The 48,957-nt window shown below is 74.5% G+C and carries 50 protein-coding genes, 1 tRNA gene, 1 pseudogene and 1 riboswitch (1 of these 53 cut by a window edge); of the genes and pseudogenes, 19 read left to right on the forward strand and 33 right to left on the reverse strand.

The genetic code is table 11. The annotated features are described in order from the left end of the window. The 3 genes from AB0G14_RS14570 to AB0G14_RS14580 all read left to right on the forward strand — a co-directional run. On the forward strand, positions 1-673 hold the 3' portion of the coding sequence (locus AB0G14_RS14570) for an alpha/beta hydrolase (RefSeq protein ID WP_357697376.1). The gene continues 110 nt to the left of window position 1, outside the view; the window shows 673 of its 783 coding nt (coding positions 111-783); its start codon lies beyond the left edge, outside the window; it ends in the stop codon at positions 671-673. A gap of 552 nt (positions 674-1,225) precedes the next feature. Further along, complete coding sequence (locus tag AB0G14_RS14575; protein ID WP_357697378.1) at positions 1,226-2,410, forward strand: macrolide family glycosyltransferase; 1,185 nt, start codon at positions 1,226-1,228, stop codon at positions 2,408-2,410. A 231-nt stretch (positions 2,411-2,641) separates the two neighbouring features. After that, complete coding sequence (locus AB0G14_RS14580) at positions 2,642-3,418, forward strand: TSUP family transporter (protein WP_357461918.1); 777 nt, start codon at positions 2,642-2,644, stop codon at positions 3,416-3,418. A 97-nt stretch (positions 3,419-3,515) separates the two neighbouring features. On the opposite strand, the gene AB0G14_RS14585 is transcribed toward AB0G14_RS14580, so the two are convergent. Continuing rightward, complete coding sequence (locus AB0G14_RS14585; protein WP_357697381.1) at positions 3,516-4,127, reverse strand: malonic semialdehyde reductase; 612 nt, start codon at positions 4,125-4,127, stop codon at positions 3,516-3,518. Positions 4,128-4,227: 100 nt separating this feature from the next. On the opposite strand from AB0G14_RS14585, the gene AB0G14_RS14590 reads away from it, so the two are divergent. The 3 genes from AB0G14_RS14590 to AB0G14_RS14600 all read left to right on the forward strand — a co-directional run bounded on the left by AB0G14_RS14590 (position 4,228) and on the right by AB0G14_RS14600 (position 7,280). Beyond that, the gene (locus tag AB0G14_RS14590) at positions 4,228-4,584 is read left to right on the forward strand and encodes a helix-turn-helix domain-containing protein (protein WP_357697383.1); all 357 of its coding nucleotides are present in this window, start codon (positions 4,228-4,230) and stop codon (positions 4,582-4,584) included. Between the two features lie 67 nt (positions 4,585-4,651). Further along, positions 4,652-5,428, forward strand: coding sequence for a GNAT family N-acetyltransferase (locus tag AB0G14_RS14595; protein ID WP_357697385.1), 777 nt, complete (start codon positions 4,652-4,654; stop codon positions 5,426-5,428). Positions 5,429-5,693: 265 nt separating this feature from the next. Then, entirely contained in the window at positions 5,694-7,280 is a 1,587-nt protein-coding gene (locus tag AB0G14_RS14600; RefSeq protein WP_357697387.1) for a VWA domain-containing protein, read from the forward strand. Positions 7,281-7,430: 150 nt separating this feature from the next. Here the strand turns inward: AB0G14_RS14600 and def are convergent, their stop codons facing one another. Together def and AB0G14_RS14610 are read right to left on the reverse strand one after the other, a co-directional pair. After that, on the reverse strand, positions 7,431-7,940 hold the full coding sequence (gene def / locus AB0G14_RS14605) for a peptide deformylase (protein ID WP_357697389.1): 510 nt from the start codon (positions 7,938-7,940) through the stop codon (positions 7,431-7,433). Between the two features lie 10 nt (positions 7,941-7,950). Further along, positions 7,951-8,739 carry a TetR/AcrR family transcriptional regulator gene (locus AB0G14_RS14610; RefSeq protein WP_357697391.1) on the reverse strand — a complete coding sequence of 263 codons (789 nt, stop codon included), beginning with the start codon at positions 8,737-8,739 and terminating at the stop codon, positions 7,951-7,953. 74 nt (positions 8,740-8,813) lie between these two features. Here AB0G14_RS14610 and AB0G14_RS14615 point away from each other — a divergent pair, with 74 nt between their 5' ends. Genes AB0G14_RS14615 through AB0G14_RS14635 form a run of 5 tightly spaced genes read left to right on the forward strand, consistent with a single transcriptional unit; the run spans position 8,814 to position 14,335 of the window. Further along, positions 8,814-9,797, forward strand: a complete 984-nt coding sequence (locus AB0G14_RS14615; protein ID WP_357697393.1) for an ATP-binding cassette domain-containing protein — start codon at positions 8,814-8,816, stop codon at positions 9,795-9,797. Between the two features lie 2 nt (positions 9,798-9,799). Next, entirely contained in the window at positions 9,800-10,609 is an 810-nt protein-coding gene (locus tag AB0G14_RS14620; protein WP_357697463.1) for an ABC transporter permease, read from the forward strand. Then, a complete protein-coding gene (locus AB0G14_RS14625) occupies positions 10,606-10,782 on the forward strand; it encodes a hypothetical protein (RefSeq protein WP_357697395.1) in 177 nt (58 codons plus the stop codon). Before AB0G14_RS14620 ends, AB0G14_RS14625 begins: the two co-directional genes overlap by 4 nt. Then, complete coding sequence (locus tag AB0G14_RS14630) at positions 10,779-13,517, forward strand: DEAD/DEAH box helicase (protein ID WP_357697397.1); 2,739 nt, start codon at positions 10,779-10,781, stop codon at positions 13,515-13,517. The genes AB0G14_RS14625 and AB0G14_RS14630 overlap by 4 nt, the downstream gene beginning before the upstream one ends. Further along, the gene (locus AB0G14_RS14635) at positions 13,514-14,335 is read left to right on the forward strand and encodes an SWIM zinc finger family protein (protein ID WP_357697399.1); all 822 of its coding nucleotides are present in this window, start codon (positions 13,514-13,516) and stop codon (positions 14,333-14,335) included. Before AB0G14_RS14630 ends, AB0G14_RS14635 begins: the two co-directional genes overlap by 4 nt. Positions 14,336-14,471: 136 nt before the next feature. On the opposite strand, the gene AB0G14_RS14640 is transcribed toward AB0G14_RS14635, so the two are convergent. Beyond that, the gene (locus tag AB0G14_RS14640) at positions 14,472-14,954 is read right to left on the reverse strand and encodes a MarR family transcriptional regulator (RefSeq protein ID WP_357697401.1); all 483 of its coding nucleotides are present in this window, start codon (positions 14,952-14,954) and stop codon (positions 14,472-14,474) included. A 52-nt stretch (positions 14,955-15,006) separates the two neighbouring features. Between AB0G14_RS14640 and pip the strand changes: the two genes are divergently transcribed. Further along, positions 15,007-15,966 carry a prolyl aminopeptidase gene (gene pip / locus AB0G14_RS14645; RefSeq protein ID WP_357697403.1) on the forward strand — a complete coding sequence of 320 codons (960 nt, stop codon included), beginning with the start codon at positions 15,007-15,009 and terminating at the stop codon, positions 15,964-15,966. Positions 15,967-16,029: 63 nt separating this feature from the next. Here the strand turns inward: pip and AB0G14_RS14650 are convergent, their stop codons facing one another. Then, complete coding sequence (locus AB0G14_RS14650) at positions 16,030-17,259, reverse strand: chorismate-binding protein (RefSeq protein ID WP_357697405.1); 1,230 nt, start codon at positions 17,257-17,259, stop codon at positions 16,030-16,032. Between the two features lie 90 nt (positions 17,260-17,349). Between AB0G14_RS14650 and AB0G14_RS14655 the strand changes: the two genes are divergently transcribed. Continuing rightward, positions 17,350-17,550 (forward strand): DUF5999 family protein, encoded by a 201-nt coding sequence (locus AB0G14_RS14655; RefSeq protein WP_275029585.1) that lies wholly within the window; start codon positions 17,350-17,352, stop codon positions 17,548-17,550. Positions 17,551-17,675: 125 nt separating this feature from the next. Here AB0G14_RS14655 and gcvP read toward each other — a convergent pair whose 3' ends face one another. After that, positions 17,676-20,498 (reverse strand): aminomethyl-transferring glycine dehydrogenase, encoded by a 2,823-nt coding sequence (gcvP, locus tag AB0G14_RS14660; RefSeq protein WP_357697408.1) that lies wholly within the window; start codon positions 20,496-20,498, stop codon positions 17,676-17,678. Positions 20,499-20,572: 74 nt separating this feature from the next. Further along, a riboswitch (glycine riboswitch) is annotated at positions 20,573-20,672 on the reverse strand. A gap of 101 nt (positions 20,673-20,773) precedes the next feature. On the opposite strand from gcvP, the pseudogene AB0G14_RS14665 reads away from it, so the two are divergent. Then, positions 20,774-20,899, forward strand: a pseudogene (locus AB0G14_RS14665) (DUF4440 domain-containing protein); the annotation flags it as partial. Positions 20,900-20,932: 33 nt separating this feature from the next. On the opposite strand, the gene AB0G14_RS14670 reads toward AB0G14_RS14665, so the two are convergent. Beyond that, complete coding sequence (locus AB0G14_RS14670) at positions 20,933-21,823, reverse strand: NAD-dependent protein deacetylase (RefSeq protein WP_357697410.1); 891 nt, start codon at positions 21,821-21,823, stop codon at positions 20,933-20,935. Positions 21,824-21,911: 88 nt separating this feature from the next. Here AB0G14_RS14670 and AB0G14_RS14675 point away from each other — a divergent pair, with 88 nt between their 5' ends. Further along, positions 21,912-22,571: an NAD(P)H-binding protein gene (locus AB0G14_RS14675; protein WP_357697412.1), complete on the forward strand. Its 660-nt coding sequence runs from the start codon at positions 21,912-21,914 to the stop codon at positions 22,569-22,571. 88 nt (positions 22,572-22,659) lie between these two features. Here AB0G14_RS14675 and AB0G14_RS14680 read toward each other — a convergent pair whose 3' ends face one another. The 16 genes from AB0G14_RS14680 to AB0G14_RS14755 all read right to left on the reverse strand — a co-directional run bounded on the left by AB0G14_RS14680 (position 22,660) and on the right by AB0G14_RS14755 (position 35,417). Continuing rightward, entirely contained in the window at positions 22,660-23,289 is a 630-nt protein-coding gene (locus AB0G14_RS14680; RefSeq protein WP_357697414.1) for a hypothetical protein, read from the reverse strand. Further along, the gene (locus AB0G14_RS14685) at positions 23,286-24,515 is read right to left on the reverse strand and encodes a globin domain-containing protein (protein ID WP_357697416.1); all 1,230 of its coding nucleotides are present in this window, start codon (positions 24,513-24,515) and stop codon (positions 23,286-23,288) included. Before AB0G14_RS14685 ends, AB0G14_RS14680 begins: the two co-directional genes overlap by 4 nt. Before the next feature lie 3 nt (positions 24,516-24,518). Beyond that, a complete protein-coding gene (locus AB0G14_RS14690; protein ID WP_357697418.1) occupies positions 24,519-25,673 on the reverse strand; it encodes a nitric oxide synthase oxygenase in 1,155 nt (384 codons plus the stop codon). A 690-nt stretch (positions 25,674-26,363) separates the two neighbouring features. Beyond that, positions 26,364-26,951, reverse strand: coding sequence for a MerR family transcriptional regulator (locus AB0G14_RS14695; RefSeq protein ID WP_357697420.1), 588 nt, complete (start codon positions 26,949-26,951; stop codon positions 26,364-26,366). A 186-nt stretch (positions 26,952-27,137) separates the two neighbouring features. Further along, the gene (locus AB0G14_RS14700; protein WP_089014393.1) at positions 27,138-27,602 is read right to left on the reverse strand and encodes a bifunctional nuclease family protein; all 465 of its coding nucleotides are present in this window, start codon (positions 27,600-27,602) and stop codon (positions 27,138-27,140) included. Between the two features lie 176 nt (positions 27,603-27,778). After that, positions 27,779-28,480 (reverse strand): MerR family transcriptional regulator, encoded by a 702-nt coding sequence (locus AB0G14_RS14705; RefSeq protein ID WP_357697465.1) that lies wholly within the window; start codon positions 28,478-28,480, stop codon positions 27,779-27,781. 50 nt (positions 28,481-28,530) lie between these two features. Then, a complete protein-coding gene (locus AB0G14_RS14710; protein ID WP_007071101.1) occupies positions 28,531-28,983 on the reverse strand; it encodes an FHA domain-containing protein in 453 nt (150 codons plus the stop codon). 216 nt (positions 28,984-29,199) lie between these two features. Beyond that, positions 29,200-29,580: a glycine cleavage system protein GcvH gene (gcvH, locus tag AB0G14_RS14715; protein WP_357697423.1), complete on the reverse strand. Its 381-nt coding sequence runs from the start codon at positions 29,578-29,580 to the stop codon at positions 29,200-29,202. Positions 29,581-29,635: 55 nt separating this feature from the next. Further along, complete coding sequence (locus AB0G14_RS14720) at positions 29,636-30,601, reverse strand: DUF881 domain-containing protein (RefSeq protein WP_357697425.1); 966 nt, start codon at positions 30,599-30,601, stop codon at positions 29,636-29,638. 10 nt (positions 30,602-30,611) lie between these two features. Further along, on the reverse strand, positions 30,612-30,944 hold the full coding sequence (locus AB0G14_RS14725) for a small basic family protein (protein ID WP_091106953.1): 333 nt from the start codon (positions 30,942-30,944) through the stop codon (positions 30,612-30,614). Further along, positions 30,941-31,885 carry a DUF881 domain-containing protein gene (locus AB0G14_RS14730; RefSeq protein ID WP_357697427.1) on the reverse strand — a complete coding sequence of 315 codons (945 nt, stop codon included), beginning with the start codon at positions 31,883-31,885 and terminating at the stop codon, positions 30,941-30,943. The genes AB0G14_RS14725 and AB0G14_RS14730 overlap by 4 nt, the downstream gene beginning before the upstream one ends. Next, positions 31,882-32,445, reverse strand: a complete 564-nt coding sequence (locus AB0G14_RS14735) for a CDP-alcohol phosphatidyltransferase family protein (RefSeq protein ID WP_357697467.1) — start codon at positions 32,443-32,445, stop codon at positions 31,882-31,884. The genes AB0G14_RS14730 and AB0G14_RS14735 overlap by 4 nt, the downstream gene beginning before the upstream one ends. Before the next feature lie 406 nt (positions 32,446-32,851). Next, entirely contained in the window at positions 32,852-33,313 is a 462-nt protein-coding gene (locus AB0G14_RS14740) for a MarR family transcriptional regulator (RefSeq protein ID WP_357697429.1), read from the reverse strand. Between the two features lie 53 nt (positions 33,314-33,366). After that, positions 33,367-34,545 carry a PP2C family protein-serine/threonine phosphatase gene (locus AB0G14_RS14745; protein ID WP_357697431.1) on the reverse strand — a complete coding sequence of 393 codons (1,179 nt, stop codon included), beginning with the start codon at positions 34,543-34,545 and terminating at the stop codon, positions 33,367-33,369. Positions 34,546-34,725: 180 nt separating this feature from the next. Continuing rightward, entirely contained in the window at positions 34,726-34,899 is a 174-nt protein-coding gene (locus AB0G14_RS14750; protein ID WP_357697433.1) for a hypothetical protein, read from the reverse strand. Then, positions 34,896-35,417, reverse strand: a complete 522-nt coding sequence (locus AB0G14_RS14755; protein ID WP_357697435.1) for an SAM-dependent methyltransferase — start codon at positions 35,415-35,417, stop codon at positions 34,896-34,898. Before AB0G14_RS14755 ends, AB0G14_RS14750 begins: the two co-directional genes overlap by 4 nt. A gap of 152 nt (positions 35,418-35,569) precedes the next feature. On the opposite strand from AB0G14_RS14755, the gene AB0G14_RS14760 reads away from it, so the two are divergent. The 3 genes from AB0G14_RS14760 to AB0G14_RS14770 all read left to right on the forward strand — a co-directional run bounded on the left by AB0G14_RS14760 (position 35,570) and on the right by AB0G14_RS14770 (position 37,221). Further along, positions 35,570-36,451 carry a universal stress protein gene (locus AB0G14_RS14760; protein ID WP_357697437.1) on the forward strand — a complete coding sequence of 294 codons (882 nt, stop codon included), beginning with the start codon at positions 35,570-35,572 and terminating at the stop codon, positions 36,449-36,451. Positions 36,452-36,532: 81 nt separating this feature from the next. Next, positions 36,533-36,745 carry a phosphatidylethanolamine-binding protein gene (locus tag AB0G14_RS14765; protein ID WP_350683982.1) on the forward strand — a complete coding sequence of 71 codons (213 nt, stop codon included), beginning with the start codon at positions 36,533-36,535 and terminating at the stop codon, positions 36,743-36,745. Then, on the forward strand, positions 36,742-37,221 hold the full coding sequence (locus tag AB0G14_RS14770; protein ID WP_357697439.1) for a hypothetical protein: 480 nt from the start codon (positions 36,742-36,744) through the stop codon (positions 37,219-37,221). Before AB0G14_RS14765 ends, AB0G14_RS14770 begins: the two co-directional genes overlap by 4 nt. Here the strand turns inward: AB0G14_RS14770 and AB0G14_RS14775 are convergent. Next, positions 37,218-37,421 carry a hypothetical protein gene (locus tag AB0G14_RS14775; protein ID WP_357697441.1) on the reverse strand — a complete coding sequence of 68 codons (204 nt, stop codon included), beginning with the start codon at positions 37,419-37,421 and terminating at the stop codon, positions 37,218-37,220. The two genes, AB0G14_RS14770 and AB0G14_RS14775, sit on opposite strands and share 4 nt — an antisense overlap. Before the next feature lie 121 nt (positions 37,422-37,542). Here AB0G14_RS14775 and AB0G14_RS14780 point away from each other — a divergent pair, with 121 nt between their 5' ends. Further along, entirely contained in the window at positions 37,543-38,193 is a 651-nt protein-coding gene (locus tag AB0G14_RS14780) for a hypothetical protein (protein WP_357697443.1), read from the forward strand. 7 nt (positions 38,194-38,200) lie between these two features. Here the strand turns inward: AB0G14_RS14780 and AB0G14_RS14785 are convergent, their stop codons facing one another. The 9 genes from AB0G14_RS14785 to fdh all read right to left on the reverse strand — a co-directional run bounded on the left by AB0G14_RS14785 (position 38,201) and on the right by fdh (position 48,598). Beyond that, entirely contained in the window at positions 38,201-38,386 is a 186-nt protein-coding gene (locus AB0G14_RS14785) for a hypothetical protein (RefSeq protein WP_357697469.1), read from the reverse strand. Positions 38,387-38,461: 75 nt separating this feature from the next. Beyond that, entirely contained in the window at positions 38,462-39,739 is a 1,278-nt protein-coding gene (locus tag AB0G14_RS14790) for a hemolysin family protein (RefSeq protein ID WP_357697445.1), read from the reverse strand. A 1-nt stretch (position 39,740) separates the two neighbouring features. Continuing rightward, positions 39,741-39,938 (reverse strand): hypothetical protein, encoded by a 198-nt coding sequence (locus AB0G14_RS14795; protein ID WP_357697447.1) that lies wholly within the window; start codon positions 39,936-39,938, stop codon positions 39,741-39,743. Positions 39,939-39,978: 40 nt separating this feature from the next. Continuing rightward, on the reverse strand, positions 39,979-41,742 hold the full coding sequence (gene selB / locus AB0G14_RS14800) for a selenocysteine-specific translation elongation factor (protein WP_357697449.1): 1,764 nt from the start codon (positions 41,740-41,742) through the stop codon (positions 39,979-39,981). Between the two features lie 3 nt (positions 41,743-41,745). Next, positions 41,746-43,050 (reverse strand): L-seryl-tRNA(Sec) selenium transferase, encoded by a 1,305-nt coding sequence (gene selA, locus AB0G14_RS14805; RefSeq protein ID WP_357697451.1) that lies wholly within the window; start codon positions 43,048-43,050, stop codon positions 41,746-41,748. A 19-nt stretch (positions 43,051-43,069) separates the two neighbouring features. Further along, a tRNA-Sec gene (locus tag AB0G14_RS14810) sits at positions 43,070-43,165 on the reverse strand. Positions 43,166-43,210: 45 nt separating this feature from the next. Continuing rightward, positions 43,211-44,368 carry an NrfD/PsrC family molybdoenzyme membrane anchor subunit gene (nrfD, locus tag AB0G14_RS14815; RefSeq protein ID WP_357697453.1) on the reverse strand — a complete coding sequence of 386 codons (1,158 nt, stop codon included), beginning with the start codon at positions 44,366-44,368 and terminating at the stop codon, positions 43,211-43,213. Then, positions 44,365-45,312: a 4Fe-4S dicluster domain-containing protein gene (locus AB0G14_RS14820; protein WP_357697455.1), complete on the reverse strand. Its 948-nt coding sequence runs from the start codon at positions 45,310-45,312 to the stop codon at positions 44,365-44,367. The genes nrfD and AB0G14_RS14820 overlap by 4 nt, the downstream gene beginning before the upstream one ends. After that, positions 45,302-48,598 carry a formate dehydrogenase gene (gene fdh / locus AB0G14_RS14825; protein WP_357697457.1) on the reverse strand — a complete coding sequence of 1,099 codons (3,297 nt, stop codon included), beginning with the start codon at positions 48,596-48,598 and terminating at the stop codon, positions 45,302-45,304. Before fdh ends, AB0G14_RS14820 begins: the two co-directional genes overlap by 11 nt. Between the last annotated feature and the right edge of the window lie 359 nt (positions 48,599-48,957).

Below are 48,957 nucleotides of genomic sequence, written 5' to 3' on the forward strand. Positions count from 1 at the left end.
CCCGCTGATCCTGCTCGGCCACCCCCCGCTCGGACTGCAGAAGATGTACCCCCGCCTGGTGGCGCGGGCCCGGCGCGCCGCGGCGGATGGCTTCGCTGCGGCTACCATCGAGCTCCCCGGGAGCGGTGCCCGGCCCCGTTGGGCCGCCGCCGAGCAGGCCCGCGCCGACCTGCGCCGGGCTCTGGAGGCTGGCGAGCCGGTCAGCGACGAGATCATCGACGCCCTCATTCTCCCGCTCGTCGACAAGGCGGTCCCGGAATCGCAGGCCGCCCTGGATGCCCTCCTGTCGCTGCCCGAGATCGGCGGCCCGGTCGGGTACTCGGGGGGAGTGATCTCGGTCGGCATCCGGCTTGCGGTGGCCGAGCCGCGCATCGTGGCCGCCGGGCTCTTCGCCGGGAGTTTCGTGCCTCGCACCATGTTCGAGGAGGCCCGACAGGTCACCATTCCGCTGCATGTCCTGCTGCAGTGGGATGACGAAGGGAACGACCGGCAGGCGGCCCTGGACCTGTTCGACGCCTTCGGCTCCAAGGAGAAAACGCTGCACGCCAACATGGGCGGACACACCGGTGTCCCGCAGTTCGCAGGGGAGGACGCGGCCGGGTTCTTCGCCCGGCATCTGCGCTACGGTAGCCGCGGGCCGGGGCCCCTTCGCCAGGCCAGCAGCAGGCGGTAGGCGGCGCTGGCCAGCACGCCGCTCATCGAGGACGGGCCCCGGCCCTCCTCGATGACGGTGGCCAGCAGATACACAACCGCCCCGATCGCGGCGGTACCGGCCGGTCGGGACGGAGTTCTGCTCTTGGTGACCGGCTTGACCTCTGCAAGATCAGCTGTACGTACTTCTGTACTCCAAGGAGGACCCCGACATCAAGGTGTTTGGGGGGCTATTGGCACCAAAACCACGTGCCGATCTTTCCCATCGACAAACCACGAACACTCGAACCGTCGGCTCCGCTGGCGCCCAAAGAACCTACCGAAGTGGTCCCCGTTCAACCTGCCGGAATCAAGATGGCGGTCGACGGTAAATGTGGTGCCCGGAAGCCTGAGCGTGGCTAGAGTCGCGGGCATGTACTTCCATCAGATCTACGGCTGACACGGTCGGGGCAGCGCCCCGGCTTCGCTCCCGCATGTCCATGTGCGCCCCCTTCCGACCGTGCCTTCTCGGTGGGCGGCGGCGCGCTGGCTTGCGGTGTCCTCTTCGCCGTAGACCTGAAATGAGTGAGCTTCCGTGTCTTCCGTGTCCCGTCGCCGCGCCCACATCGCGATGGTCGGCATCCCCGCCGTCAGCCATGTCCTGCCAAGCCTTGAGGTCGTCCGCGAGCTGGTGGCCCGCGGCCACCGCGTGACCTACGCCAACGACCCGGCGGTGGCCGACCTGATCGCGGCCACCGGCGCCGAACTTGTCCCCTGCACGTCCGAACTGCCGGTCGCCGACAACGACTGGCCCGACGACCCCATCGCCGCGATGGGGCTCTTCCTCGACGACGCCATCCGGGCGCTCCCCCAGTTGCGCGCCGCCTACGATCCCGACCCGGCGGACCTGTACCTGTACGACATCGGCGCCTACGCCGCGCGCGCCCTCGCCGAATCGCAAGACCGGCCCGTCCTGCAGCTGTCTCCTACGTTCGTGGCCTGGGACGGCTACGAACAGGACGTCGTGGCACACCTGCGGCAACTGCCGGGCGCCGACGCGTACCGGGCGAAGTTCGCCCAGTGGCTCGCCGACTGCGGGGCGTCCACCACCGACGTGGACGCCTTCTCCGGTCGCCCCCCGCGGGTCCTTGCGCTGATCACCCGGGCGATGCAGCCACACGGCGACCAGGTCGACACCGACACGGTGACCTTCGTCGGGCCCTGCTTCGACGCACGTGCGGGCGCGGCCGGCTGGACCCGTCCGGTGGACGCGGAGCACGTGCTGCTGATCTCCCTGGGTTCGGCGTACACCCGTCAGCCGGAGTTCTACCGCCAGTGCCTGGCGGCCTACGGCAACCTGCCCGGCTGGCACGTCGTCCTTCAGATCGGCAGGTACATCGACCCGCGGGAACTCGGCGACATCCCGCCGAACGTCGAGGTGCACTCCTGGGTTCCGCAGCGGGCGATCCTGGAGCAGGCGGACGCTTTCGTCACCCACGCTGGCATGGGCGGCTGCGGCGAAGGACTGCTGGCGGGCGTTCCCATGATCGCTGTGCCGCAGGCCGTCGAACAGTTCATGAACGCCGACCGGCTCGTGGAACTGGGCGTGGCCCGCCGTATCGACACCCCCGAAGCCACCGCCGAGACCTTACGGGCGGCCCTGCACGACCTGGTCACCGACGCGCAGGTCGCCCGCCGTTCGGCGCTGCTACGGGTCGGCGCGCAGGCCGAGGGTGGCACCCCGCGCGCCGCTGACCTCATCGAGAACATGCTGGCCTGAGCCTTGCCGTCACAGCCGGGGGTGGTGAAGCGGCTGTTCGCTGTTCACCACCCCCTGTTCTCATCTGGGTGGCGTGTCGCAGGAGCGCGGAGGCTGGTGAGCTCGGCGATCGCTTTCGCGGAGGGTGTGAGGTAGCGGCGGAGGGTCTCGGGCTCTTTGTGCCGTGACTGCTGGTGAGGCTGGCCACAAGGGGTCTCGTGGGGCGGGCGGCGGTGGGAAGAATGGCGGCCCGTGGACCCCCTGTCGCTGACCACCCTGCTCGCTGCGGCCGCCATGGCCGGTTGGGTCGATGCCGTGGTGGGGGGTGGGGGGTTGTTGCTGTTGCCGGCGTTGTTGGTGGCGGCGCCGGGGATGCCGGTGGCGTCGGCGTTGGGAACGAACAAGCTGGCGGCGATCGCGGGTACGACGACGGCGGCGGTGACGTACGCGCGGCGTACGAAGATCGACTGGGCGGTGGCGGGGCCGTCGGCGGGGTTGGCGGTGTGTTGCGCCGGGTTGGGTGCGGCTCTGGCGGGGGCGGTGCCGGCGTCGGCGTACCGGCCGGTGGTGTTGGCGGTGTTGGTGTCGGTGGCGGTGTTCGTGGTGCTGCGGCCCCGGTTGGGGGTGGTGGCGCAGCCGGAGCGGCGGACGCGGTGGCGGGTGGCCACGGTGGTCGCGGTGGCGGGTGTGGGGATCGCCCTGTACGACGGGTTGATCGGGCCGGGCACGGGGACGTTCCTGGTGTTGGCGTTCACCGCGTTGGTGGGTGCGGACTTCGTGCACGGTTCGGCGATGGCGAAGATCGTGAACGCGGGCACGAACCTGGGGGCGTTGGTGGTGTTCGCGGCGACCGGGCACGTGTGGTGGCTGCTGGGTGCGGCGATGGCGGTGTGCAACATCGCCGGAGCCGCGCTCGGGGCGCGGATGGCGCTGCGGCGCGGCTCCGGCTTCGTGCGGATCGTGCTGTTGGTGGTGGTGCTGGCGCTGGTGGGCAAGCTCGGCTACGACCAGTGGGTGGCGTCGACCTGACCGCTCTCCCGGGTGCGAGGCCGGCCCTCGGTGCCGGTTTCTGCGGGCTGACCGCTTCCCGGGGCGCGACGGCCGGCCTCGGCGCCGGTGGGTGGTGTCAGGCGTGCCGGACGACGTCGGTGTAGCCGAGGCGGGGCAGGCGCGGGAACCAGGCGTTCTCGGCGGGCCGGCCGATGTTGACCACCAGCAGGCTCTTCCAGGTGGAGTCGGTGAAGAACTCCCGGTCGACGCCGGCGGCGTCGAATCCGCCCATGGGGCCGGCGGCGAGGCCGGCGGCGCGGACGGCGAGCAGGAAGTAGCCGATCTGCAGGGTGGCGTTGAAGCGGGCCATCTTCTCGCGGGCCTCGGGGTTGCCGGCGAGGTCGTCGCGCAGCTGCGGTCGGATCGGGAACACCTGCGGGATGAACTCGTGGAAGTCGGTGTCGGCGGCGAGTACGGCGACCATGGGCGCGGTGCTGGTCTTGGCCTGGTTGCCCTCGCTCATGTGGGCGACCAGGCGCGTGCGGGCCTCGCCCGGGCCGACGAAGAGGATGCGCAGGGGCTGGGCGTTGACGGCGGTGGGCGGGAACTTGGCGAGTTCGAAGATCGCCTGGAGCTGCTCGTCGGTGACGGGTTCGTCGGTGAAGGCGTTGGCGGTCCGGGCGTCGGTGAACAGCTGCGCCTGGGCCTCGGGGTCCAGGGTGATCAGGGGCGAAAAGACGTCGGTCATCGGGGCATCTCCATGCAACGGACTGGTTGGCTACGACGACAGTAGCAGCTAGCTTTTTAGTAGTTCCTGGTTCCGTCGGTCCTCGCCGTATCCTGGGACCATGACGGTCGAGCGGGAGGTCGACGGCGCGCGTCGGGCGTGCCACGGGGGCATCACCCGGGCCTTCGCGTTCCTCGGCAAGCGGTGGAACGGCATGCTCCTGGGCACCCTCGCCGACGGCCCGGCCGGGTTCGCCGAGCTGGGTCGCGCCCTGCCCGGGATCAGCGAGTCCGTCCTGTCCGACCGGCTGGGCGAGCTGGTCCGGGTCGGGCTGGTCAGCCGGACGGTACGGCAGGGCCCGCCGCTGGGGGTGAGCTACGAGCTGACCGAGCGGGGCGCCGCGCTGGTGCCGGCCCTCGACGCGCTGGCCCGCTGGGCGGACGAGAACCTCCCCGCCGCGCCGCCCACCGGCTGCTGACCCGCGCCACCGCGCCCACGGGGTCACCGGCGTGGGACCGCCCGAGCGGATGTGTGATCATCAGCGGATGCCGGTACGCGCCGAACACGACCGGGCCGTCCTCGCCGGGCTGCTGGGACGCGACCCGGTGCTGCACGCCTACCAGCTCGGCGACCTGGACGACTTCTTCTGGCCGTACACCTCCTGGTTCCGCCGGGGCGAGGAGGTGGCGTTGCTGTACCACGGGGCCGACCCGCCCACCCTGTTGGCGTTCGCGGCGCCGCCGCGGGCCGCGGAGCTGGCGGCGCTGCTGCGCGAGCTGGCGCCGGTGCTGCCGGCCCGGCTGTGGGCGCACCTGTCCCCGGGCCTGGAACCGGCGCTGGCCAGAGCGTACCGGATGGAACCGGCCGGCCCGCACCACAAGATGGCGCTGACCGACCCGGCCCGGCTGGCCGCGACCCCGCCCGCCGGGGTGGTGCTGGACGCCGCGGACCTGCCGGCGCTGCACCGGCTGTACGCGGACGCCTACCCGGGCAACTGGTTCGACCCGCGGATGCTGGACACCGGCCAGTACGTGGGCATCCGCGAGGGCGGCGAGGTGGTGGCCGTCGCCGGGGTGCACGTGTTCTCGCCGGCGTACCGGGTGGCGGCGTTGGGCAACGTGACCACCCATCCCCGGGCCCGGGGGCGCGGGCTGGCCGCGTCGGCGGTGGCCGCGCTGTGCGGGCGGCTGCTGACCGACGTCACGCATGTCACGCTCAACGTGAAGGCGGACAACGGGCCGGCCGTGCGGCTCTACGAGCGCCTGGGATTCACCCGCGTCGCCGACTACGGCGAGTACGCGTTGACCGCGCGCGGGCGGTGACGGCCGGTCGTCCGGCGGCCACCGGCCGCGCGGCCCGGCGCGAGCGCCGGCCGGGGCGGCGGTGTGCCCGTCCGGCGCGGTGGCCCGGACGACCGGCCGAGGGTCGACGTGAGAAGCCTTTCACCTGCATGTTCGGCCGCCCAGAGGGGTCGGGAACCCGACGCTGGGCGCTGCTGGTGTCGGACCGGCGGGGGCCCGTCCCGGCCCTAGCGTCTCCCGGCAGAGGTCGCGCGTGCGACGCGCGGCGGAGCTGAAGGAGCAACGCATGGCAACAGCAGCAGTGCCCTGGCGGCGAACACGGACGGTGAGTCTGCTCGCCGGCGTGACGGCGGTGGTGACCGCGCTGGCGACACCCGCGGCGGCGGCGCCCGGGGTGAACCCGGCCCTCGTGGACCGCGACGCCGACCCCGGCACGTCGATCGGCGTCAGCAAGGTGGTGTCCACCCCGCCCATCCCCCCGAAGCCCGACGTGGTGCTGCTGGTCGACACGACCGGCAGCATGGGCGGGGCGATCGCCAACGTACGGACCAACCTGCAACAGGTCATCACCGACGTGCGCGCGGCGCAGCCGTCGGCGCAGTTCGCGGTGGCCTCCTACCGGGACACCGGGGACGGCGCCGAGCTGTTCCAGGTGCGGCAGGACCTCACCGACGATGCGACGGCCCTGCAGAACGCGGTGAACGGGCTGGCCGCCGGCGGCGGCGGGGACACCCCGGAGGCGTGGGTGAACGCGCTGGTCGAGGTGTCCGAGGGGGCGATCGGCTACCGGTCCGGCAGCAGCCGGATCGTGGTGCTGGTGGGTGACGCGCCGAGCCACGACCCGAGCAACGGGCGCACCCTGGCGCAGGCGACGGCGGCGTTGCAGGCCGACGAGGCGCGGCTGCTCGCGGTGAACGTCAGCGGTGGCGGTGGCGGTGGCGGCCTGGACGCGACCGGGCAGGCCACGGCGGTGGTGTCGGCCACCGGCGGGCAGCTGGTGGGCAGCTCCCCCGACACGGTGACCGCCGCGATCCTGGCGGGCCTGCGGGACCTGGACGTCACGGTCACCCCGACGGTGACGTCGTGCGACGCGGGCCTGTCGGTGGGCTTCGACGCGGCGTCGCGGACGCAACAGTCGGGCACCGACGTGCCGTTCGCCGAGACGATCACGGTGGCCGCGGACGCCGCGCAGGGCGCCGAGCTGATCTGCACGGTGGACTTCCTGCTCAACGGCCTGTCCGGCGGGCCGGCGTTCACGCAGCAGATCCGCGTGCGGGTCAACGACGTCACCCCGCCGACCGTGGTCGTCGACGACCGGACGATGGAGGCGACCAGCCCGGCCGGCGCGGTGATCGACTACCCGGCGACGGCGACCGACAACGTCGACGGTCCGCTGACCCCGACCTGCGTGCCGCCGCCCGGCTCGGCGTTCCCGCTGGGCGCGACGTCGGTGACGTGCACGGCCACCGACGCGGCCGGCAACACCGGCAGCGACACCGCCGTCATGAGGGTGGTGGACACCACCCCGCCGGCGACGGCGTGCGTGCCGACGAACAACCCGAGCGGCGGCAACATCCCCGGCTCCTACAACCCCGACGGGTTCTACGAGCTGACGTCGACGGACGTGGTGGACACGGCCGTGCAGGTGTTCATCGGGGACGCGGCTGACCCGAGCGTGCGGTTCGGGCCGTTCCCGGCCGGCACGAAAATCAAGCTGGTGCAGGCGCCGGGTGCGCAGTCGCGGGTGAAGGACGGCACCGGCGACATCGACTACAAGGTGACGTTGCGCGGCGACGCGCTGATCGTCGGCGTGGACGACGCGGGCAACGCCTCGTCGCCGGCGGTGTGCCTGGTGGCTCCCCCGCCGAAGTGACGACCGCCGCGCGGGGCCGAGCTCCGCGGGTGACGTTCCGGCCGCCGGGCCCCGTCGGGGTCCGGCGGCCGTTCGCGTACGCGCCTGAGCCGCGGCGGGTCGCCCCGGCTCAGGCCGTGCACGCACGGCGGGTCGCCGCGCGTGCGCGGTTCAGCCGCGGCGGCTGGGCGAGTCGAAGCGGCCGGCGCGCATCTCGCGCAGCGCCCGGCGGCGGGTGTCCCCGCGCAGCGTGTCGACGTACAGGCGGCCGGTCAGGTGGTCGGTCTCGTGCTGCAGCGCCCGCGCGAGGAACCCACTACCGGAGATCGTCAGCGGCTCGCCGTGCTGGTCGAAGCCGTGGGCGGTGGCGTGCATCGCCCGGGGGGTCGGGAAGTAGAGCCCGGGGACGGACAGGCAGCCCTCGTCGTCGTCCTGCAACTCCTCCGACAGCTCCAGCGTCGGGTTGACCAGGTGGCCACGGTGGCCGTCGGCGTCGTAGACGAACACCTGCGCGTTGACGCCGATCTGGGGCGCGGCGACGCCGGCGCGACCGGGAGCGCCGAGCAGGGTGTCCATCAGGTCGGTGACCAGGGCGCGTAGTTCGGCGTCGAAGCTGGTCACCGGCTCGCTCGGGGTGCGCAGCACGGGGTCGCCGATGATCCTGATGGGTCGCATCGTCATGCCGGCAAGGTTATCCGTCGTCGCCCGCGGTGGCGGCGTCCGGGCGGGCGGCCACGAGCACCTCGACGCCGTCGAGGATGCGGGCCAGGCCGAACTCGAACGCGCGGGCGGGGTCGCCGGCGGCCTGGTACTCCTGACCGGCGGCGCTGCCGACCCGCGCCGCGACGGGATAGCGGCGCGGGTCGAGGGCCTTCTCCAGGTAGGGGGCGTGGGCCTGCCACCACTGTTCCTCGGTCATGCCGGTGTGCGCGGCGGCCTGGGCGGCCTCCACGGCGCTGCGCACGGCCCCGTGGACGTACCCGGAGACGAGGGTGACGACGGCGTCCATCTCCAGGTCGGTCAGGCCGATGCCGTCGACGGCGCGCAGCTCGTACTCGTAGCGGGCGATGACGTTGGGGCCGAGCGGGGGGCGGGTCGTGGCGACCTGCAGCAGCCAGGGGTGGCGCAGGTAGAGCGCCCAGGTCTCCCGGGCGATGTGTGCGAGGCGGCCGCGCCAGCCGCCGGGCACGTCGTCGGGGCGGGCGGTCTCGCCGTAGACGGTGTCGAGCATGACGTCGAGCAGTTCGCCCTTGCCGGGGACGTACGTGTAGAGGCTCATGGTGCCGACGCCGAGGCGTTCGGCGACCCGGCGCATGGACAGGGCGGCCAGCCCGTCGGCGTCGGCGACCTCGATGGCGGCGCGGACGATCCGGTCCACGGACAGGTCGGGCCGGCCCTTGCGGCTGGCGCGTTCGCGGGTGCGCCAGAGCAGGGCGAGGCTGCGCGCGGGGTCGCCGGTGCCGCTGTACTCGGTCGTCATGCCCCGGAACTCTACCGTGCGCCGTACCGTATGTTGTACGGTACGGCGTACGGAACGAGCGGACGGGGGCGCGGATGCACCGGGACGGACCGGCCATCGAGGCCGAGGGACTACGCAAGCGCTACGGCGACACCGAGGCCCTCGCCGGCCTCGACCTGACGGTGCCCGCCGGCACGGTCTGCGGGCTGCTCGGGCGCAACGGCGCGGGCAAGACCACCGCCGTGCGGGTGCTGGCCACCCTGCTGCGGCCCGACGCCGGCACCGCCAGGGTGGCCGGCGCCGACGTGCGGCGACACCCCGACCGGGTGCGCGCCCGCATCGGGCTGGTCGGTCAGCACGCCGCCGTGGACGAGGTGCTCAGCGGCCGGCAGAACCTGGTGCTCTTCGGCCGGCTGCACCACCTCGGTGGCGCGCGGGCCCGCGCCCGGGCCGCCGAACTGCTCGCCCGCTTCGACCTGACCGACGCCGCCGACCGGCCCGCCGGCACGTACTCCGGCGGGATGCGCCGCCGCCTCGACCTCGCGGCCAGCCTGGTCCTCGACCCGCCGGTGCTGTTCCTCGACGAGCCCACCACCGGCCTCGACCCGCGCGCCCGGGCGCAGGTGTGGGACGCCGTGCGGGGCCTCGTCGCCGACGGCACCACCGTGCTGCTGACCACCCAGTACCTGGAGGAGGCCGACCAGCTCGCCGACAGCGTCCGGGTCGTCGACGCCGGCCGGGTGATCGCCGACGGCACCCCCGACGAACTGAAGGCCGCGCTCGGCGACGACCGGGTCGACGTGGTGCTGTCCCGCGCCGACGAACTGGACCGGGCGGCGCGGGCCGTCGGTGCCGCCGTCGCGGCGAGGCCGCACGTCGACCCGGCGGCCCTGCGGGTCAGCGTGCCCGTCTCCGGGCGCGTCGCCGCGCTGGCCGCCGTGCTGCGGGCACTCGACGACGCCGGCCTGACCGCCGCCGACATCGCGGTACGCCGCCCCACCCTCGACGAGGTGTTCCTGAAGCTCACCGGTGAGGACTCCCCCGCCGCCCGCCCCGCCGAGGAGAAGGTGACCGCGTGAGCGTGACCGTCCACCCGCTGCCGCACCGCCTGCGCTGGGCCGTCGCCGACGGCGTCACCCTCACCGGCCGCGCGCTGGCGCACTGGGTCCGGCAACCCACGCAGGCGATCGTCGGGCTGCTGTTCCCCGTGCTGCTGGTGCTGATGTTCGGCTACCTCTTCGGCGGCGCGATGGGCGTGCCCGGCGGCGGCGACTACCGGGAGTTCCTGCTGCCCGGCATGTTCGCCATGACGATGGCCTTCGGCATCGAGTCGACGTACGCGGCCGTGGCCACCGACACCGCCCGCGGCGTCACCGACCGGTTCCGGTCCCTGCCGATGGCGCCCTCGGCGGTGGTCACCGGCCGGGCCGCCGCCGACCTGCTGCACTCCGCCGCCGGCCTGGCCGTCATGCTGGCCTGCGGCCTCGCCGTCGGCTGGCAGTGGCGCGCCGGCGCCGCCGCGGCCCTGGCCGCCGTCGGGTTGCTCCTGCTGCTGCGCTTCGCCCTGATCTGGGTCGGCATCCACCTGGCGCTGGTGCTGCGCCGACCCGAGTCGGTGGTGGTGCTGCAGATCCTGGTCTGGCCCGTCGGGTTCACCTCCAACGCGTTCGTCGCCCCCGACACCATGCCCGGCCCGCTGGCGGCGGTCGCGCAGTGGAACCCGCTGTCCGCGACCGTCGCGGCCTGCCGGGAGCTGTTCGGCAACCCCGGCTGGGGCGGCGAGTCGTTCGCCGCGCAGCACGCCGTCGCCCTCGCCGTCGCCTGGCCGCTGCTGCTGATCGCCGTGTTCCTGCCCCTCGCGGTGCACCGCTACCGCAGGCTCAGCCGGTGACCGGCGCCGTGACCGAACGGACCATCCCGATCCACGCCGACCGGGCGCGCGAGGCCCTGGACGCCGCCGCCACGGCGGTGCCCCTCACCCCCGCCGAACGTGACCAGGTCCGCGACGACCTGCGCCGCGCCGAGGACCTGACCGCCGACCTGCACCCGGAAGGACGCCCGTGACGATCGGCTCCCACGCCGTCACGTTCACCCCCGCCGACCCGCCCCGCGCCGGGGCACTGCTCGTCTGGTCGCCCGACGGCGGCCCACCGCCCGACGGGATCGGCGAACCCGCCCGGGTGACCCTGGCGACGCCCCCGCACGGCCACCCCACCCCGGTGCCCGCCCGACGGGCGTCGCTGGCGGCCGGCGTACCGCTGCTGCTCGCCGCGCCGGCCACGGACCCGGCGGCCGCGTTCTGGGCCGCCGCCACCCGGGAGGCCCTGCACCTGGCCGCCCACGGCCTGCTGCTGCCCGCGGTGACTCCCGCCGGGCACGACACCTGGCGCGTCGGGCCGCTCACCGCCGACGACGAGGCCCGGCAGGCGCGGCTCGCCGCCGCGATGCCCGCCACCGCCCGCGCGGTGCCGGTGCCCGGACGCACCCCCGCCTGGCTGCCCGACCCGGCACGGCTGCTGCGTGACTTCCTCGACGCCGTCGCCGACACCCTGCCCCGCGCCGACGACGCCACCGGGGCGTGGGCCGCGCCGACACCCACACCCGTCGGGCGGCTGCGCGACTGGGCCGCCCGGGTCGCCGCCCACGCCGACGCGGCGGTACGGCTGTCGCTGCGCCTGGAACACCACGACACCCCCGACGAACCGTGGCGGCTCGTGGCGCAGGTGCACCGCGCCGCCGCGCCGGGGCTGCTCACCGACGCCGCCGCGCTGTGGCACGCCACGGTCCCCGGGTTCCCGCCCGGCGCCCGCGACGCCGCGCTGCTGGCCCTGCGACACGCCGCGCGCGTGTGGCCGCCCCTGGCCGGGCTGCTGGACACGGCCGTGCCCGACGCGTTGGCGCTGACCGACGCCCACGTCGTCGACCTGGCCACCGGCGCGGCCGCCCGCCTCGCCGGCGACGGGATCGACGTGCACTGGCCGGCGGGGCTCGACCGCGACCTCACCGCCTCGGCCGTGCTGCGCGCCCCGGGCCGCCGCGCCGCCGGGACCGGGCTGCTCGCCGGGCCCGGCGACGTGGCGCTGCACTGGCGGCTGAGCCTGCACGGCGCGCCGCTCACCCCGGCCGAGCTGGCCCGGCTCGCCGACGCGCACCGGCCGGTGGTGCGGCTGCGCGAGCGGTGGGTGCTGGTGCCCCCGGAGCTGGCCCGCCGCGCCCGCGACCCGCACGCCGGGACACTGGCCGCGATGCCCGCGCTGCGCGCCGCGCTGACCGGCGCCACACACGTCGACGGCCAACGCGTCGACGTGACCACCGAGGGCTGGCTGGCCGACGCCGCGCGGCGGCTCGCCGACGGCGGGACCGCTCCCCCGGTGCCCGCACCGCCCGGGCTGGCCGCGACCCTGCGCGACTACCAGCGGCACGGGCTGCGCTGGCTGGCCCGGCTGACCGCGCTCGGCCTCGGCGGCTGCCTCGCCGACGACATGGGGCTGGGCAAGACCGTCACCCTCATCGCCCTGCACCTGCACCGGCAGGCCGACCCCGCCACCGCCGGCCCGACCCTGGTGCTGTGTCCCGCGTCGCTGCTCGGCAACTGGGAACGGGAGATCCGGCGCTTCGCCCCCGACACCCCCGTACGCCGCTTCCACGGCCCCGACCGCCACCTCGACGACCTCGACGGCGGGTTCGTCCTCACCACCTGGGCCACCCTGCGCCGCGACGCGGCCCGGCTGGCCGCCCGGCGGTGGCCGCTGCTCGTCGCCGACGAGGCACAGCACGTGAAGAACCCGCACTCGGAAACCGCGACGGCGCTGCGCGCGATCCCCGCCGCCGCCCGGGTCGCCCTGACCGGCACCCCCGTGGAGAACGACCTCACCGACCTGTGGGCGATCCTGGACTGGACCACCCCCGGGCTGCTCGGCACCCTCACCGAGTTCCGCGCCCGCTGGGTCAAGCCGGTGCAGACCGACCGCGACCCCGACGCCGGGCGGGACCTGGCCCGGCTGGTCGGGCCGTTCCTGCTGCGCCGCCGCAAGAGCGACCCCGGCATCGCCCCCGAGCTGCCCGGCAAGACCGAGACCGACCAGCCCGTCGCGCTCACCGCCGAACAGGCCGCCCTCTACGAGGCGTGCGTCGCCGAACTGCTCGACCTGATCGCCGGCACCGACGGCTTCGCCCGGCACGGGCTGGTGGTCAAGCTGCTCACCGCGCTCAAGCAGATCTGCAACCACCCCGCCCAGTACCTGCGCCAGACCGCGCCCCCGCTGGCCGGCCGCTCCGGCAAGCTCGACCTGCTCGACGACCTGCTCGACACGATCCTGCCCGCCGGCGGCGCGGTGCTCGTGTTCACCCAGTACGTGGCGATGGCCCGACTGCTGCACCGGCACCTGACCGACCGGGGCGTCGGCGCGCTGCTGCTGCACGGCGGGCTGCCCGTCGCCACCCGCGACGACCTGGTCCGCCGCTTCGACGCCGGCGAGGCCCCGGTGTTCCTGCTGTCGCTGCGCGCCGCCGGCACCGGCCTGAACCTCACCCGCGCCGACCACGTCGTGCACTACGACCGCTGGTGGAACCCGGCCGTGGAGGACCAGGCCACCGACCGGGCGTACCGGATCGGGCAGACCCGGCCCGTGCAGGTGCACCGGCTCGTCGCCGAGGGCACCGTCGAGGACCGCATCGCCGCGCTGCTCGCCGGAAAACGGGAACTCGCCGAGGCCGTCCTCGACGCCGGACCGGCGGCCCTGGCCGCGCTCAGCGACACCGAACTGGCCGAACTCGTGACCCTCGGCGGCAACCGATGACCCCGCGCGGCTTCACCGCGTTCCCGCCCGGCCGGGCCCGCCGCCCCCGCACATGGTGGGGCTCGGCGTGGAACCGGGCGTGGGAGGCCGACGCCCTCGACGTCAGGCCGCTGCGCGCCGGGCGCCGGCTGGCCGCCGCCGGGCACGTCGGCCCGATCACCGTCAGCCCCGGTCGGCTCGCCGCCGCCGTGCACGACGGCGACACCGAGCAGGCGTACGCCACCCGGGTGCGCGTCGCACCGCTGGCCGAGGACGACTGGGACCTGTTGGCCGGTGAGGTGGCCGCCCGGGCCGGGCACCAGGCGGCGCTGCTGGCGGGGCAGCTGCCCCGCGACCTGGCGAACCTGGCCGGGGTGCGGCTGCTGCCCGCGCTGGGCGAGGTCACCCCGGAGTGCGACTGCCCGGAGTGGGACCACCCGTGCCGGCACGCCGCCGCGCTGTGCCACCAGGTGTCCTGGCTGTTGGACGCCGACCCCGCCCTGCTGCTGCTGATCCGGGGCCGCGACGCCCGGCAGCTGCTCGCCACCGCGCCGGCCCCCGGCCGCACCGTGCCACGGCCGGAGTCGACGCCGCCGTCCGGGTCACCCGGTCAGGCCCGTGTCGCGCCGGAGCCACCCGCCGGGCGTTCCGACGCGGCGGGGACGGCGGCCGTCGAGGCGTACACCCGCCCGACGCCGCCCCTGCCGCCGCCACCGGGGCCGGCGGGAGCGCCCACGCTGCCGTTGCTGCCGCCCGGCCCGGACGTCGACGTCGACGCGGTGCGCCACCTCGTGGCGGTGGCCGCCGAGCGGGCGGCGGCACTGTTGCGGCAGCACTGACCGGCCAGCCGCGGCGGTTGGGCGAGTCGAAGCGGCCCGCCGGCCCCGGCCGGGGTGCCGTCGGCGGCGCGGAGACCGCCGGAGCGTCCTCGTGGAACGGTGCCGGCGTACCGGCGGTGGGGGCCGAGGTGGCTGGTCAGGCCGGCGGCGGCAGGCCCGCGTCGGCGATGCGCTGCCGCATGGGCCGCCGGCGCACCGCGGCGAGGACCTCGTGCAGCAGGTCGGCCAGCGGCACGGGCAGCTCGGCGTCCAGCCCGCGCATCGCGGCGGTCGTCGCCGCCCACTCCGCCTCGATCACCGGCAGCAGCTCGCGGGCCCGGTCGGTCAGGTGCACGATGCGCTGCCGGGCGTCCACGCCCGGGGTCAGCTCCACCAGGCCGGCGCGGGCCATCTGGGCCACGGTCTGGCTGGCCGCCGAGTGGGTGACCCCCACCCGGCGGGCCAGGTCGCGGATGGGCAGCGGCCCGTCGGCCACCAGCACCCGCAGCGGCGGCGAGAACCGGGGCCGGTAGTCGGCCAGGCCCCGCTCGGCGTACACCGCGGCGACGTCGCCGTCGAGCACGTCGAGGACGTGCCGCAGCAGCGTGCCCACGGCCTCCCGGTCCGGTACGTCGGTCACCCCGCTAATGTAACAGCGCTGTTGTATCTGGTGGGACGAGGGAGGACAGGCGATGACGCAGCGGTATGCCCTGACGGAGCCGTACGCGCACGGGATGCTCGACGTCGGCGACGGCCAGCTCGTGTACTGGGAAACCTGCGGCAACCCCGACGGCAAGCCCGCGGTGGTGCTGCACGGCGGACCCGGATCCGGCTGCTCGCCCAGCTGGCGGACCTTCTTCGACCCGGCCCGCTACCGGGTGACCCTGTTCGACCAGCGCGGCTGCGGACGCAGTCTCCCGCACGCCGCCGACCCCACCGTGGAGCTGTCCACCAACACGACCGACCACCTGATCGCCGACGTCGAACGGCTGCGCGAGCACGTCGGGGTGGACCGCTGGCTGGTGCTGGGCGCGTCCTGGGGTTCCTGCCTCGCTCTGGCGTACGCCCAGCGGCACCCGGAGCGGGTCAGCGAGCTGGTGCTGTTCAGCGTCACCGCCGGCACCCGGCGGGAGATCGACTGGATCACCCGGGACATGGGGCGGGTCTTCCCCGCCGAATGGGCCCGGTTCCGCGACGGCGTGCCGCCGGCCGACCGCGACGGCGACCTGGCCGACGCGTACGCCCGGCTGCTGGCCGACCCGGACCCGGCGGTGCGGGACCGGGCCGCCCGGGATTGGTGCGCCTGGGAGGACACCCACGTCGCCACCGCCCCCGGTCACCGGCCCGACCCCCGCTACGCCGACCCGGTGTTCCGGACGGTGTTCGCTCGGCTGGTCACCCACTACTGGCGGCACGACTGCTTCCTGCCCGAGGAGCAGGTGCTGCGCGAGGTGGGGCGGCTGGCCGGCATCCCCGGCGTGCTGCTGCACGGCCGACTCGACATCAGCAGCCCGGCGGACATCCCGTGGCTGCTGGCGCAGTCCTGGCCGGACGCGCGCCTGGAGCTGCTGGAGCGCGCCGGGCACGGCAGCAGGAACGGCATGGCGGAGCGGGCCGTCGCGGCACTGGACGGCTTCGCCGACCGCCGCTGACACCCCGCCCCACCGGTCAGGTCAGGAGACCTCCGGGCCGGCGCTGCGCGCGCCGGGCCGTGGTCAGCGGCCGGCGAGCGCGGCGCGGACGGGGCCGGTCTTGGCGGCGGCCTCGGCGACCTCGGCGTCCGGGTCGCTGCCCCAGGTGATGCCCCCGCCCGCCCAGACGTGCACGCGGTCGGCGTCGACGGCGGCGGTGCGGATGGTCAACCCCAGGTCGATCCGCCCGGGGGCGACCCAGCCGAGAGCCCCCATGCTCGCGCCGCGCCCGACCGGCTCGAGGGCGGCGACGCGGCCCAGCGCGGCGAGCTTCGGGGCGCCGGTGACCGAGCCGCCCGGGCAGACCGCGCGCAGCAGGTCGGCCAGGCCGAGCCCGTCGGCGACCGCCGCCGACACCGTCGACTCCGCCTGCCACAGGTCGCACCAGCGGCGTACGGCGAACAACTCGTCGACCCGCACGCTGCCGGTGCGGGCGACCCGCGCCAGGTCGTTGCGCTCCAGGTCGACGATCATCACGTGCTCGGCGCGTTCCTTGGCCGAGGCGAGCAGCTCGGCGCGGCCGACGGCGGTGGCGGGCCGGGTGCCCTTGATCGGTCGGGTGACCAGCCGCCCGCCGGTCAGCTCGACCAGGGTTTCCGGGCTCGCGCAGCCGATCGCCCAGCCCGCCCCGGTGAGGGTGCCGCCGTAGCGGGCGCCGGGCAACCCGGCGAGCCGGCCCAGGGCGGGCAGCGGGTCGCCGGCGTACCGGGCGGCGGCGTGCCCGACGAGGTTGACCTGGTAGACGTCGCCCCGGCCGATGGCGGCGCGGACCGCGGTCACCGCCTCGGCGTGCTGCCGCGGGGTCCAGCTCTCCGCCCAGTCGCCCAGCCACCAGCCGGCGGCGGGCGCCGCGGCGGCCGGCGGGGCGGGCGGGCCGTGGCCGTAGACGACCACGGCGACCTCCGGCAGCGCGGGGGCGGGGCTGGCGGCGCCGGCCGGCGCGCCGGCGAGGACCGCGCCGGCGGCGGCGGAGACGTAGAGGGCGGCCCCGCAGGCGCCGGCGGGGTCGTGGCCGGCGGCGGGGCGGGCCAGGTCGTGCAGCGGCAGGCCGTGCGCGGCCAGGAACTCCTGCGCCAGCGCGGCCGGGTCGCCGCCGTCGGCGGGCCGCCACTGCCAGCGGGCCCGCTCGACGAGCGTACGGCGGCAGGCGACCGGCGCCGCCGGCACATCGCCCCCTGCCCGTGAAAGCGTTTCCACGCCGTCCGGCCCATCCTCCCTCATCCGTTCAGTGGATTTCCCGGAAACGACGCGCATACCTGCTCGATGCCGTCCACTTTCGCTTGGTACTGTGCGTCACTGGTCATGTGAACCATGACACAGTGCCCCCACAGTCCGGAGATCCCGATGTGCCAGCACCAACCCACCTGCCCCTCCGCCGAAGCGACCGACCGGGAAGCCGCCCGCATCCTCGCCTGCTTCCCTGAGCAGGGCTGGAGCCTGCTCTGCAACGGTGTCATCGTCTTCGAGGACACCGGCGAACTACTCCCCGACGGCAGGACCATCGCCCCGCACCGCGGCCCGGCCCGACACGCCCTCGTCGCCTGACCTGTCACTCTCCGTCACGCAGTCTTGTGGCGTCGACCCAGGCTAGTCCCCCGGTCGGGACCGCCGCGCCCCAGGTCGGCGCATCCGCCGGGGCGGCACCTCGACCGCCCCGGCGCGCCGCGACATCAGCTCTCGAACGCCTCCGGTGACGGGCAGGAACACACCAGGTTCCGGTCACCGTACGCGCCGTCGATGCGCCGCACCGGCGGCCAGTACTTTCCGGCCCGGTCCACCCCGGCCGGGTACGCCCCCACCGACCGCGGGTACGCGTGCGGCCACTCGTCCCCGGCCACCATCGCCGCCGTGTGCGGCGCGTTCGCCAGGGGGTTGTCGCCCGCCGGCCACTCCCCGGCACCCACCTTGTCGATCTCCGCCCGGATGGCGATCATCGCGTCGCAGAACCGGTCCAGCTCGGCCAGGTCCTCGCTCTCGGTCGGCTCCACCATCAGCGTCCCCGCCACCGGGAACGACATCGTCGGCGCGTGGAACCCGTAATCGATGAGGCGCTTCGCCACGTCGTCCACGCTCACCCCGGTCGCCTTCGTCAGCGGCCGCAGGTCGAGGATGCACTCGTGCGCCACCAGGCCCTTGTTGCCGGCGTACAGCACCGGGAAGTGCCCGCGCAGCCGCGCCGCCACGTAGTTCGCCGCCAGCACCGCCACCCCGGTCGCCCGGGCCAGCCCCGCCGCGCCCATCATCCGCAGATACGCCCACGGGATCGGCAGGATCCCCGCCGACCCGTACCGCGCCGCCGAGATCGCGGGCCGACCGTCGACGTGCGCGCCCAGCGGGTCGCCCGGCAGGAACGGCGCCAGGTGCGCCCGCACCGCCACCGGCCCCACCCCGGGACCGCCGCCGCCGTGCGGGATGCAGAACGTCTTGTGCAGGTTCAGGTGCGACACGTCCGCCCCGAACCGGCCCGGCTTGGCGAACCCGACCAACGCGTTGAGGTTCGCCCCGTCGACGTACACCTGACCGCCGGCGTCGTGGACCTTCGCGCACAGCGACGCGATGCCCGTCTCGTACACCCCGTGCGTCGACGGGTACGTCACCATGATCGCGGCGAGCGCGTCGCGGTGCTTGTCGATCTTCGCGTCCAGGTCGACCAGGTCGACGTTGCCGCCGTCGTCGCAGCCCACCACGACGACCCGCATCCCGGCCATCACCGCGCTGGCCGCGTTCGTGCCGTGCGCCGACGACGGGATCAGGCACACGTCCCGGTGGCCCTCCCCCCGGCTGCGGTGCCAGGCCCGGATGGCCAGCAGACCCGCCAGCTCACCCTGCGAGCCGGCGTTGGGCTGCACGCTGACCGCGTCGTAGCCGGTCACCTCCGCCAGCCACGCCTCCAGCTGGGCGATCATCTCCCGGTAGCCGGCCGTCTGCGCCTGCGGCGCGAACGGGTGCACGTGCGCGAACTCCGGCCAGCTCACCGGCTCCATCTCGGTGGTGGCGTTGAGCTTCATCGTGCACGACCCGAGCGGGATCATCCCCCGGTCCAGGGCGTAGTCGAAGTCCGACAGGCGCCGCAGGTAGCGCAGCATCGCCGTCTCGGAGTGGTGGCTGCGGAACACCGGATGGGTGAGGAAGTCCGACGTGCGGGCCAGCCCGGCGGGCAGCGCCGCGGCCACGTCGCCGACGACGGCGTCGACACCGAAAGCGGCCCACACCGCCGCCAGGTGCGCCGGCGTCGTCGTCTCGTCGCAGGACACGCCGACCCGGTCGGCATCGACCAGCCGCAGGTTCACCCCCCGCACCGCCGCAGCCGCCACAACCTCGGCGGCCCGGCCGGGCACGGTCGCGGTCACGGTGTCGAAGAACGCGACGTCCGCGACGCTCACCCCGCCGGCGCGCAGCCCGGCCGCGAGCCGCGCCGCCATCTCGTGCGTACGCGCCGCGATCGCGCGCAGCCCGTCCGGGCCGTGGTACACGGCATACATGCCGGCCATCACGGCGAGGAGCACCTGCGCGGTGCAGATGTTGCTGGTCGCCTTCTCCCGCCGGATGTGCTGCTCGCGGGTCTGCAACGCCAGCCGGTACGCCGGGTTGCCGTCCGCGTCACGGGACACCCCCACCAGACGGCCGGGCAGCATCCGCTCCAGACCCGCCCGCACGGCCAGGTAGCCGGCGTGCGGCCCACCGAAGCCCATCGGCACGCCGAACCGCTGGGTGGTGCCGGCGGCGATGTCGGCGCCGATCTCCCCCGGCGGGCGCAGCAGCGTCAGGGCCAGCAGGTCCGCCGCCACGGTGACCAGCGCGCCGGCCGCGTGCGCCGCCTCGACCAGGCCCGCCTGGTCGCACACCGCCCCGGACGCCCCCGGATACTGCAGGTGCAGACCGAAGAACTCCGCCGGCAGCTCCTCGCGCTCGACGTCGAGCACCCGCACGTCGATGCCGAGCGGCTCGGCCCGGCTGGTGATCACCGCGACGGTCTGCGGCAGGGTGTCGGCGTCGACCACGTACACCGCGCTCCTGCTCTTCGACGCGCGGCGGGCGAGGGTCATCGCCTCCGCCGCCGCGGTGCCCTCGTCGAGCATCGACGCGTTCGCGGTGGCCAGCCCCGTCAGGTCCGTGACCATCGTCTGGAAGTTCAGCAGCGCCTCCAGCCGCCCCTGGCTGATCTCCGGCTGGTACGGCGTGTACGCCGTGTACCAGGCCGGGTTCTCCAGCACGTTGCGGCGGATCACCGCCGGGGTGTGCGTGCCGTGGTAGCCCAGGCCGATCATGGACACGGCCACGGTGTTGCGGGCGGCGAGGGCCCGCAACTCGGCGAGCGCGTCGTGCTCGGTGGCCGGCTCCGGCAGGTCCAGGGTGCCGTGCCAGCGGATCACCTCGGGGATCGCCGCGTCCATCAGCTCGTCGATCGAGCCGTAGCCGACGGCCTCCAGCATCCGGCGCTCGTCGGCCGGATCCGGGCCGACGTGGCGGGCGGCGAACTGCTCTGCGGTCATGGGCGGCGCTCCCCTGAGGCGAGGTCGACAGGTCGGCCTCCCCCTCTGTCGCGCCCGCACAGCGCTCCACAGTGCCTGCCCACGAGGTCCTTTTGCCTGAGAGGTTCCGGGGAGGATTTGCCCCTTCGGCGCCGCCCGAGGTGCTTTCTGGGCGGTCTCTCCCACGTGGGTGGTACCGGCATGGTCAACGCTACCAGCGCCCGGTCGGCCGATGGATGTCGTACCCCCTCGACATGATCACGGTGAGCTGTGGAGGTGTGATGTGACGCCCGAGCCCGCGACCCACCCTGCGCGCCGGCGACCTGGCGTTGACCTCCACCCGGCTCGACCACGGCAGCGTCACCGCCGAGATGGCCCGCCGCCAGCCCGACGGCACCTGGCGGCGGGTCATCGACCAGCCCCGCGCCGCCGGCCGACCCCGGCGCCCCCGCCGGCTACCGGCCGACGCCGGTCAGGCCCGACGGCACCGCGCCCGAGACGACGTCACCGCCGGCCGGTGCCCCCACCGTCCGATCAGCCAACGCCGGCAGCAACCGGCCCAGCGACGCGTCGAGGGTCAACGCCGCATACCCGTCGCCCCGCGTCGGCCCCTGGTTGACGATCACCACCGGGATGCCCAGCTTCGCCGCCCGCAGCACGAACCGGCGACCCGACATCACCGTCAACGACGACCCCAGCACCAGCAGCAGCCGCGCCCGCTGCACCATGTCGAAACAGCGGGCCACCCGCGGCGCCGGCACCGTCTCACCGAAGAACACCACGTCGGGCTTGAGCACCCCGGTGCCGCAGAACGTGCAGTCGACCGTCCGGAACCGCGCCACCTCGTCGTCGTCGAGATCCACGTCACCGTCCGGGTTGACCGCCGCGACCCGCGCGTCGAACCCCGGATTCGCCTCCCGCAGCCGCCGGTCCAGCTCCTCCCGGGACGTCTGGTTGCCGCACCCCAGGCACACCACCTCGTCGAGACGACCGTGCAACTCCACCACCCGCGGGCTGCCCGCCGCCGTGTGCAACCCGTCGACGTTCTGCGTGATCACCCCGTCGACCAGCCCGCCACGCTGCAACCGGGCCACCGCCCGGTGCCCGTCGTTCGGGGCCGCCCGCGCGATCACCCGCCACCCCAGGTGGCCGCGCGCCCAGTAGCGCCGCCGCGCCTGCGCGTCCCCGGTGAACACCTGATAGGTCATCGGGGTGTGCCGACGGGCCGCCCCACTGGGCCCCCGGTAGTCCGGGATGCCCGACTCGGTCGACAGGCCCGCCCCGCTCAACACCACGACACCACCGCCCGCCACCAGGCCGGCCAGCGCGTCGACCGTCTCCGTCACCCGTCCATGCTGCCTCAACGGCCCGCGCCCCGGCGAACACCCCGCGACCCCACCGCGGCATGCCGGAGCGGCGACTAGGTTGGCAGGTATGCGCGTCGTCATCGCCGGAGGCCACGGCAAGATCGCCAAACTGACCCACCGGGAACTCGCCGGGCGCGGCGACACCGCCGTCGGCCTGATCCGCAACCCCGACCACGCCGCCGCGCTGACCGCCGCCGGCGCCCACCCCGTCGTCGCCGACCTCGAACACGTCGGCGTCGCCGACCTCGCCGGCCACCTCGCCGGCGCCGACGCGGTGGTCTTCGCCGCCGGCGCCGGCCCCGGCAGCGGCGCCGCCCGCAAGGACACCGTCGACCGGGCCGCCGCCGTGCTGCTCGCCGACGCCGCCGAACGCGCCGGCGTCCGCCGCTACCTGCTGGTCTCCTCGATGGGCGTGGACGGCGAGCCGCCCACCGGCACCGACGAGGTGTTCGCGGCGTACCTGCGGGCGAAGAAATCCGCCGAGGACGACCTGACCGGCCGCGACCTCGACTGGACCGTGCTGCGACCCGGCCGACTCACCGACGACCCACCCACCGGGCGGATCACCCTGGCCCGGCACGTGCCTCCCGGCGCGGTCACCCGCACCGACGTCGCCCGCGTGCTGCTCGCCCTGCTCTACGAGCCCCGCACCGCCAGGCAGATCCTGGAGCTGGTCGGCGGGGAAACCCCGATCGCCGACGCCGTCGCCTCCATCGCCGCCGGCTGACCGGCCGCAAGATCCCGCCGGGCCGGAATCGGGCGGCGCCCACCGCGCCACGTCCGGCACGCCCGCCCGCCGCGGCGTCCCGCCGCGGTCAGCCGTCGAGCACCGCCCGCAGCCGCGCACTGGCCGCCCCGGCGGCATAGGCGTCGGCCCGCAACTGCTCCGACTGCGCCGACAGGTGCTCCTGCCACTGGCTCAGCTGCTGCTGCGCCGTCGTCACCGCCGCCACCAGCGCCGCATGCCGGCCCTCCAACTCCCGCACCTGCCCCCGCAGGTCCTCACCCCGAGGCACCCCCTGAGGGGAAAGAGACCCCGCCCGGCGATGCGCCTCGGCGAGGATCTCGTCGGCCTGCCGCCGAGCATCGGCAATGATCTCCGCGCCCTCCGTGCTGGCCTCACTGATCGTCCGGTTCGCCTCGTCCTGCGCCCGTACCGCCAACTCGACCACCAGCGGGTCCGGGCCCTGCGGGGCGGTGCTGGGCAGCGCGCCGTGACGCAGCATCTCCACCTGCCGCACCAGCCCGTCGTTCTCCCGCCGCAGCCGATCCACCTCACCGTCGAGCAACGCCATCCGCTCGTCGACCGACCGGGCCAGGCCAGCGACCTCGTCGGCGGACAACCACTGGCTACCCCGGAAGCGGCGGGCCTCCAGCGCGCCCAACGCCCGGGTCAGCTCGCCGGTCGGGACGGCGGAGACCCGGTCGCCATGATCGATGCTCATCGGACACCTGTCCAACTGAAGTCCCGCGGCGCGGCGGCCGCCGCGCTCGCGAGAGGTGGATAAAGAGACTGGTCGTAACTCTCCACCAGGATCCGTTCCGGCGGCACACCGGACACCGTCAGGGCGGTGATCGTCTCCCGGGTCATCTCCGGACTGCCGCAGACCAGCACGTCGGTGTCCCGCCACGGACCCAACCGCACCGCGGTCTGACCGGCCGTACCCACCTCACCCTGCCACTGCCAGCCGCTCTCCACCGTCGGCACGTACCGCAACCACCCGCCGCCCGCACCGGAGCGCCACGACCCCGCCGGCGGCGTCGCCGCCAACTCCCGCAACGCCTGGTCGTCGTACAGGTCGTCGGGGGTCTTACCGCCCACCACCAGCGTCGTCGCACGCCCCGACCCCTGCTGCACCGCCTCCGCCACCGCCCGCAACGGCGCCAACCCGGTGCCGCCCGCCACCAGCAGCAACGGCAGCTGCGACCGGTCGTACGACGACAACGCATCCCCCACCGGCAACCCCAACAGCAACTGGTCGCCCTCGCGCAGCTTCCGCACCAGATGCGTGGAGAACCGACCCGCAGCCCGGACGTGGAACTCGATCGTCCCGTCGGCGCGCGGCGCGTTCGCCGGCGACAGGTACCGCCACATCCGCAACTGCGGCACCTGCACCGGCAGCGACTGCCCCGGCAGGTAGTCGCACAGGTAGTTCGGGCGGACCGTGAACACGCACACGTCGGCCCGCCGCCGCTGCACCCACTGCACCTCCGCCTCCCAGTACGGCGGCGACGTCCGCTCCGCCTCCGCCGCCCCCGTCAGCATCAACCGCGCCACCAACTCGTACGCCGCGGCCCACTCCGCGCGCAGAGCCGGCGTCCACCGTGGCCCGAGGAAGCGTTCCAGCGTCGCCAGCAACGCCTGCCCGACCCAGATGTAGTGCCACTCCGCCAACGGCACCGGCCGACCCTGTCGGTCCTCGCCACGGAACCGGCGGTGGTCGGCCCCCAACCGCTGCGCGAACGCCGTCAGCTCCCGCTCGTCGTCGACGTGGGTGATGATGTGCCCCAGGGCCGAGAGCAACTTGTCCTGCTGGTACTGCATGTTCGTCGGGAACATCGTGCGGGCCTCGGGCGCGATCACGAACAACGTGGCGTAGAAGTACTTCGCCGCCTCCGGGCCGGCCACACAGAACTGCGCCCAACTCTGGCGTAACGCCGCGACGTCCATGCCTCAGCCCTCCTGCCGGCGGGCGGCGTCGTGACGCTCCCGCAGGGTCAGCCCCACCACGCCCGACGCCCCGTACGCGCGGTCACCCTGCCACAGGTTCGGATCCGGCACCCGGGTGTCGTAGTAGCGGTGGTGCACCGCGTGCAACGCCGCCCACCCCACACTGCCGTTGAGCCACGACCAGTCACCGTGCACCGGCCGGCCCGCCCGCTCCTCCTGCGCGCAGAACTTCATGAACAGCTCCGACTCGGTGTGCGGATCCGACACCCGCACCCCCGCCGCCCGGAACGAGTGCAACACCGCCTGGTTGATCACCAACACGGCGTGCTCCCGCCACAGCGTGTCCTCCCGCGAGGTGTCCAACCCCAACCCCCGCGCCACCGGCAGCAACTGGTCGTACCGATCCCGGTCACCCATGTTCCGGGTGCCGATCTCGTCACTCAGGTAGTGCCCGTTGAACGGGGCACAGCTGTAGTCCACCCCACCGACCCGCAGGCGCATGTTGCTGATCACCGGCAGGGCGTGCCAGCGCAGCCTCAACTCCTCGAACCACAGGTACGCCGGATGCGTCAGGGCAACCTCGCGGACGAGGTCCCGCGGCACCTCCACCAGCGTCGGATCCTCGTACGCCGTCTCGATCACCCACGGCAGCAGGTCGAACCGTCCCGGCACCGCCGGCGGACGCCACCCCAGACGCCGCGCCGCGTCCGTCATCGCCACCTGCGCCGGATCACCCAGCACCGACCCGTCGTCCAGCCGATGACCGCAGTAGCGGATCAACTGGTCGTTCCAGATCCGCGCCCGCGGACCCACCCCGGGCCGATCCGGCGCGAACACCGTCATCACCGACTGGATCCGCCCACCGTTGTCAGCCACCGAAAGGTGCTGCGCCAACTCCTGCGCGATCCCCGCCACCGTCGTCACGTCACGCCGGTCCCGGACCTTCAACCCGGCCCACCGGACCCGCCCCACACAGCGCACCGACTGCCGCCACGCCACCTTCGCCCCGTACGCCAGCTCCTCGGAGGTGTGCCGGTACGTGCCGGTCAGCGCGATCTCCTCCCGCACCTCCGCGATCCGCGCGGCCACGTCCGGCAGCCGCCGCTCCGCGTGGTAGAGACGCAGGAACTCGACGGCCTCCGCCGCCACGTCCGCCATCGGAGGCGCCTGCGGCCGGGGATCATGCGCCACCGGGCAGCCCGACCCCTCGCCGTCCACGACACGCCCACCGGCATCCACCAACACCGCGGCGGCATGATAGTCAGTCTGCACGTTGTTCAAATCCGATCGTCGGGTAGGCGCGGTCGTCGCCTTCTGCGTCGTCCCCCGGCACGGTTCACCGACCCGCCGCCGCGCATGTCACGGACAGTGACATGCGCGCGGCAAGCCGCGCGCCGCACATAGGATTCCCGGCCACACAAAGACTGTCAACAGTCCGACTCACGCCGAAAACGTCCACAATCGACGCTTGCCCCGCAAGCACGCCACTCTGGACATCGCCATGCGCGTGCCTGCCTTGCTTCGCCCGGAGGCGATGGGCGCGTTGGCACGGCGGCGTGGGTTGCGGTGCGTGGTGATGTGGGGGGCGGGCCACACCCCGTCGGTGGTCGCGCGCCGTCCGTGCCGGGACGTCGGCTTGCGGTACGGCCGCCGCGAGGCGTCCGCGAAGCGTCGGCGTGGTGCCGCTGAGCTGGCGACCCGTCGACCCGCTGTCGGCAGGTCCTGGGCGGGTCGGGTGCTGCGGGCGCTGTCGAGCTGCCCCACCTGTGGGACCACCCGTCACACACCAGGGAGTAAGCACGCCGCCACCCCGACCAGGAGCCAGCGGCACGCGCCCCGACGCCGCGCTCAGCCCGCCCGGCGCCGAGCCCGGCGCGCCGCCAACTCGTCACCCACCGGATCCCCCGCCGGCGCCGACGGCGGCACCGACGTCGCGGGCTCCGCCGGCAGATGCGACAACGAACCCTGGATCTCCTTGAACGCCCCGCCGATCGCGATACCGAACACCCCCTGGCCGCCCTGCAACAGGTCGACCACCTCCTCCGGCGACCGGCACTCGTACACGGTCGTCCCGTCGGAGATCAACGTGATGCCCGCCAGATCCGCCACCCCACGGGACCGCAGCGCCTCGATCGCCTTCCGGATGTTCTGCAACGACACCCCGGCGTCCAGCAGCCGCTTCACCACCTTCAGGACCACCAGGTCCCGGAACGAATACAACCGCTGCGTGCCCGAACCCGACGCGTCCCGCACGCTCGGCACCACCAACCCGGTGCGCGCCCAGTAATCCAACTGGCGGTAGCTGATCCCCACCGCATGGCAGGCCGTCACACCTCGATAGCCAACGGTGTCGTCACCCTCAGTCGCCAACCCTGGCGACGTCACACCCGGCTCGTCCAGCTCCGTACCCGGATCGGGATCTCGCGGCTCGTGCATCCGGACAACCTCCCCGCCAGTGCGGTGACACGTCGTTTCCGGGACGTGCACCCCTCGACACGGCAACCCTATAGCCGCCTTCAGAGATTGCCCCGGAGGAACCGGCGCGACACGCCGCGCCACGACAACGAAGATCACCCACCACGCCGGAACATCACCGAACGTGACACCCGAAAGACACCGGAATCAGCCGGCGAAGTCCTCCGGACGCACCTGCTCCAGGAACTCGCGGAACTTCTCCACCTCGTCCTCCTGCTCGTCGGGAATCACGATCCCCGCCTCGCTGAGGACCTCCTCCGCACAACGAATCGGCGCACCGACCCGCAACGCCAACGCGATGGAATCACTCGGCCGGGCCGACACCCGCACCCCGTCACCGATCAACAGATCCGCGTAGAAGACGTTCTCCTTCAGCTCGGTGATCTCCACCGCCCGCAACGGCGCCTTCAACGCCGCCAACACGTCCCGCAGAAGATCGTGAGTCAGCGGCCGGGCCGGCTTGACCCCCTGCTGCTCGTAAGCGATCGCCGTCGCCTCGACCGCGCCGATCCAGATCGGCAGATAGCGGTCCCCCTCGACCTCCCTGAGCAGGACGATCGGCTGGTTGCTGGGCAGCTCCACCCGAACTCCGACCACGCTCAGCTCGCGCACCGCCGCCTCCGTGTCGTTGTCACCTACGCCGCACCGTGCCCTTCCCTGCACGGTACACGGACCGCGACACGGCCGTCCCATGCGCTACCCGCACCACGCCCGCGCCAGAAAGGGGTTACCCCGGCAAGCCTACGACACGCTTCCCGGGGCAGATCTTTCCCCACAACCCCGCCGGATCACCGACCCAACGTCGACCGCAACCCCACCCGCACCAACGCCGCGTGCAACTGCTGCGACAACGCCACCAACTCCCGCGCCGTCTCCGCCGCCCGCGCCCGCGCCGCCGGATCACTCTGCCGCGCCAACGGCGCCACCAACTGCGCGAACAAACCGACCTCCCGGTCCGCCGCCGTCCGGTAACCCCGCAGATGCCGCGGCTCCAACCCGTACGCCGCCAGACCCGCCACCGCCCGCGCGATGATCAACGCATCGTCGTCGTACCAACCCGGCGGATCCGACACCACCACACCGAGCCGCTCCAACTCACCCAGCGTCGACTCGTCGATCCCACTACGCGCCACCAGATCCGCCCGGCCGAGCCGCACCTGCGGCGACCCGGCCGGCTCCTCCGACACCCGCCCCGGCACCTCGCCACGAGGGCCCACCGCCACCAACGTCGGCCGCTGCCGACCCGGCGACTCCCCGGAAGCGTCCCACTGCGCCAACTGATCACGGATCACCCGCAGAGGCAGATACTGGTCCCGCTGCGCGGTCAGCACGAACCGCAACCGCGCCACATCGTCCCAGCTGTACTTCCGGTAACCCGCCGCCGTCCGCTGCGGCTCCACCAGGCCCTCGGCCTCGAGAAACCGCAACTTCGAAATCGTCACGTCCGGAAAATCCACCCGCAGCTGACCCAGCACCTCACCGATGCTCATCAACGGTCGGGCACGCGCCGCCCCGGGCGGCGTGGAGGCCGCAGGCTCGTTCACCCCCGGCCGGCCTCCTCCTCCGGGCGCGGACCGGCGATGAACACCACCCGGAACTTACCGATCTGCACCTCGTCACCGTTGCTCAACGTGGCCGCCTCGACCCGCTCCCGGTTCACGTACGTGCCGTTCAGGCTTCCCACGTCCCGCACAGTGAACGTCCCACCATCACGGTGGAACTCGGCGTGCCGCCGCGACACCGTCACGTCGTCCAGGAAAATGTCACTGTCCGGATGCCGGCCACTCGTCGTCACATCGTGATCCAGAAGGAACCGGGCACCCGCGTTCGGACCCCGGCGAACCACCAGCAGCGCCATCCCCGGCGGCAACGAACCGGACATCCGGCTCGGCACCACATCGGTGTCCGGCCCCTCCAGCACTTCGTCGAGCGAACCGAGATTGAGCGTCGAAGTGACGTCGAGCGGGGGGAACTCGTCGTCTGGGCGCGTCATGGGACCACCTCACGGATCTGTTCGGTCGGCGTCGGGGTAATGGCGGGTCTGGCCGCCGGGCACTCCAACACCCGGCGGCTGGCTCCCCGTGCCCGGAAAGGCAATTCCGCAACGCTCAACTATTGGGTTCTCGGTCGACTGGGCGAGCCTAGCCAGCGCCGAAATGCAGGGCAACCGGACGCGCGGACACAACCACCACGCCCGGAGGGGACGCACTCAGCTCTCGGTGAGCTCACGATACGCGTCCGCGGACAGCAGCCCTTCGACCGCCGCCGGATCATCCGGAGTGATCTCCACCAACCAACCCGCACCGTACGGGTCCGTGTTGATCACCTCAGGGGTGTCGCCGAGCGCCTCGTTGCGCGCCGCCACCGTACCGCCGAGCGGGGCGTAGATCTCCGACACGCTCTTCGTCGACTCGATCTCACCCAACGACTCACCCGCCGCCACCACCGCACCGACGTCGGGCAGCTGGACAAACACGATGTCACCCAGGGCGTCCTGTGCAAAGTGGGTGATGCCGACCCGCACCGGGCCGCCGCCGTCACCCGCCACCCACTCGTGCTCGGCGGTATACCGCAGATCCTCAGGAATCACCAGACGCGTCCTTCACCATCGACGCACCGGACACCACCGGTGCGAGCCGCGCCGGTCAGGAGACCGGACGGGCGTGTTCCAGCTTGATCGGCGCGTGCAGCGCCGAAACCTCGGCAGCCTCACGATCCTCAACGATCAACTTACCGCCGTCGCCCGTCACCGACGCCACCACCCCGCCAGGAATGTTCAACGCCGTACGCATCGTCGCCGGATCACCGATCACCGTGATCGTGAACGGACCCGTCAACCGACGCCCGTCCACCACCAACGACCCGTTCTCCCCGTCCAGAAAGTACGTCGAGGCGATGATCCGCACCGTCGCCCGGTCACCGCCGGAAATCTGCATCGCCTCCGCACCGGCGCCCCGCAACTCCTGCACCGCGTCCAACACCCGCGACGCCGAGATCGGCTTCTCACCCGCCTCGAACCGCACCGCCAACCCCGGACCCGTCGCCGGCAACGTCCCCGCCAGGATGCCCAACTCGTCGGCCCGCCGCGTCGCCTCGTCCAACGCCGCCTGCCGCCCCTGCTCACCCGAACGCAACTGCCGCTGACTCTCCTCCAGCGCCGCGATGTCCTGCCGCAGCCGGACCTCCCGCGAATTCAGGTCGTACAGGATCCGGACCAGGTCCTCCTGCCGCGTCGCCGCCACCGTCGGATCCGTCGACGTCGTCTTCAACTGCACCACCAGCGTGAACCCCAGCAACGCCAGCAGCACCGCGATCATCACCCCGGCCGAACTCACCCGCCGCCGCGACGACCCCGCGACCGCCGACGCCTCCGGCGACGACCCGCCCGACCCCTCACCGGCAGCCCGGCTCAGGTCCACCGTCGCGCCCTCGTCGAACCGCTCCGGCTCCGCCACGGACGGCTCCGCCCGCTCCGGCGCCAACGGGCTCAACTCGTCCGGATCCGGCGCGTCCGGCCGCGGATCCGGCTCCCCCGCCGGACCCGACGGCCGCTCCGGCCCCGCCGGCTGCGGCCAACCCGTGCCCGTCTCCGTGTGCTCCTCGCTGCTCATCGCCACCAACCTACGCCCGGAACAGGTGCCGACGGATCGCCGCCACGTTCCCGAAGATCCGCACCCCGAGCACGACCACCACACCCGTCGACAACTGGCCACCCACCCCGAGCTGGTCACCCAGGTACACGATCAGACCCGCCACCAGCACGTTGGAGATGAACGACACCACGAACTGCTTGTCGTCGAAGATCCGGTCGAGCTTCGCCCGCACCCCACCGAACACCGCGTCCAACGCCGCCACCACCGCGATCGGCAGATACGGCTGCAAACCCGCGGGAACCGTGGGGTCGAGCCAGACCCCGAGGACCACACCGGCGAGCAACGCCAGCACCGCGATCATCGACCACCTCCGGAGGGGCTGGGAGACGTCCTCGAACCGGACGGCTGAGAACTGGCGGAACGGTCCGCCCCCGACGGCGACGGACTCGCACTCGCCGGAGGCTCCGCGTAGCGTAGCCGCGGCTCCGGAGCGGCCGGCAGGGTGAGGTCCTCGGCCTCCCGCACCGCGAACGACAACCCGGTGTCCTCCGCCACCTTCCGCATCGTCAACGCACTGCGACTGTCCTCGTACCGGTCCCGCATCGACCCCGGCCCGATCGCCGACACCTCGTACGGCCCCGTCACCGGCCGGAAGTCCACCAGGATCGCCTGCCCCGCCGACCGGATCGTCGACGTCGCCGTCAACCGCTGCCCGTTGATCGAGATCGCCTCCGCGCCGGCGGCCCACAGGTCGTTGGCGACCCCCTGCAGATCGCTGTAGATCACCCGGGACGGGCCGACGTCCGCGCCCGTCACCGCGTCCGGATTCTGCGGCGCGTCCGCCAGCCGCACCACCACGCCGTCACCCCGCACCCGCCCCAGGCCCGTGCCCGCCTCCAGGGTGCGCAGCCGCGCCGCCTCCGAGCCGCCCAGCGCCGCGGCCCGCTGCCGCGCCACCTCCGCCCGCAACTGGTCCGCCCGCTCCGACAACCGGTCGGTCTCGCTCTCCCGCTGCTTGATCTGCGCCACCAGGCCGGAGCGGGCCTGGCTGCGCCCGGGCTCGGCCTCCAACGTCTGCCGGTACGCGACCGCGAACAGGAACCCCAGCACCACCGCCAGGACCAGGCTCACCGACCGCGCCGACCAGTGCCGCCACCCCGCCGGCGGGCCCTGCCGCTCCCGGCGCCGGGCCGCAGCGTCGGCGTACCCCGGATCCAACGGGTTGCGGAACAACTCGGTGAGGAAGTCCGGGGCGTACACCCGGTCGGACCGCCCCCGACCCTCGCCCGGCGGTGTCGTCATGCCGACGCTCCCTCGGCGCGCACGGCCCTGAGCAGCCGGCTCGCCTGCACCACGTACATCGCGCCGGCCACCCAGTAGAGCACCAGGCCCCACCAGGCCAGCCCCCAACCGATCGGCCCGGCCACCGCCTCGGCACCGGGAACCGCCGCGGCGAGCAGCAGGACCGGGAAGGCGGCCAGCAACAGGAACGTCGCGGTCTTGCCGACGTAGTGCACCGGCGGCGGGCCGTACCCGTACCGCCGCAGCACCACCAGCGACCCCAGCAGGAGCAACTCCCGGGCCAGCAGCGCCGCGGTGAACTGCCAGGGCACCACGCCCCGGGCGGTGAACCCGACCAGGGTGGCGAGGATGTAGAGGCGGTCGGCGGCCGGGTCGAGCAGCTCCCCCAGCCGGCTGACCTGGCGCATCCGGCGCGCCGCCCACCCGTCCACCCAGTCCGTCGTGCCGCCGACGGCCAGCACCACGATCGCGGCCACGTCGGCGTGCGCGACGAGCAGGAGATAGAGGAAGAGCGGGACGCCCAGCAGCCGGACGAAGCTGATCAGGTTCGGCACCGTCAGGACGCGGTCGCCCGCTGCCGGTGCGCTCGTGCCGGCGCTGGCCTCCGCGTGTTCCGAGCGAGCCGGCCGACGCGACACCGAACCTCCTCCGCCACACGCTCCGACCGCCCGGCCGAGGACGGGCGTCGCGAGTTCCGTGCGCGCTGTCGGGCCGGCTGACGCCGGCACCCCCTGCGATCCCCGTACGGGACCGCCGCCTGACTCGGCCCGCGATCAACGTGATCGCGGGCCGGCTGACTGCGCTGCCACTATATCGGGCCCTTCGCCGCCTCCCCGGGTTCAGGCGTCCGGTTCCGTCGACGCTGTCCGGGTGTCGACGGGGTGGCCACCACCCCTAAGGCATCCTAGGACACTAGCGGGAAGCGGACGGCCGTGTGGCGGGACGGGCGGCGCGCGGGGAAGGCCGTCAGGCGGTGCGGACCGAGGAGTCCGACTGCGGCTCCGCCGTCGCGGCCTGCTCGAACGCCCGCAGGGCCAGCAGCAGGTCGTGCTGTACGCGACCCGGCATCCGGTCCAGCACCGCCTGCACCGCCCGGTGCCGGCGCTCCTTCAACTCGCGCAGCAGCGTCTCGGCGGCGGCGGTCGGCACCAGCCGCACCTCCCGCCGGTCCCGGGGGTCGGCCACCCGGCGCAGCAGGCCGGTGGCCTCCAGCCGGTCGCAGAGCCGGCTCGCCGAGGACGGCACGACGTCCAACAACTCGGCCAGGCCGTTGACGTTGGTCTCCGGCCGACTGCTGATCAGCGACAACACGCGCAACTGTGTCGGCGAGACGGCCATCTGGTGCCGGGACACGGCGGAGTCGAGCACACCGACGAGCGCCTCGGCGGCGGCGTCGATCGCCGCGGCGAGATTCGGAGGTCGCTCCACCAGGTGTCCCCTGCGATCGTCCCGCTCGTGCCCGGCCGTTGCGGCGACGATCCTCACCCGTCGCCCCGGCCACCCGTGCCACGCCAGTCCAGGCAGACCACGACCGCGTCGTCGCGGAGATCCGCGTCCGCATGCCAGGCGTGCAGTTCGCGCATCACCGTACCAACCGCCTCGGCCGGCGGTTGCAGCCGCGTGGCGCGCATCGCCCGCGCCATCGCCCGCTCGCCGTACGCCCCCCGGTCACCGGGATCGGCGGCCCACACCCCGTCACTGACCACGAAGATCCGGTCCCCCGGCTCCAGGTCGAACTCCTGGACGTCGTAGCGGGCCTCGGCGAACATGCCCAGCGGCAGCTGCTGCTCCAGCGTGATCGGCGTGACGGTGCCGCCGCGCAGCCGCAGCAGGCGCGGGGAGCCGGCGTCCACCGCCCGCACCCGACCGGTCACGGTGTCCAGTTCCAGCAGCAGCGTGGCCACGTACCGTCGCCCGCGATGTTGGTAGAAGACCGTGTCGGAGGCCAACTCGGCCTGCTCGACGAGGCTGCCCCCGGAGCGCCGCGCGTTGCGCAGCGCGTTCACGGTGACGGCCGTGAGCAGCGCCGCCGCCAGGCCGATGCCGGCGCCGTTCAGCACCGTCGCCGTGAGCCGGTCACCGTCCACCGACCAGTCGAAGTGGTCCCCGCCGACCGTGTACGCCGGCTCCAGCTGGCCGGCCAGCTCGAACGCGCCGTGGCTGACGCTGCGTCCCGGCAGCAGCTCCCACTGCATCTCGGCGGCCATGCTGAGCCGCTCCCGCCGGCGCACCCGGCGGTACCGGTCGGTCTCTCGGTCCGCCGCCCGCAGGACGACCGCCAGCTCGCCGGCGATGTCCGCGACACGGTCGACGCTGTCCGGGCCGAGCGGGGCCGGCAGCTCGACCAGGAGCACGCCGAGGCGCTCCCCCCACACCGACAGCGGCAGGTAGAGCCGGCACCGCCCCTCGTCGTCGGCGTCGGTCACCGGCTGCTGGCTGCTGAAGCAGCGCTGCGCCATGCTGTGGCAGGCGAGGAAGTCCCCGTCGGGCAGCTCCGGGTCCAGCACCGGCCACAGCCCGCTGATCCGGTAGTCGGCGATGAACACGTCCGTCCGGGACGCGCCGAGGCCGGCCCGGATGGCCCGGTCCGCCGCCTCCACCACCTGGTCGGGCGGCGCCGCACGCAACGCACGCGAGACCTGGGCCGGTGCCTCCACCATCAGTCATCCTCCGGAAACGCTTGCCGTAGGGCAAGCATCATACGGAGGTGTCGTCGGCGCCCGGGCGGCCGGGCGGCCCGACGCCGGCGGGGGCGGCGTACCCGACCCGGGCGGACGACCCGACGGCACGCTGCCGCCCCCGCGCGGCCTCGCGGCGGCGCGGGCGGCGGGCGGGGCCGGTCAGCCGGCCGAGCGGACGGCGACCGCGCCGTGGAAGGCGTCCGGAACCTGCGCCGGCGGGCCGGCGGGACGCCACCGGGTGATCGGCACGATGCCGTCGGCGGTGGGCGTCCAGCGGCCGAGCAGCGGCGCGAACGCGGCCGGCGGGCGCATCCGGAACGCCGGGCCCATCATCGCGAGGGCCTCCGGGTGGCCGGCCAGCTCCTCGGTGTCGAAGTCGACCGCCAGCAGGCTGCCCGGCGCCGTCGCCTCGTAGAGCTCGTCGAGGGTGCGCGCGAGGGTCTCGTCGTCGAGGAACGCGGCCAGGCCGAGGAACACCACCCCGGCACGAACCGGTGCAGCTGGGCGCGGTCCACTGTGCCGATGTCGGTGGCGTCGCCGTAGCCGTAGCCGGCCCGGTCGCTGCCGGCGAGCAGACGCTGGCCGAGGCGGATGGTGACCGGGTCGACGTCGGTGTAGAGCACGGTGGCGTCCGGGGCGACCTCGTGCACGTTGCCCATGGTGGGCACGCCCGCGCCGAAGACCAGGAAGCTGTCCACGCCCGCCGCGGCCATCGCCCGGACCGCCCGGCCCAGGAAGGCCCGCAGCTCCCGGAAGACCGGCGCGCACGGCCCGTACGCCTGCTCGAAGGCGCGGGCCGCCGCCACGTCGACCGGGAAGTGGTGCTCCCCGCCGAGCCAGAAATCGATCATTCACGCGGTGCTCGGCTGGTCCGGCTCCACCATCGACGACGCTCCCTCCCCGGCGGTCGTCGACAGCGTACCCACCGGTCGTCCTGGGCGGTATCGCCTCGCCGACCGGGCACCGGCCGCGATACTGGCCGGGAACCGGCGGGAGGTGGGCGGTGAACTCGGCGAACGGCGCGGCGGTGGTCGTCGGCGTGGACGGCTCGGAGGCGGCGCTGCGCGCCGTACGGCTGGCCGCCGTCGAGGCGACCCGCCGGAACCGGCCACTGCGGATCGTGCACGGGTTCATCTGGCCGCTGCTGCGGGTGCCGGTGGACGCGCCCGCCGGCGGCCCGCCCGGCGCCGGCCTGCGACACCAGGCGGAGCAGCTCGTCGCCGCCGCGACCACCGAGGCCGAGGCGACGGTGCCCGGGCTGCGCGTCTCCGGCGAGATCATCGACGGGGAGGCCGCCGCGGTGCTGCTCGGCGAGTCGCCGGCCGCCGCGATGATCGTGCTGGGCGACCGGGGGCTCGGCGGGTTCTCCGCCCTGGTGGTCGGCTCCGTCGCGGTGCAGGTCGCCTCGTACGCCGACTGCCCCGTGCTCGTCGCCCGGGGCACCGACCGCCCGGACGGACCCGTCGTGGTCGGGGTCGACGGCTCCGAGACGTCCCGGCTCGCCGTGGAGTTCGCCGTCGAGGAGGCGTCGGTCCGCGACGCCCCGCTGGTCGCGCTGCACGCCTACCGGCACCCGACGTCCACCGCGCCGGGCGACATGCAACCTCTGGTGTACGACGACACCGAGCTGCGCTCCGAGGAGGAGCGGGTGGTGGCCGAGTCGCTGGCCGGGCTGACCGAGCGGTGGCCGGACGTGCCGGTCAGCCGGGAGACCGTGCGGGGCCGCCCCACCACCGTGCTCGCCGAGGCGTCCCGGCGGGCCCAGCTGCTCGTGGTGGGCCGGCAGGGCCGCGGCGAACTGACGGGGCTGCTGCTCGGCTCGGTGAGCCAGTCCGTGCTGCACCACGCCGACTGCCCGGTCGCCGTCGTCCACGCGCCCCGCTGAGCCGAGCGCGGGGTTGGCCCCGCCGCAGGCGGGTAGACGACCGCGGTACGCCAACGGCGAGGACGACCGGAGGAGGCAGTGATGCCAGGACCACGGCCGGGCAGCAACGCGTACGACAAGCAGCGGGCGCGCATCCGTGACGTGATCGACGATTCGGGACGGCGGGTGTCGGACCGCAAGGCGAACGACGTGGCAAACCGGATCCTGCAGTCCGATCGCGGGCAGCGGGGCGTCGTCCGCGGTGAGCGGGTCTACGGCCCCAAGGGCGAGCGCGAACCAGGCGACCCGAAGTGAGGGCGGCACACCTGGCTGACGGGGCGATCGCCGGCGCCGTCGGCAGCGCCGCCCTGAACGTGGTCAGCTACCTGGACATGGTGCTGCGCGCGCGGCCGGCGAGCAGCACCCCGGAGAACACCGCCGGGCGGCTGGCCAGGGTGGCGCACGTGGACCTGGGGCCCGAGGACCGGGCGGTGAACCGCCGCTCGGGCCTCGGGCCCCTCCTCGGCTACGGGATGGGCATCGCGGCCGGCGTCGGCTACGCCGTGCTGGCCCGGGGCCGTCGGATGCCGCTGGCCCTAGCGACCGGGGTGCTCGGCGGCGGCGTGATGACGATGTCCGACGGGTCGATGACCCTGCTGGGAGTGACCGACCCGCGCCGGTGGCGCGGGTCGGACTGGGTCGCCGACATCGTGCCGCACGTCGCGTACGGCATGGCGGCCGCAGCCACCTGGAACCGGCTGCGGCCGCCCGTGTCGGGCCGGGGTCGTTAGCCCCGGGCGCTCTCGTCGTCGGCGACCGGCTCCATCGCCGGGCCGTACGGGGAGACCTGCCCCCGGGGCACCGGCCGGCCCTCGTCGCCGCCGGACGAGCCTCGGTTGCGCGGGTGGCCCGTCGGACCCGGGACCTTGCTGTACTGGCTGGTGGCGCCCTTGTCGTTGCGGCGCAGTTCCTCCTGCTGCGGATTCACCACGGGTCTTCTCCTTCCGGGGTTCGACCGTGTCCCACCTCGGTTACCCGGCGCCGTGGGTGGCATGCCGGCCCGGGCGGACGGTCGCAGGGCTGACCCGGCACCCAGCGGGTACACCCCGAGGATGGGCGACGACCGGAGGATGGCGAAGGTCCTGCTGGACCGGCGGGGCACCACGTACGCCGAGGAGGCGGGCATCCGGCTCGCCGACCGGCCCGCCCCGCTCTACCAGTTGCTGGTGCTCGCCACGCTGCTGAGCACCCGGATCCGGGCCTGCGTCGCGGTGTCGGCCGCCCGGGAGTTGTTCGCCGCCGGCTACCGGACCCCGCAGGCGATGGAGGCGGCGAGCTGGCAGGACCGCGTCGACGCGCTGGGCCGGGGCCACTACCGCCGCTACGACGAGCGGACCTCGACGATGCTCGGCACCGGCGCCCGGCTGTGCCTGGACCGCTGGCGGGGCGACCTGCGCCGGCTGCACCGCGAGGCCGACGGCGAGCCGCCCGCGCTGCGCCGGCTGCTGACCGAGTTCCCCGGCATCGGCCCGACCGGTGCCGACATCTTCCTGCGCGAGGCACAGGTGGTCTGGCCGGACCTGCGCCCGTACGCCGACCGCCGCGCCCTGTCCGGCGCGGAGCGGCTCGGCCTGCCCCGCTCGCCGGACAAGCTGGCCGGGCTGGTCGGGCCGGCCGACTTCGGCAGGCTCGCCTCGGCGCTGGTGCGGGTGTCGCTCGGCGAGGAGTCCGCCGGCGAGGTCGCCCGCGCCGCCGGGCGGTGAGGCAGGCTCACTTCACCGGCTTGTCGCCCGGTTTCGTCAGGTTCCACACCAGCAGCGCCGCCAGCAGCGCGAGCACCACGAGCCCGCCCGACACGCCGCGGCCGTCCTCCTCGCTGCGGCCGGTGGTGCCGAAGTAGATCACCGCGAGCCCGGCCAGCACGGTGACGAACGTCCGCATCCCTCGGTCCTTCACGTACCGGACGGTACGCCCGCCCCAGGCCCGCCGTGGCCGGTTCGTCCGGGTTCACCCGACCGTGGCGACCCCGGGTCAGGCCCCGGTGGCGAAGCCCCGCAGCCGGACCCGGCGGATCGTCCGGCCGGACACCTCCACCACCTCGACGGTCAGCCCCGGCAGATGCACCGTCTCCCCGGGCCCGGTCGGCAGGTGCCCCAGCCCGGCCAGCACCAGCCCGGCCACCGTCGTGTACTCCCGCGACGGCCGGAAGTGCAGCCGCACCCCGACATCGGCCAGGTCGTGCAACGGGAAGTCGCCGGGCAGCAGCAGCGAGCCGTCCGGTTCCCGGGCCACCCCGGTCACGTCCCGGTCGGTCTCGTCGTACAGCTCCCCCACCACCTCCGCCAGCAGGTCCTCCAGGGTCACCAGGCCGTCGACCCCGCCGTGCTCGTCGACGACCAGGGCGAGCTGCTGGTGGCACAGCCGCAGCCGGCGCAGCGCGTCGGACACCGGCAGGGTGCCGGGCAGCAGCAGCGGCGGGCGCGCCCGGTCGCCGACCGCCGCCGCGCCCGCCGCGACGAGGTCCCGGATGTGCACCACCCCGCGCACCTCGTCCAGCCCCCCGGGCCCGACGACGGGGGCACGGGACCGGCCGGCGGCGGCGAGCCGGCGCAGCCCCTCGTCGGCGGGCAGGGTCGCGGGGAGCACGGTCACGTCCAACCGGGGGACGAGGATCTCCCGCAGTGTCCGGCCGGCGATGTCGAACGCGCCGGTGAGGATCTCCCGCTGCTGCGCGGACAGGCCCCGCTGGCTGACCACGATCTCCCGCAGCTCCTCCTCGGTCATCTCCGTACGACTGGCCCGCGGGTCCCCGCCGGCGAGCCGCACCACCACGTCGGTGGCCTTGCTCAGCAACCAGACCGCCGGTCGGGACACCCGGGCCAGCAGGTCCAGCGGGCCGGCGCTGAGCAGCCCCCACCGCTCCGCGCGCTGCATCGCCAGCCGCTTCGGGGCCAGCTCGCCGACGACCAGGGTGACGAAGGTGAGCAGCACGGTGACCAGGACGACCGCGGCTCCCCGCGCGGCTTCGCCGAGGAAACCCAGCGGCCCGACCAGCGGCTCGGCCAGCGAGACCGCGGCGGCGGCGGAGGCGAGGAACCCGGCGAGGGTGATGCCGAGCTGGATGGTGGCCAGGTAGCGGTTGGGGTCGCGGACCAGCCGCGCCAGCCGCTCCCCCGAACGGCTACGCCGACCCAGCTGCCGCACCTGCCCCTCGCGCAGCGTCACGAGCGCCATCTCGCTGCCCGACAGGGCCGCGTTGACGAGCACCAGCACGGCCACCAGCGCGAACTGCCCGAGCGGTGCCCCCATGTCAGTCGACCTCCAGGTCGTCGAGGGAGATCTTGTGCGTCATCAGCCACCGCGCCAGCGCCGACATCCCGAACAGCCACAGCGGCGCCGACTCGCTGGTGCCGTTCGTCGCGAAGATCGCGAAGCGCAGGTCCGGGGCCCGGTACGCCTCGATCCGCCATTTGTGCTGCTTGTCCCGCCAGACCGCGGAAGGGTCCATGGCGCCACGCTAGGCGACCGCCCGCCCCGCCGGGGCGGCTTCAGGACGGGACCGCGACCACGACCCGGGCGTCGTCGGGCAGCCGCCGGGTGGCGCCCCGGCGGTCCAGCAACTCCAGCAGCGGCACGGCGACGCGGCGGGTGGTGTCCAACGCCTGTCGGGCGGCGCTGAGCGTGAACGGCTGCGGCAGCCCGGCCAGCACCCGCACCGCCTCGTCGACCGCGCCGGGCAGCAGCACCACGTTCTCGGCGACCCGCAACAGCGCACCGGCCCGCACCGCCGCGCCGATCTCCCGGGGCCCCAGACCCAGGTCCGCCAGGCGCTCGGCCTCCGGAGCCCGGAACGGGCGGTCGGCGTACTCGGCGCGGACCCGGGCGACGGCGCGGGCCACCGGCTCCGGCAGCGCGTCGGCGGCGGCCGCGGTGACCCGGCCGGCATGCAGCCGCAGCGGCGGCCGGACCAGCGCCTCGACCAGCGCCCGGTCGGGCAGGTCGAGGCGCCGCCGCAGCAGCTCCACCGGCGCGCCCGGCTCCAGCGGGTGCGCCCGGGCGTGCCGGGCCACCTCCCCGCCCAGCCGGGCGCCGAGCCGCCGCCAGTGCTCCGGGTCGGCCAGCCAGTCCCCCACGACAGGCCGCCCGGTCACCTCGACGCCGGTGCGGACCAGGTCGGCGGCGCGGGCCAGGCCCCGGCGGCGCAGCTCGCCGGCCAGGTCGGGCCGGCCGTCCACGGTCGCCAGCACGGCCGCGCGGGCAGCCGCCGCGCCCCGGCGGGTCAGCGGCGGCGGCGCGACGTCCAGCACGGTCACGCCGCCGGCCACGTGGTGCCGGCCCGGGTCGCGCAGCAGCGCCCGGTCGCCGACCAGCAGCGGCAGCGGCCGGGCCAGCCGCAGCCGGACGGTGTCCGCGCCCAGCGGCCGTACCCGGGCGGGCACCGCCGCCGCGCCGACGTGCAGGGTCAGGGTGGCGGGCAGCTCCGCCGCGGGGTCGCCGGTCAGCCGGACGTCCAGCAGGTCGGTGCGGTGGAACCGGCCCGGGGTGAGCAGGGCGTCGCCGCGGCCGACCCGACCCCGGGGCGTGCCGCGCAGGTTCACCGCCACCCGGGCGACCGCGGTGACCTCCGACCGGGCCTCGCCGAGGCGGTGCAGGCCGCGCACCCGCACCGGCTCGCCGGTGGCGGCGAGTTCCAGCTCGTCGCCCACCCGTAGCCGGCCGGCGCCGAGGGTGCCGGTGACCACCGTGCCGGCGCCGCGCACGGTGAACGCGCGGTCCACCCACAACCGCACCGGGGCGTCCGCCGCCGGGGCGGGCAGCCGGGCGGCGAGCCGGTCCAGGGCCGCGCGCAGCTCCGGCAGGCCGGCGCCGGTCACCGCGCTGACCGCCACCGCGTCGACCGCGCCGAGGGAGGTGGCCGCCAGCTCGGCCCGGGCCCGGGCCGCCGCCGGCCCCGGGTCCGCCAGGTCCGCGCGGGTCACCACCAGCAGGCCGTACGACACTCCGAGCGCGTGCAGCGCGGCCAGGTGCTCGGCCGACTGCGGCATCCAGCCCTCGTCGGCGGCGACCACGACCAGCGCGGCGGGCACCGGGCCGACGCCGGCGAGCATGTTCGGCACGAACCGCTCGTGCCCCGGCACGTCGACGAACGCGACCGTCCCGCCGGACGGCAGGGCGGTCCAGGCGAAGCCGAGGTCGATGGTCATGCCCCGGCGGCGCTCCTCCGCCCACCGGTCGGGTTCCATCCCCGTCAGCGCCCGGACCAGGGTCGACTTGCCGTGGTCGACGTGCCCGGCGGTGGCCACCACGAACACGTCTCAGCCGTCCCCCGACACGCGCAGCACGGCGGCGCGGACGACGGCGACGGCGTCGGCGGGCACGCAGCGCAGGTCCAGCAGCAGCCGCCCGCGGACGACCCGGCCGAGCACGGGCGGGTCGCCCACGCGCAGCGGCTCCGCGTACCGCTCGGGCAGGCTCAGCGCCCACGAGTCCAGCTCCACGCCCGGGGCCCCGCCGCCGCCGACGACCGCGCCGGCCGGCACCACCTCCGCCTTGCACCCGTCGGCCGCGAGGGTGTCACGCAGCCGCTCGGTACGCTCCCACAACGCGCCGGGGTCGGCGTGCAACGCGGCCCGCGTGGGCGTGACCGGGTCGGCGAGGGTGGCCGCGAGCGCGGCCAGGGTCAGCTTGTCCACCCGCAGCGCCCGGGCAAGGGGGTGCCGGCGCAGCCGTTCGACCAGGTCGGCGGCACCGAGCAGCAGCCCCGCCTGCGGCCCGCCGAGCAGCTTGTCGCCGCTGGCGGTGACCAGGGCCGCGCCGGCCCGCAGGGTGCCGGCCGCGTCGGGCTCGTCGGGCAGCAGCCGGTCGGGGGCGAGCAGCCCCGAGCCGATGTCGGCGACCACCGGCACGCCGAGGGAGGCCAGCCGCCGCACCGGCACCGCCGAGGTGAAGCCGGTGACCTGGAAGTTCGACGGGTGCACCTTCAACACGAAGCCGGTACGCGGGCCGAGCGCGGCGGCGTAGTCGTCGAGCGTGGTGCGGTTGGTGGTGCCCACCTCGCGCAGCCGCGCGCCGGTGCTCTCCAGCAGCTCGGGCAGGCGGAACCCGTCGCCGATCTCCACCAGCTCGCCCCGGCTGACCACGATCTCGGCGTCGGCGGCGAGCGCGGTGGCGGCGAGCACCAGCGCGGCGGCGCCGTTGTTGACCACGTGCACCGCGCCGGCGGCGGGCACCGCGGCGGCGAGGGCGGCGAGGGCGTCGCGGCCGCGCCGGGCCCGCCGGCCGGTGCGCAGGTCCAGTTCGACGTCGGTGTGTCCGGCGGCGGCGGTGACCGCCGCGACGGCGGCGGGCGACAGCGCGGCCCGGCCCAGGTTGGTGTGCAGCACCACCCCGGTGGCGTTGAGCACGGCCCGGGGCGCGGGCGCCGGCAGGGCGGCCAGCGCGGCGTCGCGTACGGCCTCGGGGGTGATCTCGCCGCGGCGGGCCCGCTCCTGCGCCCACCGGACGGCGGCCTTGACGCGGTCCCGCCCCAGAATCTGCGCCGCGGCGGTCAGCCGGGGGTCGGCGAGCAGCGCGTCGGTGCGCGGCACCCGCCGGCGCGGATCGGCTGCGACGTCCCCCATGCCCCCTCTTCCGGCAAGTTGGCGGAGACGGACGGGAATCGAACCCGCCTGACCCGGGTCCCGGGCCACACCGGTTTTGAAGACCGGGAGGGGCACCAGCCGCCTGAACGCCTCCACGCAGCAGTGAACCACAGCCCGGGTGGGCGTGAACGGTGGGGCGTCAACCCCCGGCGGCGCGCCGCCGGTCGAGGCGTTCCCGCTGCGGCACCACCGTGTACTTCGGATCCTTCGCCGAGGCGACGCCGCCGTAGAAGATGCCGAACCGGGTGGCCACCGACGCGGCCAGCAGGGCCGTCCCGGACAGGGCGGAGACCGCCCGGCTGCGCCGGCCGAGCAACGCGCCGGCCACCCCGGCCGCGGTCAGGGCCCGCCCGGCGCGCAGCAGCCGGCCGGGCCGCCCGGTGCGGTAGGGCTCGCTGAGCAGCCCGAGCCGGGTCTCCACCCGGTGCGCGCCGAACAGTTCCAGGGCGGCGCCCGCCACCGCCATCCGGCGGGCGGGGCCGGCCTGCGCGGTCGGCGCGGCGATCAGCCCCACGCCGGCGCCGCTGGCCAGCGCGCTGCCCGCGAAGACGGTCGGCAGCTCCGGGTACGCCTCGTGCCAGGACGGCACGGCCGTGTCGGCCAGCAGCACGCCGGTGTACGTGGCCAGCGCCGGCGCGGTCGCCGCGGCGGCCAGCCCGGCGGCGTGCCCCACCGGCGGCAGCAGCCGACGTGCGAGCCCGAGCGGCCCCCGCTCGGGCAGCCACGCCGCGCCCTCGGCGACCGCCGCGATCCCGGCGGCCGGGCCGAAGGCGCTGAGGATCCAGGTGCCCACGGACATCGGCGAGGTCGGCTTGGCCACCCGCAGCATGTGGTGGAACCGGGCCGGCCGCCCCAGGTCCTTGACCAGGAAGACGGCGCTGGCGGTGACCGCCACCAGCGAGGTGACCCGGCCGGCGCGGCGCAGCGCGGGCCGCCCGGTGACCTGCCCGCCCGCCGCCAGCAGCGACGAGCCGGCCGCCAGCCCGCCGGTGAACAGGTACGCCGCGATGTCCCACTTCCAGACGGGCGCCTTGAGGATCGGCCGGCCGTAGTAGGAGGTGAACTCGGCCTCCGGGACCGTCAGCTCCTCGCCGCCGCGCCGGCCGCCGCCCCGCCGCCGGGTGCCTCCGGGCGCACGGGCCTGCGCGAGCCCGGCCGCCGCGCCGGACCCGTCGGCTGGCGCCCCTGGCGAGCCGGCGGCGACATCGCCGGGGCCGGCCGGTCCGCCGGGGACGCCGGCGTCGAGACGATCGCGGAAGCGGCGGAACAGGTCGCCCACCGGGCGGTCCGGACTCAAGAGGAACCTCCGACGAACGCGGCGACGGCCGCCGCCGCCATGGCCAGGGCCGCCAGGCCGGCCCGCTTCCACATCCTCGGCAGGTCCCGCGTGGTGACCACCGGGTCCGGGGGCAGGCCGTACACCTCGGGCTCGTCGAGCAGCAGGAAGAACGCGCCGTCGCCGCCGACCCCGTCGTCGGGGTCGTGCCCGTAGAGCCGCGCCTCGGTGACGCCGCGCTCGTGCAGGGTCGCCACCCGGGCGGCGGCCCGCTCCCGCAGCTCGTCGAGGGGACCGTACTGGATGGACTCCGTCGGGCACGCCTGGGCGCAGGCGGGGGTCTTCCCGGCGCCGATCCGGTCGTAGCACAGCGTGCACTTCCACGCCCGGCCGTCGCCCTTGCGCTGGTCGATGACGCCGTAGGGGCAGGCGGAGATGCAGTAGCCGCAGCCGTTGCAGATGTCCTCCTGCACCACCACCGTGCCGAACTCGGTGCGGAACAGCGCCCCGGTGGGGCAGACGTCCAGGCAGGCCGCGTGGGTGCAGTGCTTGCAGACGTCGGACATCATCAGCCAGCGGAAGTCGCTGCGCCCCTCCGCGCCACCGGCCCGCCCCGGCGGCTGCGCCCCGGGCATGCCCAGGAACTCCGGCCCGGCGCTCCGACCGGCCGTCGCGGCACCGGCGGACGGCGGCCCGCGGTGCCCGGCCGGGCGCGGCTGCTCGACGAACGCCACGTGCCGCCACGAGTTCGCGGTCAGTGCGCCGGTGTTGTCGTACGACATACCGAGCAGGTCCAGCCCCGAACCGGGGACGTCGTTCCACTCCTTGCAGGCCACCTCGCACGCCTTGCAGCCGATGCAGACGCTGGTGTCGGTGAAGAATCCCATCCGGGGCGGGGCGTCGACCCAGCCCGCGTCCGGGGCGGGATCGAGCGGCCCGGACAGGCTGTTCGGGTCAGGAAGCATCACGGTCCTCCCCGGCGCCGTCGGTGGGGGCCGGCGCCGGAAACGCCCCCGGGGTGAGGGTCGCGGGCGGATGGCCGGGGACGATACCCGCCCGCCGCCGGTAGTCCGCCACCAGGTCCCGCAGGGCCGCCCCGGTGGGCCGCCGCCCCGGACGCACGTCGCAGGTGCCGACCTTGCTCTCCTGGATCAGCACGTTCGGGTCCAGGGTGATCCCGAACAGGTCGTTGGCCGAGTCGCCCGTCACCAGGCCCTCGAACCCGAAGTGGTACGGCAGCCACACCTGGTGGATCACCCGGCCGTCCACCCGCAGCGGGGCCAGCCGGTCGGTGACCAGCACCTTCGCCTCGATCACCGCCCGCCCACTGACCAGGTGTGCCCAACCCAGGTGCGCCAGGCCCCGCTCGGCCGCCACCTCCGGCGACACCTCCACGAACATCTCCGGTTGCAGCTCCGCCAGGGTCCGCACCGTGCGGCTCATCCCGCCCGCCGTGTGGTGCTCGGTGAGCCGGCTGACCGTGAACACGTACGGGAAGACCCCGCTGTGCTCCTGCGGCGGGCTCGGGTTCACCGAGTTCGCGGGGTGCGCGTACACCTTGCGGGTGGGGTTGGCCTGCTGCCGGTAGAGCGGGTTGCGCACCGGCGACTCGGCCGGCTCGTAGTGCGTCGGCAGCGGCCCGTCGAGCACCCCGCTGGGCGCGTACAGCCAGCCCTTCCCGTCGCCCTGCATGACGAACGGGTCGTCGCCGGCGATCCCCTCCGGGCCGGCCGCGCCCTCCGGCGGCCGGTACGTCGGCGGCTTGGTCCGCTCGAAGTCCGGCACGTCGTAGCCGGTCCACTCCCCGGCGTCGGGGTCCCACCAGACGTAGCGCTTGCGCTCGCTCCACGGCCGGCCCTGGGGGTCGGCGGAGGCCCGGTTGTAGAGGGTGCGCCGGTTGGCCGGCCAGGCCCAGCCCCACTCGGCGGCCACCCAGTCCTGCTCGTGCCGGGGCTTGCGCCGGGCGGCCTGGTTGACGCCGTCGGCGTACACGCCGGAGTAGATCCAGCAGCCGACGGCGGTCGAGCCGTCGGCGCGGGCCTCGGTGAACGTGGACAGCGGGCGGCCCGTCGCCACGTCGTACCCGTTGATCTCGCGCAGCACCGCCTCGGCGCTCGGCTCGGCGTGCGGACCGTGCGTGGGGTAGTCCCAGGCCAGGTCGAGCAGCGCCCGGTCACGCGGCAGGTCGGAGCCGGCCAGCTTCTCCCGCAGCCGGCGCCCCAGCTGGTAGAAGAACCACAGCTCGGAGCGGGCGTCGCCCGGCGGGTCGACGGCCTTCTCCCGCCACTGCAGCAGCCGTTGGGTCTGGGTGAAGGTGCCCTCCTTCTCCACGTGCGACGCGGCCGGCAGGAAGAACACCTCCGTCCTGCACTCGGTCGGCACGATCTCGCCCGCGGCCACCTCCGGGCCGTTGCGCCAGAACGTGGCGCTCTCGATCATGAACAGGTCGCGGACCACCAGCCAGTCCAGGTTCGCCATGCCCAGCCGCTGGGCGCGGCCGTGCGCCGAGCCGACCGCCGGGTTCTGCCCGAGCAGGAAGTAGCCCTTCACCTTCCCGTCGATCATGTTCAGCACCTGCTGGTACGTCCCGTGATCGCCCGTCATCCGGGGCAGGTACCCGTAGCAGAAGTCGTTCTCCGGCGTCGCCGCGTCCCCCCAGTACGCCTTGAGCAGGCTGGCCGCGTACGCGCCGGCGTCGCCCCAGGAACCCTTCTGGCCGGGGCGGCGGAAGCTGTCCACCCACCGCTGGAAGGTGGTGTGATCGGCGTGCGGCATCGGCAGGTAGCCGGGGAGCAGGTTGTACAGCGTCGGGATGTCGGTGGAGCCCTGGATGCTGGCGTGCCCGCGCAGGGCGAGGATCCCCCCGCCGGGGCGGCCCATGTTGCCCAGCAGCAGCTGGATGATCGCGCCGGCGCGGATGTACTGCACGCCGACGCTGTGCTGCGTCCACCCGACCGAGTAGATCAGCACGCCGGTGCGCTCGCGGCCGGAGTTCTCCGCCCACGCCCGGGCCAGCTCCAGGAACCTCTCCTGCGGGATGCCGCAGACCCGCTCCACCATCTCGGGGGTGTAGCGGGCGAAGTGCCGCTTGAGGATCTGGTAGACGCAGCGCGGATGCTGCAACGTCTCGTCCCGCTCCACCCGGCCGCTCACCTGCGCGCCGTGCGACTCGTGGAGCAGCCCGGCCGCGGTGTCCCGCTCCTTCGCGGTGTGCCCGCTGCCGGAGTCGGTCTCGTGGCCCGCGTACTGCCAGGAGTCCTGCACGTAGCTGCCGGTCTCCGGGTCGAAGCCGGAGAAGAACCCGTCGCCGTCCTCGGCGTCGACGAACCGGTCGCTGACGATCGTCGCGGCGTTCGTGTAGGCCAGCACGTACTCCCGGAAGTCCAGCTCGTTCTCCAGGATGTACCGCACCACCCCGCCGAGCAGCGCGATGTCGGAGCCCGCGCGGATCGGCAGGTAGGTGTCGGCCAGCGCGCTGGTGCGGGTGAACCGCGGGTCGACGTGGAACACCCTGGCGCCGCGCCGCTTGGCCTCCATCACCCACTGGAAGCCCACCGGATGGGCCTCGGCCATGTTCGAGCCCTGGATGACGATGACGTCAGCGTTGGCGACGTCCTGCTGGAAGTCCGTCGCGCCACCGCGACCGAAGCTGGCCCCCAGACCGGGGACGGTGGCGGAGTGTCAAATGCGCGCCTGGTTCTCGATCTGGAGCGCCCCCATCGCCGTGAACAGCTTCTTGATGAGGTAGTTCTCCTCGTTGTCCAGCGTCGCCCCGCCCAGGCTGGAGATCCCCAGCGTACGGTTGAGCGGCCGGCCCGTGGGGTCGACGTCCTCCCACGTCTCGGCGCGGGCGGCGAGGATCCGGTCGGCGATCATGTCGACCGCGACGTCGAGATCCAGGTCCTCCCACTCCGTGCCGTAGGGGCGCCGGTAGCGGACCTTCGTCTGCCGCAGCGGGCTGGTGACGAGGCTCTTGCTGGCCGAGCCCTTCGGGCAGAGACGGCCCCGGGAGATCGGGCTGTCCGGGTCCCCCTCGATCTGGGTGACCCGGCCGTCCGAGACGTAGACACGTTGGCCGCAGCCGACCGCGCAGTAGGGGCAGACCGAACGGGCCGTCCGGTCGGCGGTCTCGGTGCGCGCGGTCAGCCCGGCCGAGCGCGCCGACTGCGCGGCGGCGCCCCGGCCCAGCGGGTCGGTGCCGGTGAGCTGCCGGTAGACCGGCCAGCCCTCGATGAAGGTCCGCAGACCCATCCCGCGACACCCCCTCCCCGGCCCGAACACCGTCGACCCCTCGCACACTAGGGCAGCCCGCACCCGGCCGCGACCCCAGACTCCGATCACCACCCGACGGTCACCGTCCGCGCCCGCGACGTCGCCATCTGGCGTACGCAGACAGACAGCGCCGCCCCCGAGCCGGATCGGCTCGGGGGCGGGGCGATGTCGGGTGGACGTGCCGCTGGCCGGCGCCCGTGTCGGGTGCCGGCCAGCGATCCCCCTTGTGGTGAATGTCTGTGTGTCAGCTGTTCCAGTGTTCGGCGACCAGGTCGGCGGCCTGCTGCTCCCACTGGGCGTAGTGGTCCGGGTACGCCGACACCTGCACCGTCTGCGCG

This window comes from Micromonospora sp. NPDC023814, from assembly GCF_040639595.1.
Classification (GTDB): Bacteria; Actinomycetota; Actinomycetes; order Mycobacteriales; family Micromonosporaceae; genus Micromonospora.

What these genes read in the sequence shown, in the direction of transcription:
- AB0G14_RS14585 (WP_357697381.1), bottom strand. Translation starts at nt 4,127, where the DNA reads ATGACCGACGTCTTTTCGCCCCTGATCACCCTGGACCCCGAGGCCCAG.
- AB0G14_RS14590 (WP_357697383.1), top strand. Translation starts at nt 4,228, where the DNA reads ATGACGGTCGAGCGGGAGGTCGACGGCGCGCGTCGGGCGTGCCACGGG.
- AB0G14_RS14595 (WP_357697385.1), top strand. Translation starts at nt 4,652, where the DNA reads ATGCCGGTACGCGCCGAACACGACCGGGCCGTCCTCGCCGGGCTGCTG.
- AB0G14_RS14600 (WP_357697387.1), top strand. Translation starts at nt 5,694, where the DNA reads ATGGCAACAGCAGCAGTGCCCTGGCGGCGAACACGGACGGTGAGTCTG.
- def (WP_357697389.1), bottom strand. Translation starts at nt 7,940, where the DNA reads ATGACGATGCGACCCATCAGGATCATCGGCGACCCCGTGCTGCGCACC.
- AB0G14_RS14610 (WP_357697391.1), bottom strand. Translation starts at nt 8,739, where the DNA reads ATGACGACCGAGTACAGCGGCACCGGCGACCCCGCGCGCAGCCTCGCC.
- AB0G14_RS14615 (WP_357697393.1), top strand. Translation starts at nt 8,814, where the DNA reads ATGCACCGGGACGGACCGGCCATCGAGGCCGAGGGACTACGCAAGCGC.
- AB0G14_RS14635 (WP_357697399.1), top strand. Translation starts at nt 13,514, where the DNA reads ATGACCCCGCGCGGCTTCACCGCGTTCCCGCCCGGCCGGGCCCGCCGC.
- pip (WP_357697403.1), top strand. Translation starts at nt 15,007, where the DNA reads ATGACGCAGCGGTATGCCCTGACGGAGCCGTACGCGCACGGGATGCTC.
- AB0G14_RS14650 (WP_357697405.1), bottom strand. Translation starts at nt 17,259, where the DNA reads ATGCGCGTCGTTTCCGGGAAATCCACTGAACGGATGAGGGAGGATGGG.
- AB0G14_RS14655 (WP_275029585.1), top strand. Translation starts at nt 17,350, where the DNA reads ATGTGCCAGCACCAACCCACCTGCCCCTCCGCCGAAGCGACCGACCGG.
- gcvP (WP_357697408.1), bottom strand. Translation starts at nt 20,498, where the DNA reads ATGACCGCAGAGCAGTTCGCCGCCCGCCACGTCGGCCCGGATCCGGCC.
- AB0G14_RS14675 (WP_357697412.1), top strand. Translation starts at nt 21,912, where the DNA reads ATGCGCGTCGTCATCGCCGGAGGCCACGGCAAGATCGCCAAACTGACC.
- AB0G14_RS14680 (WP_357697414.1), bottom strand. Translation starts at nt 23,289, where the DNA reads ATGAGCATCGATCATGGCGACCGGGTCTCCGCCGTCCCGACCGGCGAG.
- AB0G14_RS14685 (WP_357697416.1), bottom strand. Translation starts at nt 24,515, where the DNA reads ATGGACGTCGCGGCGTTACGCCAGAGTTGGGCGCAGTTCTGTGTGGCC.
- AB0G14_RS14690 (WP_357697418.1), bottom strand. Translation starts at nt 25,673, where the DNA reads ATGGCGGACGTGGCGGCGGAGGCCGTCGAGTTCCTGCGTCTCTACCAC.
- AB0G14_RS14695 (WP_357697420.1), bottom strand. Translation starts at nt 26,951, where the DNA reads ATGCACGAGCCGCGAGATCCCGATCCGGGTACGGAGCTGGACGAGCCG.
- AB0G14_RS14705 (WP_357697465.1), bottom strand. Translation starts at nt 28,480, where the DNA reads ATGAGCATCGGTGAGGTGCTGGGTCAGCTGCGGGTGGATTTTCCGGAC.
- AB0G14_RS14710 (WP_007071101.1), bottom strand. Translation starts at nt 28,983, where the DNA reads ATGACGCGCCCAGACGACGAGTTCCCCCCGCTCGACGTCACTTCGACG.
- AB0G14_RS14720 (WP_357697425.1), bottom strand. Translation starts at nt 30,601, where the DNA reads ATGAGCAGCGAGGAGCACACGGAGACGGGCACGGGTTGGCCGCAGCCG.
- AB0G14_RS14725 (WP_091106953.1), bottom strand. Translation starts at nt 30,944, where the DNA reads ATGATCGCGGTGCTGGCGTTGCTCGCCGGTGTGGTCCTCGGGGTCTGG.
- AB0G14_RS14730 (WP_357697427.1), bottom strand. Translation starts at nt 31,885, where the DNA reads ATGACGACACCGCCGGGCGAGGGTCGGGGGCGGTCCGACCGGGTGTAC.
- AB0G14_RS14745 (WP_357697431.1), bottom strand. Translation starts at nt 34,545, where the DNA reads ATGGTGGAGGCACCGGCCCAGGTCTCGCGTGCGTTGCGTGCGGCGCCG.
- AB0G14_RS14750 (WP_357697433.1), bottom strand. Translation starts at nt 34,899, where the DNA reads ATGATGGGCCCGGCGTTCCGGATGCGCCCGCCGGCCGCGTTCGCGCCG.
- AB0G14_RS14755 (WP_357697435.1), bottom strand. Translation starts at nt 35,417, where the DNA reads ATGATCGATTTCTGGCTCGGCGGGGAGCACCACTTCCCGGTCGACGTG.
- AB0G14_RS14765 (WP_350683982.1), top strand. Translation starts at nt 36,533, where the DNA reads ATGCCAGGACCACGGCCGGGCAGCAACGCGTACGACAAGCAGCGGGCG.
- AB0G14_RS14780 (WP_357697443.1), top strand. Translation starts at nt 37,543, where the DNA reads ATGGGCGACGACCGGAGGATGGCGAAGGTCCTGCTGGACCGGCGGGGC.
- AB0G14_RS14790 (WP_357697445.1), bottom strand. Translation starts at nt 39,739, where the DNA reads ATGGGGGCACCGCTCGGGCAGTTCGCGCTGGTGGCCGTGCTGGTGCTC.
- AB0G14_RS14795 (WP_357697447.1), bottom strand. Translation starts at nt 39,938, where the DNA reads ATGGACCCTTCCGCGGTCTGGCGGGACAAGCAGCACAAATGGCGGATC.
- selA (WP_357697451.1), bottom strand. Translation starts at nt 43,050, where the DNA reads ATGGGGGACGTCGCAGCCGATCCGCGCCGGCGGGTGCCGCGCACCGAC.
- AB0G14_RS14820 (WP_357697455.1), bottom strand. Translation starts at nt 45,312, where the DNA reads ATGCTTCCTGACCCGAACAGCCTGTCCGGGCCGCTCGATCCCGCCCCG.